Origin of the sequence: Mesorhizobium sp. M0019, from assembly GCF_040323975.1 — a bacterium.
In the GTDB taxonomy this organism is placed as follows: Bacteria; Pseudomonadota; Alphaproteobacteria; order Rhizobiales; family Rhizobiaceae; genus Mesorhizobium.
The window spans coordinates 53,088-106,648 of sequence record NZ_JAMYVK010000021.1 but is presented as its reverse complement, the minus strand read 5'-3'; the positions used below and the strand labels follow the sequence as shown (position 1 = coordinate 106,648).

General features: G+C 62.7%; 56 protein-coding genes and 1 pseudogene (1 of these 57 only partly in view). 31 read left to right on the top strand and 26 right to left on the bottom strand.

All coding sequences use genetic code 11. The features are described 5' to 3' along the window. Window positions 1–260 precede the first annotated feature (260 nt). The gene (locus NKK47_RS17180; protein WP_352577688.1) at window positions 261–503 is read left to right on the top strand and encodes a hypothetical protein; all 243 of its coding nucleotides are present in this window, start codon (window positions 261–263) and stop codon (window positions 501–503) included. Window positions 504–578: 75 nt separating this feature from the next. On the opposite strand, the gene NKK47_RS17175 is transcribed toward NKK47_RS17180, so the two are convergent. After that, window positions 579–890 (bottom strand): hypothetical protein, encoded by a 312-nt coding sequence (locus NKK47_RS17175; RefSeq protein ID WP_023677109.1) that lies wholly within the window; start codon window positions 888–890, stop codon window positions 579–581. A gap of 308 nt (window positions 891–1,198) precedes the next feature. Here NKK47_RS17175 and NKK47_RS17170 point away from each other — a divergent pair, with 308 nt between their 5' ends. Then, the gene (locus NKK47_RS17170; RefSeq protein ID WP_023677107.1) at window positions 1,199–1,363 is read left to right on the top strand and encodes a DUF3309 family protein; all 165 of its coding nucleotides are present in this window, start codon (window positions 1,199–1,201) and stop codon (window positions 1,361–1,363) included. A gap of 266 nt (window positions 1,364–1,629) precedes the next feature. On the opposite strand, the gene NKK47_RS17165 is transcribed toward NKK47_RS17170, so the two are convergent. Next, window positions 1,630–1,872, bottom strand: a complete 243-nt coding sequence (locus NKK47_RS17165; RefSeq protein ID WP_352577687.1) for a hypothetical protein — start codon at window positions 1,870–1,872, stop codon at window positions 1,630–1,632. A 514-nt stretch (window positions 1,873–2,386) separates the two neighbouring features. Here NKK47_RS17165 and NKK47_RS17160 point away from each other — a divergent pair. Beyond that, on the top strand, window positions 2,387–3,061 hold the full coding sequence (locus tag NKK47_RS17160) for a Crp/Fnr family transcriptional regulator (RefSeq protein WP_352492201.1): 675 nt from the start codon (window positions 2,387–2,389) through the stop codon (window positions 3,059–3,061). 169 nt (window positions 3,062–3,230) lie between these two features. Continuing rightward, complete coding sequence (locus NKK47_RS17155) at window positions 3,231–3,758, top strand: YciE/YciF ferroxidase family protein (RefSeq protein WP_023677104.1); 528 nt, start codon at window positions 3,231–3,233, stop codon at window positions 3,756–3,758. A 136-nt stretch (window positions 3,759–3,894) separates the two neighbouring features. On the opposite strand, the gene NKK47_RS17150 is transcribed toward NKK47_RS17155, so the two are convergent. Together NKK47_RS17150 and NKK47_RS17145 are read right to left on the bottom strand one after the other, a co-directional pair. Continuing rightward, window positions 3,895–4,893 carry an ATP-dependent DNA ligase gene (locus NKK47_RS17150; protein ID WP_352577686.1) on the bottom strand — a complete coding sequence of 333 codons (999 nt, stop codon included), beginning with the start codon at window positions 4,891–4,893 and terminating at the stop codon, window positions 3,895–3,897. 30 nt (window positions 4,894–4,923) lie between these two features. Beyond that, window positions 4,924–5,091 (bottom strand): hypothetical protein, encoded by a 168-nt coding sequence (locus tag NKK47_RS17145; RefSeq protein WP_023677102.1) that lies wholly within the window; start codon window positions 5,089–5,091, stop codon window positions 4,924–4,926. 225 nt (window positions 5,092–5,316) lie between these two features. Here NKK47_RS17145 and NKK47_RS17140 point away from each other — a divergent pair, with 225 nt between their 5' ends. Together NKK47_RS17140 and NKK47_RS17135 are read left to right on the top strand one after the other, a co-directional pair. Then, complete coding sequence (locus NKK47_RS17140; RefSeq protein WP_352577685.1) at window positions 5,317–6,021, top strand: MgtC/SapB family protein; 705 nt, start codon at window positions 5,317–5,319, stop codon at window positions 6,019–6,021. Window positions 6,022–6,223: 202 nt separating this feature from the next. After that, window positions 6,224–7,486 carry a DUF763 domain-containing protein gene (locus tag NKK47_RS17135; protein WP_352449581.1) on the top strand — a complete coding sequence of 421 codons (1,263 nt, stop codon included), beginning with the start codon at window positions 6,224–6,226 and terminating at the stop codon, window positions 7,484–7,486. Between the two features lie 10 nt (window positions 7,487–7,496). On the opposite strand, the gene NKK47_RS17130 is transcribed toward NKK47_RS17135, so the two are convergent. After that, window positions 7,497–7,940: a PPC domain-containing DNA-binding protein gene (locus NKK47_RS17130; RefSeq protein ID WP_352577684.1), complete on the bottom strand. Its 444-nt coding sequence runs from the start codon at window positions 7,938–7,940 to the stop codon at window positions 7,497–7,499. Between the two features lie 176 nt (window positions 7,941–8,116). Here NKK47_RS17130 and NKK47_RS17125 point away from each other — a divergent pair, with 176 nt between their 5' ends. From NKK47_RS17125 to NKK47_RS17115, 3 genes are read left to right on the top strand one after another with little or no spacing between them, the layout of a single operon-like run. Beyond that, a complete protein-coding gene (locus NKK47_RS17125) occupies window positions 8,117–8,731 on the top strand; it encodes a (2Fe-2S)-binding protein (protein ID WP_352577683.1) in 615 nt (204 codons plus the stop codon). A gap of 1 nt (window position 8,732) precedes the next feature. Then, entirely contained in the window at window positions 8,733–9,755 is a 1,023-nt protein-coding gene (locus NKK47_RS17120) for an FAD binding domain-containing protein (RefSeq protein ID WP_352577682.1), read from the top strand. A gap of 3 nt (window positions 9,756–9,758) precedes the next feature. Further along, complete coding sequence (locus tag NKK47_RS17115) at window positions 9,759–12,038, top strand: xanthine dehydrogenase family protein molybdopterin-binding subunit (RefSeq protein WP_352577681.1); 2,280 nt, start codon at window positions 9,759–9,761, stop codon at window positions 12,036–12,038. A gap of 46 nt (window positions 12,039–12,084) precedes the next feature. On the opposite strand, the gene NKK47_RS17110 is transcribed toward NKK47_RS17115, so the two are convergent. The 4 genes from NKK47_RS17110 to NKK47_RS17095 all read right to left on the bottom strand — a co-directional run bounded on the left by NKK47_RS17110 (window position 12,085) and on the right by NKK47_RS17095 (window position 16,221). After that, on the bottom strand, window positions 12,085–13,800 hold the full coding sequence (locus tag NKK47_RS17110) for an HAD family hydrolase (RefSeq protein WP_023677097.1): 1,716 nt from the start codon (window positions 13,798–13,800) through the stop codon (window positions 12,085–12,087). 4 nt (window positions 13,801–13,804) lie between these two features. Next, window positions 13,805–14,776 carry an SDR family oxidoreductase gene (locus NKK47_RS17105; protein ID WP_023677096.1) on the bottom strand — a complete coding sequence of 324 codons (972 nt, stop codon included), beginning with the start codon at window positions 14,774–14,776 and terminating at the stop codon, window positions 13,805–13,807. Between the two features lie 62 nt (window positions 14,777–14,838). After that, complete coding sequence (locus tag NKK47_RS17100; protein WP_023677095.1) at window positions 14,839–15,936, bottom strand: FAD-dependent oxidoreductase; 1,098 nt, start codon at window positions 15,934–15,936, stop codon at window positions 14,839–14,841. Between the two features lie 9 nt (window positions 15,937–15,945). After that, entirely contained in the window at window positions 15,946–16,221 is a 276-nt protein-coding gene (locus NKK47_RS17095; protein ID WP_051406139.1) for a hypothetical protein, read from the bottom strand. Between the two features lie 261 nt (window positions 16,222–16,482). On the opposite strand from NKK47_RS17095, the gene NKK47_RS17090 reads away from it, so the two are divergent. From NKK47_RS17090 to NKK47_RS17035, 12 genes are read left to right on the top strand one after another with little or no spacing between them, the layout of a single operon-like run. Further along, window positions 16,483–17,139 (top strand): cytochrome c3 family protein, encoded by a 657-nt coding sequence (locus NKK47_RS17090; RefSeq protein ID WP_502905007.1) that lies wholly within the window; start codon window positions 16,483–16,485, stop codon window positions 17,137–17,139. Then, window positions 17,123–20,110, top strand: coding sequence for a TAT-variant-translocated molybdopterin oxidoreductase (locus tag NKK47_RS17085; protein ID WP_352577679.1), 2,988 nt, complete (start codon window positions 17,123–17,125; stop codon window positions 20,108–20,110). Before NKK47_RS17090 ends, NKK47_RS17085 begins: the two co-directional genes overlap by 17 nt. After that, window positions 20,103–21,470 (top strand): NrfD/PsrC family molybdoenzyme membrane anchor subunit, encoded by a 1,368-nt coding sequence (nrfD, locus tag NKK47_RS17080; protein ID WP_352577678.1) that lies wholly within the window; start codon window positions 20,103–20,105, stop codon window positions 21,468–21,470. The genes NKK47_RS17085 and nrfD overlap by 8 nt, the downstream gene beginning before the upstream one ends. Beyond that, window positions 21,467–21,994 (top strand): DUF3341 domain-containing protein, encoded by a 528-nt coding sequence (locus NKK47_RS17075; RefSeq protein WP_023677089.1) that lies wholly within the window; start codon window positions 21,467–21,469, stop codon window positions 21,992–21,994. Before nrfD ends, NKK47_RS17075 begins: the two co-directional genes overlap by 4 nt. 2 nt (window positions 21,995–21,996) lie before the next feature. After that, window positions 21,997–22,530, top strand: coding sequence for a c-type cytochrome (locus NKK47_RS17070; protein ID WP_023677088.1), 534 nt, complete (start codon window positions 21,997–21,999; stop codon window positions 22,528–22,530). Next, the gene (locus NKK47_RS17065) at window positions 22,527–23,675 is read left to right on the top strand and encodes a hypothetical protein (RefSeq protein ID WP_023677087.1); all 1,149 of its coding nucleotides are present in this window, start codon (window positions 22,527–22,529) and stop codon (window positions 23,673–23,675) included. The genes NKK47_RS17070 and NKK47_RS17065 overlap by 4 nt, the downstream gene beginning before the upstream one ends. Then, complete coding sequence (locus NKK47_RS17060; RefSeq protein WP_352577677.1) at window positions 23,668–24,120, top strand: hypothetical protein; 453 nt, start codon at window positions 23,668–23,670, stop codon at window positions 24,118–24,120. The genes NKK47_RS17065 and NKK47_RS17060 overlap by 8 nt, the downstream gene beginning before the upstream one ends. After that, window positions 24,117–24,866 carry an SCO family protein gene (locus NKK47_RS17055; RefSeq protein WP_352577676.1) on the top strand — a complete coding sequence of 250 codons (750 nt, stop codon included), beginning with the start codon at window positions 24,117–24,119 and terminating at the stop codon, window positions 24,864–24,866. Before NKK47_RS17060 ends, NKK47_RS17055 begins: the two co-directional genes overlap by 4 nt. Continuing rightward, window positions 24,863–25,834 (top strand): cytochrome c oxidase subunit II, encoded by a 972-nt coding sequence (gene coxB, locus NKK47_RS17050; RefSeq protein WP_352577675.1) that lies wholly within the window; start codon window positions 24,863–24,865, stop codon window positions 25,832–25,834. The genes NKK47_RS17055 and coxB overlap by 4 nt, the downstream gene beginning before the upstream one ends. After that, complete coding sequence (ctaD, locus tag NKK47_RS17045) at window positions 25,831–27,468, top strand: cytochrome c oxidase subunit I (protein WP_023677083.1); 1,638 nt, start codon at window positions 25,831–25,833, stop codon at window positions 27,466–27,468. The genes coxB and ctaD overlap by 4 nt, the downstream gene beginning before the upstream one ends. Next, on the top strand, window positions 27,465–28,103 hold the full coding sequence (locus NKK47_RS17040) for a cytochrome c oxidase subunit 3 (protein ID WP_352577674.1): 639 nt from the start codon (window positions 27,465–27,467) through the stop codon (window positions 28,101–28,103). The genes ctaD and NKK47_RS17040 overlap by 4 nt, the downstream gene beginning before the upstream one ends. Further along, complete coding sequence (locus tag NKK47_RS17035; protein WP_023677081.1) at window positions 28,100–28,354, top strand: cytochrome C oxidase subunit IV family protein; 255 nt, start codon at window positions 28,100–28,102, stop codon at window positions 28,352–28,354. Before NKK47_RS17040 ends, NKK47_RS17035 begins: the two co-directional genes overlap by 4 nt. Window positions 28,355–28,401: 47 nt before the next feature. Here NKK47_RS17035 and NKK47_RS17030 read toward each other — a convergent pair whose 3' ends face one another. The 4 genes from NKK47_RS17030 to NKK47_RS17015 all read right to left on the bottom strand — a co-directional run bounded on the left by NKK47_RS17030 (window position 28,402) and on the right by NKK47_RS17015 (window position 31,444). Beyond that, on the bottom strand, window positions 28,402–28,689 hold the full coding sequence (locus tag NKK47_RS17030) for a hypothetical protein (protein ID WP_352577673.1): 288 nt from the start codon (window positions 28,687–28,689) through the stop codon (window positions 28,402–28,404). Between the two features lie 212 nt (window positions 28,690–28,901). Continuing rightward, window positions 28,902–29,081: a hypothetical protein gene (locus NKK47_RS17025; RefSeq protein ID WP_352577672.1), complete on the bottom strand. Its 180-nt coding sequence runs from the start codon at window positions 29,079–29,081 to the stop codon at window positions 28,902–28,904. Window positions 29,082–29,165: 84 nt separating this feature from the next. Then, window positions 29,166–30,566 (bottom strand): phospholipase D family protein, encoded by a 1,401-nt coding sequence (locus NKK47_RS17020; protein WP_352577671.1) that lies wholly within the window; start codon window positions 30,564–30,566, stop codon window positions 29,166–29,168. A gap of 62 nt (window positions 30,567–30,628) precedes the next feature. After that, a complete protein-coding gene (locus tag NKK47_RS17015) occupies window positions 30,629–31,444 on the bottom strand; it encodes an endonuclease/exonuclease/phosphatase family protein (protein ID WP_023677076.1) in 816 nt (271 codons plus the stop codon). Window positions 31,445–31,687: 243 nt separating this feature from the next. On the opposite strand from NKK47_RS17015, the gene NKK47_RS17010 reads away from it, so the two are divergent. Further along, a complete protein-coding gene (locus NKK47_RS17010) occupies window positions 31,688–32,590 on the top strand; it encodes an alpha/beta fold hydrolase (RefSeq protein ID WP_352577670.1) in 903 nt (300 codons plus the stop codon). A 63-nt stretch (window positions 32,591–32,653) separates the two neighbouring features. After that, window positions 32,654–33,064: a DUF427 domain-containing protein gene (locus tag NKK47_RS17005; RefSeq protein WP_502898210.1), complete on the top strand. Its 411-nt coding sequence runs from the start codon at window positions 32,654–32,656 to the stop codon at window positions 33,062–33,064. Between the two features lie 31 nt (window positions 33,065–33,095). On the opposite strand, the gene NKK47_RS17000 is transcribed toward NKK47_RS17005, so the two are convergent. From NKK47_RS17000 to ku, 4 genes are all read right to left on the bottom strand, one after another. Next, window positions 33,096–33,512, bottom strand: coding sequence for an HD domain-containing protein (locus NKK47_RS17000; RefSeq protein WP_352577668.1), 417 nt, complete (start codon window positions 33,510–33,512; stop codon window positions 33,096–33,098). Between the two features lie 127 nt (window positions 33,513–33,639). After that, window positions 33,640–34,011, bottom strand: coding sequence for an avidin/streptavidin family protein (locus NKK47_RS16995; protein WP_352577667.1), 372 nt, complete (start codon window positions 34,009–34,011; stop codon window positions 33,640–33,642). A gap of 75 nt (window positions 34,012–34,086) precedes the next feature. Continuing rightward, a complete protein-coding gene (locus NKK47_RS16990) occupies window positions 34,087–35,487 on the bottom strand; it encodes a PAS domain-containing HWE histidine kinase family protein (RefSeq protein WP_352577666.1) in 1,401 nt (466 codons plus the stop codon). Between the two features lie 93 nt (window positions 35,488–35,580). Then, complete coding sequence (gene ku, locus NKK47_RS16985; RefSeq protein WP_023677071.1) at window positions 35,581–36,414, bottom strand: non-homologous end joining protein Ku; 834 nt, start codon at window positions 36,412–36,414, stop codon at window positions 35,581–35,583. A gap of 119 nt (window positions 36,415–36,533) precedes the next feature. On the opposite strand from ku, the gene NKK47_RS16980 reads away from it, so the two are divergent. After that, complete coding sequence (locus NKK47_RS16980; protein WP_352577665.1) at window positions 36,534–36,998, top strand: NUDIX hydrolase; 465 nt, start codon at window positions 36,534–36,536, stop codon at window positions 36,996–36,998. Between the two features lie 54 nt (window positions 36,999–37,052). Here the strand turns inward: NKK47_RS16980 and NKK47_RS16975 are convergent, their stop codons facing one another. Then, entirely contained in the window at window positions 37,053–37,655 is a 603-nt protein-coding gene (locus NKK47_RS16975) for an alpha-ketoglutarate-dependent dioxygenase AlkB (RefSeq protein WP_352577664.1), read from the bottom strand. A 112-nt stretch (window positions 37,656–37,767) separates the two neighbouring features. Between NKK47_RS16975 and NKK47_RS16970 the strand changes: the two genes are divergently transcribed. Together NKK47_RS16970 and NKK47_RS16965 are read left to right on the top strand one after the other, a co-directional pair. After that, window positions 37,768–37,983, top strand: coding sequence for a KTSC domain-containing protein (locus NKK47_RS16970; protein ID WP_352577663.1), 216 nt, complete (start codon window positions 37,768–37,770; stop codon window positions 37,981–37,983). Window positions 37,984–38,144: 161 nt separating this feature from the next. Next, a pseudogene (locus tag NKK47_RS16965) lies at window positions 38,145–38,300 on the top strand (histidine kinase); the annotation flags it as partial. A 37-nt stretch (window positions 38,301–38,337) separates the two neighbouring features. On the opposite strand, the gene NKK47_RS16960 reads toward NKK47_RS16965, so the two are convergent. Further along, window positions 38,338–39,519, bottom strand: a complete 1,182-nt coding sequence (locus NKK47_RS16960; protein ID WP_352577662.1) for an acetate/propionate family kinase — start codon at window positions 39,517–39,519, stop codon at window positions 38,338–38,340. After that, on the bottom strand, window positions 39,519–41,930 hold the full coding sequence (locus NKK47_RS16955; protein ID WP_352577661.1) for a phosphoketolase family protein: 2,412 nt from the start codon (window positions 41,928–41,930) through the stop codon (window positions 39,519–39,521). Before NKK47_RS16955 ends, NKK47_RS16960 begins: the two co-directional genes overlap by 1 nt. Window positions 41,931–42,228: 298 nt before the next feature. On the opposite strand from NKK47_RS16955, the gene NKK47_RS16950 reads away from it, so the two are divergent. Together NKK47_RS16950 and NKK47_RS16945 are read left to right on the top strand one after the other, a co-directional pair. After that, entirely contained in the window at window positions 42,229–44,229 is a 2,001-nt protein-coding gene (locus NKK47_RS16950; RefSeq protein WP_023677064.1) for a protein-L-isoaspartate(D-aspartate) O-methyltransferase, read from the top strand. A 48-nt stretch (window positions 44,230–44,277) separates the two neighbouring features. After that, a complete protein-coding gene (locus NKK47_RS16945; protein WP_023677063.1) occupies window positions 44,278–44,523 on the top strand; it encodes a hypothetical protein in 246 nt (81 codons plus the stop codon). A 112-nt stretch (window positions 44,524–44,635) separates the two neighbouring features. Here the strand turns inward: NKK47_RS16945 and NKK47_RS16940 are convergent, their stop codons facing one another. From NKK47_RS16940 to NKK47_RS16925, 4 genes are all read right to left on the bottom strand, one after another. After that, window positions 44,636–45,115, bottom strand: a complete 480-nt coding sequence (locus NKK47_RS16940; RefSeq protein WP_352577692.1) for a DUF1772 domain-containing protein — start codon at window positions 45,113–45,115, stop codon at window positions 44,636–44,638. Between the two features lie 116 nt (window positions 45,116–45,231). Then, window positions 45,232–46,770, bottom strand: coding sequence for a SpoVR family protein (locus NKK47_RS16935; RefSeq protein ID WP_352571847.1), 1,539 nt, complete (start codon window positions 46,768–46,770; stop codon window positions 45,232–45,234). Next, the gene (locus tag NKK47_RS16930) at window positions 46,770–48,092 is read right to left on the bottom strand and encodes a YeaH/YhbH family protein (protein ID WP_352571846.1); all 1,323 of its coding nucleotides are present in this window, start codon (window positions 48,090–48,092) and stop codon (window positions 46,770–46,772) included. Before NKK47_RS16930 ends, NKK47_RS16935 begins: the two co-directional genes overlap by 1 nt. Window positions 48,093–48,111: 19 nt before the next feature. Further along, window positions 48,112–50,061, bottom strand: a complete 1,950-nt coding sequence (locus tag NKK47_RS16925; RefSeq protein WP_023677059.1) for a PrkA family serine protein kinase — start codon at window positions 50,059–50,061, stop codon at window positions 48,112–48,114. A gap of 271 nt (window positions 50,062–50,332) precedes the next feature. Here NKK47_RS16925 and NKK47_RS16920 point away from each other — a divergent pair, with 271 nt between their 5' ends. Next, window positions 50,333–50,494 (top strand): hypothetical protein, encoded by a 162-nt coding sequence (locus NKK47_RS16920; protein WP_352449544.1) that lies wholly within the window; start codon window positions 50,333–50,335, stop codon window positions 50,492–50,494. 16 nt (window positions 50,495–50,510) lie between these two features. On the opposite strand, the gene ocd is transcribed toward NKK47_RS16920, so the two are convergent. Then, window positions 50,511–51,578 (bottom strand): ornithine cyclodeaminase, encoded by a 1,068-nt coding sequence (gene ocd / locus NKK47_RS16915; RefSeq protein WP_352457835.1) that lies wholly within the window; start codon window positions 51,576–51,578, stop codon window positions 50,511–50,513. 3 nt (window positions 51,579–51,581) lie between these two features. Next, window positions 51,582–52,502 (bottom strand): arginase, encoded by a 921-nt coding sequence (rocF, locus tag NKK47_RS16910; protein WP_352577660.1) that lies wholly within the window; start codon window positions 52,500–52,502, stop codon window positions 51,582–51,584. 130 nt (window positions 52,503–52,632) lie between these two features. Between rocF and NKK47_RS16905 the strand changes: the two genes are divergently transcribed. Both NKK47_RS16905 and NKK47_RS16900 read left to right on the top strand, forming a co-directional pair. Beyond that, a complete protein-coding gene (locus NKK47_RS16905; protein ID WP_352473046.1) occupies window positions 52,633–53,070 on the top strand; it encodes an Lrp/AsnC family transcriptional regulator in 438 nt (145 codons plus the stop codon). A 204-nt stretch (window positions 53,071–53,274) separates the two neighbouring features. Next, a protein-coding gene (locus NKK47_RS16900; RefSeq protein ID WP_352577659.1) for a hypothetical protein crosses the window boundary here: on the top strand, window positions 53,275–53,561 show its 5' portion. 37 nt of this gene lie beyond the right edge of the window; the window shows 287 of its 324 coding nt (coding positions 1–287); the start codon lies at window positions 53,275–53,277; its stop codon lies beyond the right edge, outside the window.

Genomic DNA, 53,561 nt, shown 5'->3' with positions numbered 1-53,561 from the left:
CCCACGGGTCTTGCCTTCGGCAAGCCCGAGGACAGGCTCCGCGGCCGGAGAGGGGGCCCTTCGTAGGGCGCGGTCCCCTCTCCGTGGGGGGGGGGGGGGGCCCCCCCCCCCCCCCCCCACGCCAGACAATGGTTTGGAAACGCAAAACAAACGACGCCGGCTGCGTCCTGCAAAGTGCAACGCAAGCCACGAGATCGTACGGAATCGTACAAGCTCTTTCGCTTTGCGGCAGTCTTGCTATCGTTGGCTGGGAGAGATGGGTGGAGGCTTCCGTGGGGCAGATCAAGTCGCCGCTAGGAATCGGTATTGACACCGACGCTGCCGTTCATACCATCATGGCCGACTATCATGTCGGTGACATTCTCTCGACCACCGTCGTCATAGCCGATTTGCGCAAACGCTTTCCCTGGTTCCGGCAAACCGACGAGGAGCTGGTTGGCTTCATCGTTCGGGCGCTGGACGGTCGGGATATCGCGGTCAGCTTCGACCACCGCGGCCGCTAGGCTGATTTTACGGCAAAACCAGCCGGCCGCGGAGCTTGAGCTCCGCGGCCTCGTCAGGCTGTGATGACCGGGCGCTTACTTGCCGCAGTGGTTGTCGTTCACCGTCGGCGCCATCGTGCCCGGAGCCTTGCCGGTCGCATCGGGCAGAGCCCCCTGCGGGCCCGGCGGGCAATTCCGGTCGGCATTCGAATTCGTCGTTGAGAAATCACGAATGCTATTGGTGATGGTCGAATCCGTGCCGGTGTCAGGGCCGCCATTATCCGGGACTACGATCGTCCGCCCGCTACCGTCGGCAGCGGCTCCGGAAGGGTCGCCGACGTTCTGCGCCATCGCTGACGTAGCCAGACCGATCGTAAGCGCCGAAGCTGCGAGAATTTTCGTGAGCATGATGCTTCTCCTTTTTACGAGGGTCGTCGCGTTGCGACTACGAAAACAACCGTTCGGGCGAGCGAAGGTTCCGACAAATCTCCTATGAATTCAGCATGTTCTCAGGTGTTCAAGGTGGCCGCCATGCCATTCTCCGCGGGCACGCATCTGTGGACTTTTCTAACGGCACAGCCCGGCATTTTGCTCGCCGCATGAGCGTACGCCTTACCGTTCCGCCGGAACAGGAATGCTTCTTGCGAGTTCATACCTTTGTACAATGCGACGCGCTGATGCGAATGGCGGCAGCGCAAACAAGGAGAGCAGACATCATGGGCCTTGGAACCATTCTCATCATAATCTTGGTCCTTGCCTTGCTTGGCGGCTTCAGCGGCTTGGGCGGCGGACCGTTCTATGGCACCGGCTATTACGGTGGTGGCGGCCTCGGCCTGGTGCTGCTTATCGTCATTATCCTGGTCCTGCTTGGGCGCATTTGATGCACGTCGCGCAAAAGTGTGCAGCGGTTTTGTGATAGCGACATGCATAAAACAGGAACCTAAAGCGCATCGCATGAGGCCGGTCGAACGCGACGCGCCTTAGTGTTCGCTCACGACAAAAACGCCTGCCGCTTGGCAACACGCGCCGGGCGTTTTGTCGTGAAGAGACGAGATTTCCAAGATCCTTGGCCAACCAGGATCCTTGGCTAAAAACGGCGACCCGGTCCCGAACCTTTCGGCACCGAGGACACCACCATAGCAGCAGCTTAGTGTTGGCGATCGGCGGCCAGCGCTTCTTTCAGATCGGCGCTGAGCACACCCTCGTTGAACAGCGACATGATACGGGCGGCCAACCGCTCGCGGACAGGACTGTCGTCCGCAACACCCAACTCACGGCAGCAGTCGTCGAGCGCTTTTTTCAGCACGCTCAGTTCGGCTGGAGTTGCTGCACCTTGCATCGACATGCCATCCTCCCTTGAAAAAGGGCGAAAGCGCGAAGCGTCTTTCAAGCGTCCACTCGCCATGTCTGTGTGGACGACTCCAATTCAATTAGCGCCGCTCTCGTCCAAACTCAATGTACGGAAATTACCAAACAGACAGTTTGGGAACGACTGCCTTGCACCTGCATTGTTGCTGCGATCCAACCCACCCCTCATTTGGATCATTGGGCGTAGCCCACGACGCCCGAATGGAGCCCGTTGCATCCCTCGCGACGGGCTCTTTCGCGTCCGGTGACCTCAATTGTCGTTTTCGTACCAAACCGTCTTTGGTACGTTTCCAACTCTAAACTTTCAGTCGGATGGTTTCGTAGGCAAGCGGCAGGAGAAACTGTCGTGCATCGATTCATTTTTTTATTTAGTAGGCTCCATACCTTTGAGTGCTTATATGAGCGTTATCGTCCGCAGGTTATACCGGGCGCGGACGGCTGGGAGATAAAAAAGCTCTTGCCCTGTTTTGGGGCCAGCTATGTCTGATCCAGCAATTTTCAATAAAAATCTATACAGAAACAAGCTGTTGCGCCGGATGAGCGCCGACGATTTCGCATCTCTCGAGCCGCACATCGAGCGCTGTTCGCTGGAGTTACGGCAATCGCTCGAAGTGTCCGGATCGCCGATCGAGGCCATTTATTTCCTCGAGGACGGCATCGGTTCGGTGGTTGCGAAAATGCCGAACGGCAGCGATGCGGAAGTTGGCCTTGTCGGCTTGGAAGGTATGACCGGCTCGGCCCTGATAATGGGCGACGACCGTACGGTCCATGATTGCTATGTGCAGCTGGCGGGAGAAGCCGCCAGGATCGACGCCGAGCCGTTCAAGGCGGCGCTGACGCAAAGCCCGACGCTGCGGCTGTTCTTGCTGCGCTACGTGCAATATCTGCATGTCCAGACTGGCTATACCGCGCTGGTGAACGCGCGATCGAAACTTGAAGACCGGCTGGCGCGCTGGCTGCTCATGTGTGACGATCGGGTGGACGGCGGCCGGCTGACGATCACTCACGAATTCCTGTCGATCATGCTTGGCGTAAGGCGTCCGGGTGTCACGGTCGCGCTGCAGCTGCTCGAGGGGCGAGGGCTCATCCGGTCCCGGCGCGGCGAAATTATCATTCGCGATCGCGATGGTCTCGTCGCACTGGCGGATGGCGGCTACGGCCTGGCCGAGGCCGAATATACCCGCCTGGTCGAGCATATCGGCGAGCGCTGACGGCGCTTTCCTGGCCGATTGCTGCCGCAGGTCGAGGCCCCTTGCGACACTACACGGCGGGTCGGAAAAATTTTCAAAGCTCCCGGACCGTCAGGGAACTTGTTTCCCGTCGGAGGGTTATGGGACGCCTCTACTTTGCGAGGCGGCACCAACCATTCGGGAGAGGATCATGGCGACCACGAAAAAGGCCGCGAAGGCGGCAAGCAAGGGCCTTGAGGATCTGTTCCTCGACGGGCTCAAAGACCTCTACTACGCCGAGAAGAAGATACTGAAAGCGCTGCCTAAAATGGCCAAGGGCGCGGAGTCGGAAGAAGTGACCGCCGCCTTCGAGAAACACCGCATGGAAACCGAAGGACATGTCGACCGCCTGGAGGAGGTGTTCGAGAAGTTCGGCAAGCCGGCCCGTGGCAAGACCTGCCCGGCGATTGACGGCATTATCGAAGAGGGCTCGGAAGTGCTCGAGGAGTATAACGGTGCTCCCGCGCTCGACGCCGGGCTTGTCGGCGCGGCGCAGGCCGTCGAACATTACGAGATCGCTCGCTACGGCACTTTGATCGCGTGGGCGGAAGAACTCGGCAAGAGCGACGTTGTCGAGCTGCTCAGGGCAACTCTCAAGGAAGAGGTCGCGACCGACGAAGCGCTTTCCAAGCTCGGCGAAAGCGGTGTCAACGAACGCGCAATGCAAGAAGCCGCTTGATTTCAAAACCGCAACCGAGCCTCGGAAATGGTTGCCAAGGCTCGGTTGGCCGCGGTGAACCGGTGAATTCTGCATTGGTCTGTCATGAACGGTAGAGCGGGCAGCTAGAGCCTTGAAGCGGTGCATCGCTGCGGGCTTACTCGATCTGATCGAACGTGCATTGCCGGGGCTCTTTGTCCGACCGCCAGCGCAACAGCTTGGTTCCGTGCCGGAACCGGTCGCCTGTCACATGGTCGAAACGAACCTCGACCACCAGTTCAGGCTTTATCGGCTCCCATTGTCCGCTGCGCTCCGTGCTCCAGCGGCTTGGCCCGCCCGGCGCCTTGCCGGTGAAACCCGGTTTGGCCCGCTGTTTTTCCAGCCGCCTGGTCAGCGCCGCCCGGTCGTCCTTGCCGATGGTCGAGGTGAACCCGACATGGTCCAGCCTGCCTTCGTTGTTGTAGAGGCCGAGCAGCAGGGATCCGACTTCGTTGCTGCCGGCGAGATAGCGAAAGCCGCCGACCACACAATCCGCAGTGCGCAGCCGCTTGACCTTGACCATGGCGCGCTCGCCGGGCCGGTATGGCCCGGCGATCAGTTTTGCAACGACACCGTCGGTCGAGCCATGGCCGGAGCCCTGCAGCCAGCGCTCGGCGGCAGCGGCATCGTGCGTGCATTTGGACAGGCGCAGTTCGGGCCGTGCCGCCGACGCGACAAAGGCCTCGATCGCCCGTCTCCTGGCGCTGAGCGGTTGTTCGATGATGACCTTGCCGCCGGGTTCGGCCAGCACATCGAACAGGACAAGCATGGCGGGCGTCTCGAGGCTCAATTCGCGGATCCTGCTTTCGGCGGGATGGAGGCGCATTTGCAGGGCCTCGAATGAAGTCGATCCGTCGACCTCGATGATGATCTCGCCGTCGACCACAAACTGTCGCGACCTCAAATCGCGCAGCACCGCGACCAGTTCGGGAAAATAGCGGCCAAGCGGCTTGCCCGATTTTGCACGCAGATCGACGGCATCGTCGCCCTTGAACACGAGGCAGCGAAACCCGTCCCATTTCGGTTCGTACTGCCAAAGCCCGTCGCCGCCAGGAATTGCGTCGGCGGCTTTGGCTTCCATCGGACGAAGGTCGAGCGGCAACGGAAATGCGGTCATGGCTGGTCCGCGCCGCCGCTGAGGCATTCGCTACCGCCGTCGGCCATTCCCCTGCGCCCCGCTTTCCCGCCTCGGCACCTTGCGGCCGGTTTGGTCGGGTGAAGGCGACCGCGGATCGACCTCGTCGGACCCACCGATCTCCTTGGTGATGCGATAGGCCAGATAAGCGACGGCTCCGGCAAGCAGCAAGCGGACCATGACTGCAAATCCTTCGTTGGCGTGAACCCACCAACCCGCAGGCCGAAGGTTTTGTTCCGCCGCGGCCATCGCCGGGGCGAATCGTCGGCGGCGCAACCAAAATCCAAGCGCATCGTTTGTTGCTTATCGACGAAAAGAATTTGCGATGAAGACGCTCTTGCCCTTGTTCGCTTTGACCCTGGCGCTATTCCTGGCCAGCAGCGCTTGGCCTGACGGGTGACCGCGATGCTCCTCGTTGTTCCGGTCTGGCAGGACATCGCGGCACGACTGCTTCTGACCGCGCTCGCCGGCCTGTTGATAGGCCTCAACCGCGAGGCGCGCGGGCACGCGGCGGGGCTACGCACCACCGTGCTGGTCGGATTGGCCGCCGCCATCACAATGATCCAGGCCAGTATTCTGCTCGAGACCGTTGGCAAGCACCCGGATTCGTTTGCATCGATGGACGTCTTGCGCTTTCCGCTGGGCGTGTTGACCGGCGTCGGCTTTATCGGCGGTGGCGCCATTCTTCGCCGCGGCAATCTTGTCAGCGGCGTCACCACGGCGGCCACATTGTGGGTGATGACGGCGATCGGATTGGCTTTCGGTGGTGGCCAATACGGCTTGGGCGCTGCCGGCACGGCGCTGACGCTGGCCACCTTGCTGGTCCTGAAATGGGTGGACCTTCGAATGTCGCGCGAACACCATGCCCAGTTGGCACTGACGTGGAAGGCCGCGGCTCGACAGGAGATCGATGCGCTCATCGGGCCGCTTGGCTACCAGGCACGCCTCGTCGCAATAGAGAGGCGCCCAGATCTCAAGGACCCTGTGTTCTCGTTCGAGATCAGTTGGAGGCGGCCCGACACTGGCGCACCGCCAATGGATCTGCTGGCATCGGTGGGCGAGCATTGCGAGATTCAAAAGTTTGATCTCCTCAGCGAGCCTGCCCGCTAGAGCGGTTCATCGTTTCACGGAAACGCCGAAACGCTCTATCTCTTTGTTTCTGCGCAATCCCGGACGGAAAACCGTTTCACACTTTTCCTGGAATTGCTCTAGCGGCTCGCAACGATCGCGGCCTGGAATCAGGCCATCGCTTCTTCGCGGCGCTTTCGATACCTATCTGTGGAGGCAGGACTCAAGGAGCAAGCAAAAGACCGTGGCACAGCGATCGGGAAGTGCTGATCTCCCACTTCACGGCGGGCGCGTACCGAAATGGCTCGGCGACCGCATGACGCGGCTTGGCGCGGTCATGTGCGAGGCGATCATCCACCATTACGGCCGCGATGAATTGCTGCGCCGGCTGGCGCATCCGTTCTGGTTCCAGTCCTTTGGCGCCGTGATGGGGATGGACTGGCACTCTTCCGGCATCACCACCAGCGTCGTCGGAGCGTTGAAGCGCGGTCTGTCGCCGCTTTCCGGCGAACTCGGCATCCACGTTTGCGGCGGCCGCGGCGCGCATTCGCGCAAGACCCCGCACGAGCTTGCCCTGATCGGCGAGCGTGTCGGCCTCGACGGGCAAGGCCTCGCGACTGCCAGCCGGCTTGTCGCCAAGGTGGACAGCGCCGCGGTCCAGGACGGTTTCGATCTCTATCTGCACGGCTTTATCGTCACCGACGACGGCAAGTGGGTGGTGGTGCAGCAGGGCATGAACGGCGACAGCAAGGTGGCGCGCCGCTATCACTGGCTGTCCGAAGGCCTGAAGAGCTTTGTCGACCAGCCGCATGCTGCCATCGAGGGCGCCAACCAGGGCGAGATCGTCAACCTGACCGACCGGCGCGCTGAAGCGTCGCGCCAGGGACAACTGGACCTTCTGCACGACCTTGGACCGGATCGCATCGTGAGGGAGCTTGCCGCTTTGGAGCGGGGTTCGGCGCCAGCGCCGGAGCCGGCACAAAAGCTGCTGCCGCATCTGGTGATGCCGGCGCACCACGATGTGCGCGAAAGCGACGTCGTCATGCGCCGCCTGCACGGCAATATCGCGGCGGCGGCCGAGCGCGGCCCGACAGATTTCGCCGGGCTTCTCCTGGTGCCCAATGTCGGCGCGCGCACGGTGCGGGCGCTGGCGCTGGTCGCCGAAGTCGTGCATGGCGCGCCGTGCCGTTTTTCCGATCCAGGCCGTTTCTCGCTGGCGCATGGCGGCAAGGACAGGCACCCGTTTCCAGTGCCGCTGAAGGTCTACGACGAGACGATCGGCGTGCTGAAGTCGGCTGTCCAGAAGGCCAGGCTCGGCCGTGACGAAGAGATCGGCGCGTTGCGGCGGCTGGACGACCAGTCGAGGCAGGTCGAGCGCTATGTCACCGGCCCAAGCCTGAAGGAAATCGTCGCCGGGGAGTTCGAGCAATCGCATCTGCTCGGCGGCCGCAGCGTCTTCGGTTGGGAGGTCGTACCCGAAACGGCCGCAGTCAAATCAACGAAGTGATCGGCTCGGATCAAGCCTCCAAGTCGATCAGGGCGACGCCGAGTTCGGGACGGTGCCTGCGGCGAAGATGGCCAGGCGTCTCCACCAATGTGACCTCGAGCGTCGGCCGCACGATGCCGTCCAGCAGATGACCGCCCCTCGTGGTGCCGTCACTCAATCCAAGGACTGCGTGGACGTGCAGGCTGGGCTTGCCGTCGTCGCCGATAGCAACATCGCCGATCGCGCTCAGCACTTCGCACTGTTCCCGGACGGGGATTTTCCGATAGGTCTTTTCCCCGGGGTCGAACCAGCCGACAGTCGCCGTTTCGAAAGCACCGAGCGCGGTCAGCGACGCACTGCCAACGCCGTGGTCGACCGCAAACGCGGTCAGCTGCGCAAACGCCTCGTCGCCGGGATCAAGCACAACGACGAACGTTCTCTGTCCGGCGCTTTCGGCAACAAGCTGTGATTTCATGATTTCGCTCCAGACGCCAAGTCGGTTTCTGCCCGATCAGCTTGAACGGCAAGCCGGCTCGAGAGTTCCTCGGCACGGTTCGGATGAACATAGGATCACAGACGCGTGAGGCAGGGGAACCTTGCTATCCATGACTGGTTCGGCCGGCTTGAGACCCAGCCAGCCGGGAGCCAGCCATGTCCGAAACCAACCTTGCCAGCCTGAGCCGACGCAGTTTCATGACCGGATCCGTTTCGGCGGCTGCGGCAGGGCCGCTCATGGCCACGTCGGTAAAAGCCGCCGCGCCGCAAGCTGCCGCTTCGGCCGAGCCGCGCGATCTGTCGGCGATCTCACTGCGCATCAACAAGCAGCCTTACAATCTCGCCCTCGACAATCGCACCAGCCTGCTCGACGCGCTGCGCGACCACGTCGGCCTGACCGGCACCAAGAAAGGCTGCGATCACGGCCAGTGCGGGGCCTGCACCGTTCTCGTCGACGGCAAGCGGGTGCTGTCGTGCCTGAGCTTCGCCGTCATGAACCAGGGCCACGAGATCACCACCGTCGAAGGGCTCGCCTCCGCCGACGGCAATTTGCATCCGATGCAGCAGGCTTTCATCGACAATGACGCCTTCCAATGCGGGTACTGCACGCCCGGCCAGATCATGTCCGCCATCGGTTGCATCAACGAAGGCCATGCCGGCTCCGAGGACGACATCCGCGAATATATGAGCGGCAATCTGTGCCGCTGTGCTGCCTACCCCAACATTGTCGCGGCCGTCGTGCAGGCCCGGGACGAAACAAGGAAAGCCTGAGATGCGCCCCTTCGTTTACGAGAGACCGGCCAGCGTGTCCGCGGCGGCCGCCATTGCTTCCCGTTTCTCCGCCGAGAGTGTTCCGCCGACCGAGGCCGATACGCAATTCATCGCCGGCGGCACCAATCTGGCCGACTACATGAAGCTTGGCGTGGCACAGCCCGAGCGGCTGGTCGATCTCAACGGTCTCGGTGATCGAGCCCTGCGGCAGATCGAGGTCGGCGAGGACAGTATCCGTTTCGGCGCGCTGGTCCGCATGGGCGAGGCAGCAGACACAGGCGAGATCAAGCGCCGTTGCCCGGTCCTTGCCGAAAGCCTGAAATTCGCCGCTAGCGGTCAGATCCGCAACATGGCGAGCCTGGCCGGCAATGTGCTGCAACGGACGCGGTGCGAGTATTTTCGCGAGACCTCCTGGCCGTGCAACAAGCGCGAGCCGGGCTCCGGCTGCGCGGCCATGGAAGGCTTCAACCGGCAACACGCGGTCCTCGGCAGCAGCGACGCCTGCATCGCCACCTATCACGGCGACTTCGCTCAGGCGCTGATCGCGCTCGGCGCGACGGTCGAGGTCGAGGCAAGGCGCGGTATGCGCAAGATAGCGTTTTCGAAGTTGCATCGCCTGCCGGGAGATACGCCCAATTTCGAGACCGATCTCGCCCCCGACGAGGTGATCACGGCAATCGAGGTGCCCCTCGGCGCCTGGAGCCGCCGCTCGCGCTACCTGAAAATCCGTGATCGCGAATCCTACGCGTTCGCGCTGGCCTCGGCGGCCGTGGCTCTGGACATGGACGGCGACACGGTCAGCCAAGCGCGCATCGCGCTTGGCGGCGTGGCGACCGTGCCATGGCGGGCCAGGGCGGCCGAAGCAGCGCTGAGCGGCAAGGTACTCGACGACGATGCGGCCGAAGCTGCCGCCGAAGCCGCGTTCGCCGAGGCGAAACCGCGCCAACACAATGCGTTCAAGATACCGCTCGGCAAGCGCACGCTTGTGCGGGCACTGCTCGAAACGCGCGATATGAAGGTCTGACCGATGAACCAAGCTGCTCCCGCGCCGAAAGAGAACATGGGAAATCCCGTTCCCCGGATCGATGCCCGCCTGAAGGTCACCGGACAGGCCGGCTATTCGGCCGACCTTCCAACCGCCAATACCGCCTATGGCGCGCTCGCCACCAGCAACATCGCCAAGGGCAGCATCACCGCCATCCGGCTCGAAAGGGCGCGTAAGGTGCCCGGCGTTCTCGATATCGTCAGCGTCGGCGACATGGATGGCATCGACAGGCCGAAATTCGGCAACACCGGCGCAAGTTCGATCGCTCCGCTGCATGACAAGACCATTTTTCACGACGGCCAGATCATCGCGCTGGTGGTAGCCGAAACATTCGAGGCGGCCGAGGAAGCAGCAGCCCTGATCCGCGCCGATTATGCCGAAGAGACGCCCAGCGCCGGCTTCGATTCCAATGGAACGGAAATGGAACCGGCTGCCGGCAAGAGCCCGATGCTCAAGGAGGACGTCAAAGCCGGCGACTTCGACGCCGCCTATGCCGCAGCCGCCGTGAAGATTGACGAGAAATATTCGACGCCGACCCAGCACCACAATCCGATCGAGCTGTTCTCGACGACGGCGGTCTGGCAGGGCGACCAACTCACGGTCTACGAGCCGAGCCAGAACGTCACCGGCTGGAAGGCCGAGCTCGCCCGGCAGTTGAAGATCGACCCGGCCAATGTGCGGATCGTCAGTCCCTATGTCGGCGGCGCCTTCGGCTCCAAGGGGCCGATGACGGCCCGCACGGCGATAGTGGCGGAGGCAGCCCGCCGGATCGGCCGGCCGGTGCGCTGCGTCGTCAGCCGCATGCAGGCGTACGGCACGCAGACCTACAGGGCGGAGACCCGACACCGCATCCGCATCGGCGCCAACAAGGACGGCCGGATCACCGCCTTTGCGCACGAAGGCTGGGAAGTGACCTCGCGGCCCGATCCCTATGTCGTCGGCGGCACCTCCGCCACCGGCCGCATGTACAATTACGGCTCGGTGCTGACGCAGGTCTCGCTGGTCCATGCCGACCGCAACACGCCTGGCTACATGCGCTCGCCGCCCGAGACGCCCTATGTCTATGCGCTGGAAAATGCCATGGATGAGATGGCGGTGGCGCTCGGCATGGACCCGATCGAGTTCCGCCGCATCAACGAGCCGCAAAAGGAGCCGATCGGCGGCAAGCCGTTCTCCAGCCGCTCGCTGCTGAAATGCTACGACCAGGCCGCCAAGGCCTTCGGCTGGTCGAAGCGCGAGGCCGCGGTCGGCTCGATGCGTGACGGCGACTGGCTGGTCGGCATGGGCTGCGCCACGGCCATCTATCCGACGGCGGCGGCGCCATGCGCCGCCCGTGTCCGCCTGACCACCGACGGCGAGGTTCGCGTCCAATGCGGCTCGCATGAGATCGGCACCGGCGTGCGCACCGTGGCGGGCCAGATGGCAGCCGAACGGCTCGGGATAGAAATTGACAAGGTCAGCGTCGAAATGGGCGACAGCGCCCTGCCGCCGGCGCCGGTGTCCGGCGGGTCGATTTCGACGGCAAGCGTCTGCTCGGCGGTGCTGAAAGCCTGCGATGCCGTCCGCGCAAAGCTCTTCGCCGCGGCCGTCGCCGAGGACGGGCCGCTGGCCGGGTCCGGCAACGCCAAGCTCGAAATGGAGAAAGAGAAAATCGTCGCGGACAACGGCAAGTCGGCCAAGCTGTCGGACGTCTTCAAGATGATGCAGATCGGCGCGATCGAGGAATATGCCGAGTTCGCGCCAAAGGGGTCGTCACCTGAGGCCCTGAAGAAGCTCTATGCCGGGCAGTCGGAATTCCATGGCGGCGACCAGGACAAAGATTCGGTGAAATACGCCTTTGGCGCGGAATTCGTCGAAGTGCGCATCAACAACTATACGTGCGAGATCCGCGTGCCACGCATCGTCGGCGCCTTTGCCGCCGGGCGCATCATGAACACGCGCACCGCGCGCAGCCAGCTGATGGGCGGCATGATCTGGGGCATCGGCCAGGCCTTGCACGAAGCGACGGAAATCGACAAGCGTTACGCGCGCTACGTCAATCGCGACCTGCAGGACTATCTGGTGCCGGTCAACGCCGATGTGAAGCAACTCGAGGTGATCCTCGTGCCGGAGATCGATCACGAGGTGAACCCGGCCGGCGTCAAAGGACTGGGCGAACTCGGCAATGTCGGGACAGCAGCCGCGGTCGCGAGCGCGGTCTATCACGCCACCGGCAAGCGCATCCGCGACCTGCCGGTCAGGATCGATCATCTGATCGTCTGATCTCTCCAACCCAGCCGGCTTGGGACCGGCTGGGCGCCGTTTGCATCTATTCCTTCGGCGCGGTCGCGGGCGCGGTATAGCGGCGGCGCACCGCGTCCAGGACGTGCTTGCGGCTCTCCTGCGCCGAAAGTGTGCCGTCTTTCTCCGCTTCGGCGGTTTCGCGCGCCAGTTCCTTGTCCCTGATCTGGTGGCGAAACCATTCGGAATAGTCGCCGGCGCGCAAATGATGTTCCCAGGTCCTGTCGTCGATGCCCTCGGCGATCTGGGCGAAAATCATCAGATTATGGGCGCGGAGGTTCATCGCATTGTCGGGGCCGCGGAAATAGAAGCTGCCCTTCTCGTCCAGCTGGCCCTCGGCATATTTGCGGCTGTGCCGCTTGAGCGACTGTCGCGGTTCGATCGGCTCGACCATGGCAGGTTTCTTGCGCGCCTGCGGCCGCCAGAACAGCACGCGCTCGTCTTTTGGAGAGTTCAGGTCCTTGTCCTTTGGCGGTTCGGTGCCGGTCTCGTGACAGAACGTCTTGATGACCTTTTTCGCCTTGGGGCCGAGTGCGATGACGGCGGTGACCAGCCGCAATGCCTCGGTTGAGATCGCGTCCGGATGAACCGTGATCAGGATCGTGCCCGGCAATTCCATGGCCAGCACCATTGGCGTGTCGTCGCGCCGCTTCGGCAAGAGGTGATGCGCCTCGTCGATGATCAGCCAGTGTGGTCGTGCCGTGCGGAAGCGAACACCGCCAAGGCCCGGCAGCAGGTCGGCAAAGAAGTCCGGCCGCTCGTTAACGCGCAGCGCCAGGCCATTGACGACCAGATTGTTGTCCGGCTTCTCCAGGAGATCGAGCAACTGCGTCTTCGTCGGCGCGTTCGAGCCGTCGCCCAGCCGGACGGCGCCTTCGAGACCGTCATAGTCGCCTTCCGGATCGAAGATGCAGAACTGGAACTTTCTCTCGACGAAGCGCTCCGTCAGTGCAGTCGCCAGGGTCGATTTGCCGATGCCGGAGCTGCCGGCGATCAGCACCGTATCGGTTGGCGACAGATACACCTCCTTGCCATCCTCCGAGCCAAGCAGAATGCCGTCGCGGTTCGGCACAAGCTCGCGATCGCGCTCGACCACCTTGGCGATCAGTTCCTCGACGCCTTTTCCGCGCGCGCCGCGTGTCACGAGATCCGCCGTATCCTTGACTGCCGGCAGTGCGTTGTCGACGGCCACGCTGAAGCCGCAGGCGCGCAGGAAGGCGTGGTCGTTTTCGGCGTCGCCGACACCGACGACGTTGTGCGGCGACAATCTGAGGTCCTGAAGCGCGGCTGTCAGCCCGGTCGCCTTGTTGATGCCACTGGGCAGGATCATCACCGCGCCCTTGTTGAAGATGATTTCCAGCTCCAGCCCCAATTTCTTGATGACCTCGAGCGCGGTAGCCTGATGCGGTTCCCAGGTTGCGACGATCGAGCGTCCGACCGAAAGCGGTTTGACACCGCGTTTCCTGAGTTTGGCGATGAACTCGGGGGCGGGCGGCGGGGATATCGTCCGCTCCTCCTCGCTGGCCGGCGTGTAGATCAGCGCCCCGTTTTCCGCGACCACCTTGTCGAAGATCGCGACTTCGGGAAAGACGCGTTTCAGGTCGGGCAGCTCGCGCCCGGTGACGAGAATGAGTTTGCGGCCGCTCTTCTTGAAGCGTTCAAGCGCCGCAAGCGTCTTCTCGGCAACGACCCCTTCATGCGCCAGCGTGCCGTCATAGTCAGTGGCCAGGGCAATGAAATACATGCCGTCAGTAGCCGCCCACGATCGGCAATATCTCGCCGGTGATGTAGCTCGAGCAGTGTGGCGAGGCGAGGAACACGTAGGCCGGCGCGATCTCCTCCGGCTGGGCCGGCCGTTTCATCGGCGTATCGGCGCCAAATTTCGAAACATCGCCGGCTTCCTTGTCCGAGGGGTTGAGCGGCGTCCAAACCGGGCCTGGCGCCACGGCGTTGACCCTTATGCCCTTGTCGACAAGGTTGCCTGAGAGCGCGCGGGTGAAGGCATGAATGCCGCCCTTGGTCATGGAGTAATCGACCAGTTGCTTCGAGCCCTCGATGCCGGTCACTGAACCGGTATTGATGATCGCCGAACCGGGTTTCATGTGCGGCACGGCCTCCTGCGCCATGTGGAAATAGCCGTAGAGGTTGGTCTTCAGCGTCGTGTCGAAATGCTCCTCGGTCAGCTCGCTGAAATCGCTGGAGTGGATCTGGAAAGCGGCGTTGTTGACCAGCACGTCGATCCGCCCAAACTCCTGCACGATCTCAGCCACCGCGTTGTGGCAGTGGTTGCGTTCGCTGACGTCGGCCTTGATCAGGATGCAGCGCCGGCCTTCCGCTTCGACGGCCCTTTTGGTATCTTTGGCGTCCCTATCCTCCGAGAGATAGACGATCGCCACATCGGCGCCTTCACGCGCATAGAGCACGGCCACCGCACGGCCGATGCCTGAATCGCCGCCGGTAATGACGGCCACTTTGCCGTCGAGCTTTTTCGATCCGATATAAAATGGCGCATCGTAAAGCGGCGCCGGCTCGATCGCCCATTCATGGCCCGGCTTCGGCTGGTGCTGCTCGGGGAAGGGCGGCTCCGGATATTTGCGGGCGCCGGCCTGCATGGCGCCTTTTTGCTTGCCATTGGATTTGGACTTGTCCTTCTCGTCGATACGGCGCTGGATATGCCGCTGCTTGGCGGCCTCGCCGGCGATTTCCGATTTTATCTGCATGGTCATCTCCCTGGCTTGAAACCCAACAACGCATGTCCAGCGAAAAGGTTGATGCGACCACGTCATTCCTTGAGCCCGGCGACACGCTCCAGCAGCGGCCGTTGCAGCAGCGGCAGATGGCCGACGACGCTGAAGGCCGCGTTCCTGACGCCTTGCATGATGCCGTTGTCCGATTGGGCCAGCGAGAGGATGCGCTCGCTGAGCGTGATCCACCGTTGCCCCACCGGGTGGCGTTCGCTTGTGTAGCCGGCAAGCGTGCCGTCGACGAAACGCCTGGCGAATGACGCGGCGTCCTCGATGCCGAGATTCATGCCGCGCGCGCCCAACGGCGAATTCACATGCGCGGCATCGCCTCCCAGGAAGACGCATGCGGTTTGATAACGCGGCGCCTGTCGTACCGGAATATGGAAGCGGTCGGTCCCCAACAACCGCGTGATCCGGTAATTGCCGGGGATGCGGGCCAGCGCATCCTCGGTGTTGGAGACCGCGCGATAGCGCTTCTCGCCGATCGGGATGATGAAACCGACGTCGCCGTTCCTGTGAAGAAATGCGTGGGCGGCCATCGGCTCATAGGGCCAATCGTCGATGTCGGCGTCGGCAATGCTCCATTGCCGCCGATGCGTGTAGCCATCGAAGCCGATGCTCATGGCATCACGCACCGTGCTTTGCGCACCGTCGGCTCCGAAGATAAGGTCGAAACTTGCCTCGTCACGGCCGTCTGGCGCCTCGATCCGCACCTCGGCCCGACCTTTGTGCTCGGCCATGCCGACAAATGTGCTTCGCCATTCGACGTCGATGCCAAATCCCTTGAGCGTATCGGTCATCAGCGATTCGGTGTCGCGCTGCGGCAGCGACAGCAGAAAATTATGGCGGTGCGGCAGGATCGAGAAATCGATCTCGCCGAGCGCTCGTCCTTCGAAGTAGAAACGGGCTCGGCGAATTTTCAATCCTTCGGCGAGCAATCGGGCAGCGACTTTGGACGGTTCAAGGATGTCGAGGCTGTGCGAACTGATGCCGACCGCCTTGGCGAGCGGCGTCGGGCCTTCCTTGCGGTCGATGATGCGAGGTGCAATGCCGCGCCTTGCCAGTTCGACTGCCGCCGTCAGCCCGGTCGGGCCGGCGCCGACGATCAGGATGGAAGCGTCCCGCGAAGCCGTCATCGTCTGGCGTCAGCTTTTAGGCAATGCGTAGGCAATGACGTCGGCAATGACGTCGTCGCCGATCCTGGTCTCCATGAAATGGTGTCCGCCGGGTGCAAGTGTCGCCAGCCAGGTCAGGACATAAAGCCATACACCGGCGGCATTGCCGGCAAGCAGCAGGCTGCCGGCGGCCAGCAGGGCGATCCCGGCGGGCAGATAGTACCAGGATCCGCCCAGCGCGATCAGCCAGGCACCGCCCCCTCCGATCGGCAGGCCGAGGATCGTCAGCAGCGCGCCGACGAACATCGTCCACCAGAAGGCAACGCCGGACCGGCGGCGAATGGGATGGGGTGGGGGATGGTCATGATGCTTATCCGGGTGAAACAGAACGTGACCTCATCCGAACGTATGGAGGGTTCGATGGTTTCCGGTCACCCCGACCTGATGGGCCAGGGCGGGGTAACCATTCTGTGATCTCCGCTGCTCCAGCCGGAACTTACCCACGCAGCCTTAGTTAGGCACTTTGGGGGGTGAATACGGTTTGCTGGATGCGAAATCGGCGAGTGGATGCCGCAGGTCTTTTCAAGGAGTGCCAACGGCATTTCACGCTTCGCTCTGTGGGGCGCGTGTTTCATGGCGATCTTTGCGGCTCTCGGCGGTACCGCCGTCTTGCGTTCGGACTTCGTCACCGGCGTTGGCCGGCCGTTGGCGCAACCAGTGCCGTTCAGCCACAGGCACCATGTCGGCGAGCTCGGCCTCGATTGCCGTTATTGCCATAGCGGCGCCGAGACTTCGTCATCGGCGGGTCTGCCGGCGACCGAGGTGTGCATGACCTGCCATTCGCAGCTGTTCACCAACGTGGACATGCTGGCGCCGATACGGGCAAGCCTTGCTTCCGGGCAGCCATTGCAGTGGCAGCGGGTGAACAGTATCCCCGACTTCGTCTATTTCAATCATTCGATCCATATCGCTAAAGGCGTCGCCTGCGAGACGTGCCATGGCGAGGTCGACGACATGCCGCTGATGCGGGGGGCGCACGCACTATCGATGGAATGGTGCCTGGCATGCCATCGCGATCCCGAGCCTAATTTGCGTCCGCCGGAGGACGTGTTCCTGATGCACTGGAAGCCACCGGCCGGCATCGCCGAAATCCGCCGGTCACTCATCAGCCTTCTCGATATCCACCCCGAGACCATGACCGACTGTTATGTCTGCCACCGCTGACAAACCGATCGCGGCTCCAGACATGGCCGGCCTGCGCGAACGGCTTTCGCCCGGCCCGGAGCTGTGGCGAAGCCTCGACGAGCTCGCCGATACGCCGGAATTCCGCCGCTTCGTCGATGCCGAATTTCCCTCGATCGCCGAGCGCATCCCGCGGCTCGACCGGCGCACGCTGCTGAAGCTGATGGGTGCATCGCTGACGCTGGCCGGGCTTGCCGCCTGCAGCCGGGCCGAAGACATCCTGCCTTATATCCGCCAGCCGGAAAACATCGTTCCCGGCAAGCCGCTTTATTACGCGACCACGCTTTCGAGCGATGGCTACGGTATCGGTGCGGTGGTCGAAAGCCATGAGGGCCGGCCGACCAAGGTGGAAGGCAATCCCGACCATCCGGCCTCGCGCGGTGCGACGGACGCCATCATGCAGGCGGCGGTGCTGTCGCTTTTCGACCCCGATCGCTCGCGCATGCCGCTGAAACACGGCGAACCGGCGGCCTATGGCGACTTCCTTGCCGACATGGCCGAGCTCACCTCGCGGCTGGCCGGCTCAGGCGGTGCCGGCGCGGCGCTGCTGATCGAGGCGACGACCTCGCCCACCATGAAGGCGCAGCTCGAGGCGCTGCGCGCGCGCTACCCCAGGCTGAGGCTGTTCCAGCACGATCCCCTGGCAACGCCGTCCGGCGCCGAAGCCACGCAGACCCTTTTCGGCAGGGCGCTTGCACCGGTCTACCGGTTCGATCGCGCCGACGCGATTGTCAGTCTCGACGCGGATTTCCTGGGCGAGGGCCCCGGCCGTCTCGCTTACGCCCGTGACTTTGCCGCGCGGCGTCGCGTGCGCCGGGCGGACGATACGATGAGCCGGGTCTATGCGGTGGAATCGACGCCGACGATCACCGGCGCTGCCGCCGATCACCGCAGGCCGGTGCGGCCGAGCGAGGTCGAAGCCGTCGCCGCGGCGCTGAGCGCGGTGCTTGGCGGCGAAGCGGCGCCAAGCGCCTTGGCACTGGACCCGGCCTGGCTGGCTGCCACTGCGGACGATCTGAAGGCGGCCGGCCGCTCGGCGCTGATCGTGCCGGGCGTCCATCAAACACCGTTCGTCCATGCCGCGGCTCTTGCCATGAATGCGCGGCTTGGTGCGCTTGGCAACACCGTGGAACTGATCGAGCCGCCCGACGCGATGCCCATCGAGGGCGACCTCGCTGCACTTTGCCAGGCGATCGCCGCGCGAGATATCGACACCGTTGTCATACTCGGCGCCAATCCTCTCCACACCGCACCTGCGGCGTTCGATGTCCGCGACGTGTTTTCGCAGCTGAAGCTTCTTGTCCACTGGGGTCTCTACCGCGACGAAACCGCCTTCGCCGCACACTGGCATGTCCCTGCTGCGCATGATCTCGAAAGCTGGAGTGACCTGCGCGCCCATGACGGAACCGCGTCGATCGTGCAGCCGCTGATCAGGCCGCTTTACCAGGGGCGGGCGGTGCATGAAATCCTGGCCGTGCTTGGCGGTGAATTCGCTGTTTCTGCGCTGCCGCTCGTCCGCCGGACATGGGCACAAACGACTTGGGCGCAAGCACTGGACGATCCCGCGTGGCGAAAGGCGCTTCGCGACGGCTTTGTATCCGGAAGTGCCAGCACTCCAGTCGATGTTGCGATGCCGGCGGATTTGCGCGGCCTGAACCCGCGCGTCGAAGCGGCCAAAGGCGTCGAAATCCGTTTCGTCGCCGATCCCTGGCTGCGCGACGGACGCAATGCCAACTCGTCCTGGCTGCAGGAATTGCCGCGGCCACTGAGCAAGATCGTCTGGGGCAATGCAGCGCTGATATCGCCAGCGACGGCGGGGCGGCTTCAGGTGGAAAACGCCCGGGTCGTCAATATCGCCTCGAACGGCACGGACATCGATGCGCCGGTCTGGATCATGCCTGGCCATCCCGACGAGACCGTGACACTTGCTCTGGGCTTCGGCCGGAAGCTCGGTTCGGTGGCAGCACTCGCCGACGGCCACGACGCGTACAGGCTGCGAAGCCTCGAGGCTCCCTGGATCGTCTATGGCGCCACGGTCGCGCCGCGGGACGGCAGTGCGCGGGTCATCACCACGCAACACCATCAGGCGATGGAGGGCAGGGCGATCGTTCGCCATGCCTCGCTCGAGGCCTTCCGCAAAAATCCACACTTCGTGCGCGACGGCGCCCGGCCCGCGCCAACCGGATCGCTCTATCCCGACTGGCAATACAGCCAGGAAGCCTGGGGCATGTCGATCGACCAGTCGGCATGCATCGGCTGCATGGCTTGCGTTTCTGCCTGCCAGGCGGAAAACAACATCGCCACCGTCGGGCCGGACGAGTCGGCACTCGGCCATGAGATGCATTGGCTGCGGATCGACCGCTACTACTCCGGCCCGCTCGACGATCCCGACGTCTTTTTCCAGCCGGTGCCTTGCATGCATTGCGAGAAGGCGCCGTGCGAGGTCGTCTGTCCGGTCAACGCCACCACCCACACCCATGACGGGCTGAACGCGCAGGTCTACAACCGCTGCATCGGCACGCGCTACTGCTCGCAGAACTGCCCCTACAAGGTGCGGCGCTTCAACTTCCTGGACTTCCAGGAATTCGACAAGGATGCGGCCGGACCGGAACAGGCCGCGCACAATCCAGACGTCAGCGTCCGTTCGCGCGGTGTGATGGAAAAATGCACCTACTGCGTCCAGCGCATTTCCGAAAAACGCATCAAGGCGCCGATCGAAAACCGCCACATCGCCGACGGCGAAGTGGTGACCGCCTGTCAGCAGGCCTGCCCGACACAGGCGATCGTTTTCGGGGACCTCAACAGCAAGGGCGCCGCTGTCGTGCAGGAAAAAGCAGCGCCGCAACACTACGCCTTGCTCGAGGACCTCAACACGCGACCCCGCACCACCTATCTCGGCAAGATCAGGAATATCAACGGCCGTCTCTCGCCAGGCGGGAAAGCCGATGGCTGAGGCTATTGCTGGAAAACCGGGCGCACTGCCCGTTCTGCGCGGCCGGCACGACCTTCCGGAGATCAGCGGCCGTATCAGTGCGATCGTCCTCGACGGCAGGCTGCCGCGCTATTTCTGGACCGCGTTTTTCGCCTGCTTCGTCTTCGTCCTCATCTTTCTCTATTCGATTACCTATCTGATCTCGGTCGGCGTTGGCGCCTATGGCGTCAACATTCCGGTTGTCTGGGGCACGATGATTGGCAATTTCGTCTGGTGGATTGGCATCGGCCATGCCGGCACGCTGATCTCGGCGGTGCTTCTGCTTCTGCGCCAACCATGGCGCGCCTCGATCAACCGCTTTGCCGAGGCGATGACGCTGTTTGCCGTGGCAATGGCGGGGCTTTTCCCGATCCTGCATCTCGGCCGCCCGTGGTTCTTCTACTGGCTGCTGCCGCTACCCAACACGCATATGCATTGGCCGCAATGGCGCAGCCCACTGGTCTGGGATTTCGCGGCGATCGCCACCTATGCCAGCGTTTCGCTGATGTTCTGGTATATGGGCCTGCTGCCCGATCTCGCCGTCCTGCGCGACCGGGCGAAATCGCGCCCGGCGCAGCTGTTCTACGGGATACTGGCGCTCGGCTGGCGCGGTTCGGCCTTTCATTGGGCGCGCTACCAGACGGTCTATTTCCTGATGGCGGCACTGGCCACGCCGCTGGTCGTCTCGGTGCATTCGATCGTCTCGCTCGACTTCACCTTCGCCATCACGCCGGGCTTCCATTCGACTATCTTTCCTCCCTATTTCGTTGCCGGCGCGCTGCTGTCCGGCTTCGCCATGGTGCTTACCATCGCCATCCCGCTGCGCTGGGCGTTTTCGGTCCAGGATCTGATCACGCTGCGGCACATGGACGATGCCGCCAAGCTGATGATCGCCGCCGGCATGATCGTCATCTACGGCTATGCCTCCGAGGCTTTCTTCGCCTGGTATTCGGGCGAAACCTATGAGCGCACGATGATGTGGCAGCGCGCCTTCGGACCCTATGCGCCGCTGTTCTGGACCATGCTCGCCTGCAACGGCGCTGTTTTGCAATTGCTCTGGTTCCGGCGGGTGCGCCTCAACATGCCAGTGCTGTTCGCCATTGCCCTGATCATCAATGTCGGCATGTGGATCGAGCGCTACGTCATCGTCGTCACCGGGCCAAGCCGCGATTACCTGCCGTCGTCCTGGGGCGAACAATCACTGAGATGGCTCGACTTCGGCATCCTGTTCGGCTCGATCGGCACCTTCTTCGCATTGGTCTTCCTGTTCATCCGCGTCCTGCCGGCCATCACCATTTTCGAGGTCGAGGAGCTGGCCGGGGAGAGGGGCGGCGCAAGATGAGCCTTTACGGCGTCATTGCGGCTTTCGCCGATCCCGAAGCGCTGACCGAGGCGGTCCGCACCATGCGGGCGCGCGGCTACCGGCGCATGGACGCGTTCTCGCCGTTCCATGTGCATGGGCTGGCCGACATGCTCGGCATGCGCAAGACGCGCTTGCCATGGACCATCCTTGGCGGCGCCATCGTCGGCGCGGTGTTTGTCTATGGCCTGATCCTCTATTCGGTCGAGATCGATTTTCCGCTCAATGTCGGCGGCCGGCCGCTGCATTCCTGGCCGGCCTTTCTCGTCATCGCCTTCGAGGCCGCGATACTTGGCGCTGCGCTGGCCGCATTCTTCGGCATGCTGGCCGCCAATCGCCTGCCCGAATATTACCACCCGGTCTTCAACGCCACGAGCTTCACCTATGCGCGCGGCGGCAAGTTCTATCTGCTCGTCGAGGCCGCCGATCCGAAGTTCCGCAAGGGCGTGACCAAGGGCCAGCTGACACGGCTCGGCGCCGAAACCGTCGAGGAGGTGGAGGCGTGAACATGCGCACGATCCTGCTGTCGGCAGCCTTGCTGGTCGCCGGCTGCCGGCAGGACATGGAGGACCAGCCGCGCTACGATCCGCTCGAAAGCAGCAACCAGTTCGCCGACGGCATGTCGGCGCGGGCGCCGGTCGAGGACACGGTCGCACGCGATGCCGATCTTTCGCCGGTACCCGACACTTTTCCCTATCCGGTCACGATGATGCTGCTGCGGCGAGGCCAGCAACGCTTCGACATCTTCTGTTCGCCTTGCCACGGCCGCGCCGGCGACGGCCACGGCATGATCGTCGAGCGGGGCTTTCCGGCGCCGCCGACCTATCACCAGCACGCGTTGCGCAAGGCGAGCGACAGGCATTTCTACGACGTCATCAGCAACGGCTATGGCGCCATGTATTCCTACGCGGCGCGTGTCCCGCCTGCCGACCGCTGGGCGATCGTCGCCTATATCCGCGCCCTGCAATATTCGCGCGATGCACCAATTGCCGAGCTGCCGGAAAGCCTCCGTGCCGAGCTCAATGCGGAGCCGGATCGATGATGCGGGCGATGATGCGGCTTGCCACCGAACGTTTGATTTTGCCGGCGCTTGCCGTGGTCGCCGTCGGACTTGTGCTTTGCGCCACGGGATTGGCCTTCGACTTCAGAGCCATGTTGGCCGGCTGGCTGCCTGCGGCGCTCTTCCTGCTCGGCCTGCCGCTCGGCGCGCTGACCATCCTGATGGTGCATGGGCTGACCGGCGGCCGCTGGGGCGAGGCAATCCGCCAGCCGCTGCGCGCTCTCGTCGCGACGCTGCCGCTGGCGCTGCTTCTGCTGCTGCCGGTTCTGCTCAGGCTCGACCTGGTCTTTCCCTGGGCGAGTGCCGACGCGGCTGCATTGCCCGAGACGGTGCGCCAGAAATTCTCTTATCTGAACGTTCCGTTCTTTTTGCTGCGCTTTGCCGCCTGCGCCGCGATCTGGCTGGTGCTGGCGTGGCGCGTGCTTGACTGGACAACGACCGATAGCGGTCGTGGCAGCGCCGGCCGCGGCAAGGCCTATGCCGCTGGATTGATTGCGCATGGGCTGGCTGTGACGATTTTTGCCATCGACTGGATGCTCTCGCTGGAGCCGGAGTTCTCCTCGACCATCTATGCGTTGCTGGAAGCGTCGGCCGAAGTCGTCGGCGCTTACGCCCTGGCGATGACGGTACTGTGTGTTAACCGCTCGATCGAGGTCATGGCGGGCGGCGAGGAGGATGTCGCGCTCAGCGAGGATTTGGCCAACATGCTGTTCGGCTTCGTGCTGCTGTGGACCTACCTGTCGTTCATGCAATGGCTGGTGACCTGGGGCGGCGACCTGCCAAACGAGATCCGTTGGTACCTCATCCGCAGCAGCAATGGCTGGCAGTATCTGCTCTGGCTGCTGATTGCGCTGCAATTCGCGGTCCCCTTTGCCGGGCTGCTCAGCCGGGATCTGAAGCGCAGCCATGCCGGCCTGCTGTCGATCTGCGGCATCGTGCTGGCTGGCCACTACGTCGATGTCCTTTGGCGGATCAGACCGCCGTTGGCGGACGGCAATGTGATCGCATTCTGGTACGATCTTGCCGCGCTGGCAGGAGCTGGCGGCCTCTGGCTTGCGCTGCTGCTTTTCGTGCTTGGCCGGCCGGACCGGATCGCCCTCTGGTGCCGGAGGCCGGTCCATGGCTAGGGCAGCCCGCCATCCCGAAACGCGCGACGTCTGGCCGGGCGCGCTGCTTGCCTTCGCGGCCGGCCTGCTGCTGCTCCTGGCCGCAACAGTCATCGTCCTCGGGCTCGTCTTCGACACCAGGCCGTTCGGGCCGCTGCCGGGGCCATCATCGGTCGGCAACCGGGCCAGTCCAGCCTTGCAGCGCTTTCCAGAAGACGACCTCGCTGCCTTCCGCAAGGCGGAGGAGCAGGAGCTGAACAAGGTCGGCTGGGTCGACCGCACCGCCGGCATTGCCCGCATTCCGATCGAGGACGCCATGTGGGCGATCGTCAGCCATGGTTTGCCGAACTGGGGGCAGCCGGCGCCGGCCGCCGGCGCCGACTGCCGATTGGTCGAGGCCGAGATACCACGCGCGCCACAGGCCGCTCGCTGCCGGACCGCGCCAGCCCAGGGAGGCCGGCCGTGAAGGCCTGGCTAACCGCTTTTTCCCTTCTCGCGGCACTGCCGGCCATGGCCTTCGCACGCCCGGCCTTCGATCCCGAGATCGGCGCGCAGCTCAGCCTCAACCGGGTGTTTCGCGATGCGTCCGGCGAGCAGCGCACGATCGGCCAAATGCTTGCCGGCCGGCCGGCGCTGCTGATTTTCGGCTACGACAAATGCCCGAACCTTTGTGGTGTGACCCAACAGGCGGTCGCCTCGGATTTGAAAAAGACCTCGCTCGACCCCGACACCTATCGCGCTTTGTTCGTCTCGATCGATGCCGCCGACACGCCCGAAGATGCGGGCGATGCGCAAGCCACGGTCGCCGCGGCGGCCGACGCGAGGAACCTGTCGGCGTGGCGGTTCCTGACCAGTGCCGACGGCGCCGGCGGCGCCCTTGCCGCGGAAGCCGGCATCAGTTTCGACACCCGCGCCCGGATCGACCAATTCGCCCATCCGATCGCGGTCATCGCGCTGACGCCAAAAGGCCGGATAGCGCAGGTGCTGCCGGCGCTGAGCTTCACGCCGCGCGATCTTGAGCTTGCCCTTGTCGAGGCATCTTCCGGCAGGCTCGGCTCGATCGCCGATCATGTCTTCCTGCTCTGCGCCGGCTTCGATGCGTCCAAGGGGCGATATACGCCGGCGATCTGGGCTGCGTTGAAGCTCGCCAGCATCGTGATGGTGGTGGGGTTGGCGACGGCCATACTGCTGGCGCGCGGGAGGCGGGCGTGAGCTTCGGCATCCGGTTTTTCCCGCAGGAAGCCTCGTCCATCGCAGGCAGCGTCGATGCCTTGTTCTACACATTGCTGGCTTTCGCAGTCGCGCTCGGCCTGTTCCTGACCGTTCTCGTTGTCGGCTACGCCGTCAAATATCGTATCGGCTCCGCAGCCGACCGTACCGGGGCGCGTGCCCGCAGCCTGCCGCTGGAGATGGCGTGGACCATTGCCAGCCTGGTGATGGCCTTCATCTTCTTCGGCTGGGGCGCAGTCCTTTTTGTCCGGCGCGACCGTCCGCCACCGGACGCCGTCGAGATCGCCGGCCTCGGCAAGCAATGGATGTGGGAATTCCGCCATCCCGGCGGCCAGCGCGAGATCAACGAGCTGCACGTGCCGGTCGGCAAGGCGGTGGTGGTGTCGCTGGCATCACAGGACGTCATCCACTCCTTCTACGTGCCAGCCTTTCGGGTCAAGCAGGATGCCGTTCCCGGACGCACGGCCAATGTTTGGTTCATCGCCACGCAGCCGGGGCGTTATCACCTGTTCTGCGCCGAATATTGCGGCACGCAGCATTCCGAGATGGGCGGCTGGGTGACGGTGCTGGCGCCGGAGCAATATGCATCATGGCTCGGCAGTCAAGGTGAAGGCGAAAGCCTTGCCACGAGCGGCGGGAAACTGTTCCGCGCGCTCGGCTGCTCCGGCTGTCACGGCAATTCCAGCAAAGTGCGGGCGCCCGGCCTCGATGGGGTTTTCCGCCAGCCGGTGGCGTTGGCCAACCGGCAGACGGTCATCGCCGACGAACGCTATCTGCGCGATTCGATCCTTGTCCCGAACAAGGAAATCGCCGCCGGCTACCAGCCGGTGATGCCGAGCTTCGACGGTCTCGTTGACGAAGCCGAACTGCAGATGCTGATGGCTTATCTCAAATCCCTATCGCTCCAATCTCCCTCGTTCCCGGCGGCAAAAAACGAGGCGCCGCAATGAGCAGCGATTTGGCGTCGGCAAGCTATCTCGCAGAAGGTGCCGGGCCGCGCTCCTGGCTGCTGACAACAGACCACAAACGGGTGGCGTGGCTCTATTTCGTCTCGCTGACGGCCTTCTTCTTCCTCGGCGGAACCTTTGCCGTGCTGATGCGCATCGAGCTTGCGACGCCGGCCGGCGACCTGGTCTCCGACGATGTCTACAACCGGCTGTTTTCGCTGCACGGCATCATCATGGTGTGGTTCTTCCTGGTGCCGTCGATCCCGGCAACGCTCGGCAATTTCCTGCTGCCGCTGATGATCGGCGCGCGCGACCTCGCCTTTCCCCGGCTCAACCTGGCAAGCTGGTACGTCTTCATGTTCGGCAGCCTGTTCGCGCTCGCCTCGGTGGTTTTGGGCGGCGTCGACACCGGCTGGACCTTCTACACGCCGCTGTCGACGCTCTATGCCAACGGGTTTGTCTCGACCGCGGCATTCGGCGTTTTCATCGTCGGCTTTTCGACGATCATGACCGGCATCAATTTCATCGTCACCGTCCACACCTTGCGAGCGCCTGGCCTCACCTGGTTCCGGCTGCCGATCTTCGTCTGGACGCTGTACGCCACCAGCCTGGTGATGGTGCTGGCGACGCCGGTGCTTGCAGCATCGCTGATCCTCATCGTGCTGGAGCGCGTCTTCGGCATCGGCATCTTCAATCCCGACCTCGGCGGCGATCCGCTGCTGTTCCAGCATCTGTTCTGGTTCTACTCGCACCCCGCCGTCTACATCATGATCCTGCCAGGCATGGGAGTGGTCTCGGAAGTGCTGCCTTGCTTTAGCCGCCGGCCGCTGTTCGGCTACAAGGCCGTCGCCCTGGCTTCGATGGCGATCGCCGTCTTCGGCTTTCTCGTCTGGGGCCACCACATGTTCGTCAGCGGGCAGTCGGCCTATGCCGGCGTGGTGTTTTCGTTCCTGTCCTTCTGCGTCGCGATCCCATCGGCGATAAAGGTCTTCAACTGGAGCCTGACGCTGCGCAAGGGCGAAATCAGCTTCGAGACGCCGATGCTTTATGCGCTGTTCTTCCTGGCATTGTTCACCTTCGGCGGGCTGGCCGGCCTTTTCCTTGCCGCGCTCGCCATCGACGTCCACGTTCACGACACCTATTTCGTCGTCGCCCATTTCCACTACATCATGGTAGGCGGCATGGTGACCGCCTACATGGCAGGGCTGCATTTCTGGTGGCCGAAACTCACCGGCCGAATGTATTCGGAGGTTTGGGGCCGTATAGCCGCGGCTGTGACCTTCATCGGCTTCAACCTGACCTTTTTTCCGCAATATGTGCTCGGCTTTCTGGGCATGCCGCGGCGCTACCATACCTATCCGCCGGAATTCGCTTTCTGGCACATCCTGTCGTCGGCTGGCGCCGTGGTGCTGGCGATTGGCTATCTGATGCCGCTCCTCTACTTGGCATGGTCGCTGTTTCGAGGCGCGCAGGCGCCGGCCAATCCGTGGCGAGCGACCGGGTTGGAATGGCAAACAAGCTCGCCGCCGCCAGCGCATAATTTCGATCGCATGCCGACCGTCACCAGACCAGCCTACGACTATCCGATGAAAGGCCTGACCGAGAAACGGTCGGACCCGGTGGAGGATCTGGTTTGAAGTCACCAACGACAAGCATCGCCTTCGACCGGCCGGCTCGCGAAACGGCAGCCGACAGCTTCGCCATGTGGGTGTTCATCGGCTCCGAGGTGATGCTGTTCGGCGCCATCCTGCTCGTCTTCATGTTTGCCCGGTTGAGTTATGGCGACGCCTTCGCCGGCGCGGCGAAGCATCTGTCGCTGCCGTTGGGCACGGCCAACACCGTCGTCCTGATCACCAGCAGTTTCGCTATGGCGCTCGCCCATATGTACACGGCCGCGCGGCGATGGCGCGCCGCTGGCTGGGCATTGGCTGCGACGGCGCTGCTCGGCGTCGTCTTCCTGGCGATCAAGGCGACGGAGTACGCCAGGGAATTCAGCGAAGGGCTGGCGCCGGTGCTCGGCGCACCTTTCATCTATAAGGGCCCGGATACTGTTCATGCCGAATTCTTCTTCGGCCTCTATTTCGCGATGACGTCACTGCACGCCTTGCATCTGATTTGCGGCGTAATCGTCATCGGCGGCATCCTCGCGCTGTGGCCACGCACGATCGAGGCCAGCCGGTTCCGGCGCGTGCAGGCAATCGGCCTCTATTGGCATTTCGTCGATATCGTCTGGGTCTTCCTGTTCCCCGTCCTCTATCTGATCAACAGATGAGCGAGTTCCGCAAACTCACGCTTGCTTATATAGGGCTTTTAGCCTTGCTGGCCCTGACCGTCGGCTCGTCCTTCCTCGCGCTCGGCGGCTTCAATTCGGCACTCAATCTGGTGATCGCCGCGGCCAAGACCGCCGTCATCGCCATCCTGTTCATGCATCTGGCCAGCGACGGCGTCCTGCCGCGTCTTGCGGTCGCTGCTGCCGGGTTTTGGCTGATGATCCTGTTCGGGCTGACGCTGATCGGACAATAGGCCGAAGCGGCGCACCTCGTGATGCCTTGCCTGCGCTCGGACCGGCCTTACAGGGCCGGCATTTGCTCGGCCGCCGACGTAGAAATCTTTTGGCCATGGCCGTTGAGTTGCCTGGCCTCGTCCTCGGCTGCGTCTTCGAGCTTGGCGACGAGCAGATCCTTGAGGTCGCCAACCTCTTCCTCGATGTCTTCGATGGGTACGCCGGCGTCGGCCGCCTCTTCCTTGCATTCCCTGGCGAGGATTTCCGCCTCCCTTTCAAGCTTGATCGGAGGCGGCGGCACATGAACGTTTTCGTGGATCCAGTCCTGCAAGAATTCTATCGCACTGTCGCTCATGGCGCTCACCTATAGCGGCAACCCTGTAGTGCACATTAACGTACGTGTTGCAAAATGGATGCTTGGCAACGCCGGATTTCGGGTAGCGATACTTGACGATAGCGTGATCGCTTAGGAACTGGAGCTTCTGCAGCCAAATGGAATCACTTGGCGTCGCGGAATTGCGTCTAACCAGACAGTTGGAGCGGGATCTAATTTGAAAGCATCCCGCCCTAAGACGTGTTGCGCCGACGCGCCGGTGTTGCTCGATTCGGATCGCTTGTCGGCCGACCATCGTCATCGGCAGCAGCCGGTCGTGTCGGCCGCTCAGCGGCGCGGTCGGCGCGCATTTTGCGTTGCGCCATCCAGAACGGCAAGAGCTCGGCAAGAAAACTGTATATCGTGGTCTTCATCGGCATGCTCCGGACAACGGTTACAACTCGTGGTCCCGCATTTCCGTTCCGACAAAGAGTTGCGTTCCGACAAATCCGTCGCTTCTATAATTGCGATTCGATCGGCAGGCAGCCAACCAACGCTGCAACGATACGCCGATAGAGACTGGCCTCCGGTTCACGCGAACATTGCCGCATCTCGCCATCCGCGATGCCGAGCCACCGCACGGCGCCTTTGTCCAGGACCAGCTGATAGCTCGTCTGCGGTGACTTTTCGTGCTCGAACAGCCGGCGCAACTCCATCACCAGATTGGCATCGTGGAAAAGCACGCCCATTTCCGCATTCAACGACACCGAACGCGGATCGAAATTGAAGGAACCGACAAACCCCAGCGTGTCGTCGACCGTAAAGGCCTTGGTATGGAGGCTGGCTCCCTTTGAGCCGAAAACGGAGATGTTGGCCTGGCGGTTGAAGGGTTGCAATTCGAAAAGCTGGACACCTTTTTTAAGCAGCTTGCGGCGGTATTTGGCATAGGCGCCGTGCACGGCGGCGACGTCCGTCGCGGCGAGCGAGTTGGTGAGGATTGCAACCTCGGCGCCACGATCCACCAGCTTCGACAGGATGGCCAACCCGGTGCGGCCGGGGATGAAATAGGGCGAGACAATTTCGAGGCGCTGCCTGGTCGCCGCGATAGCGGGAAGCAGCTCTTTGGTCAGCCAGTTCCTGCGCCGCTTGCCGCGCACCTTTTCCGGCGGATCGGAAATGACGCGAACGCCTTTCGTCCAGCAGACGTCGCTGTGCGCTGCAATGAACTCCGTGATCGTGCGCCAGGCACTGAGGCTGTTCAAAAGCTGGCCGTCCGCGGTCGCATCGAGATTGTCGAGGAAATCGGCGCGCGAGCCCACCGCAGCCGGGTTGAGCAGCTGGATCGGCTTTGCCGCCTCGCAATTCCAGAACGCCTCGAAGATCTGCATCGTCTGCCCTACGGCAGGACCGAGAAGCAACAGGTCGAGATCACGGAAATTTGTCTCCGCGGCGTCGAAATAGGCATCGCCGATATTTCTTCCTCCGACGATGGCCAGGCTCCCGTCGACGATCCAGGCCTTGTTGTGCATGCGGCGGGTCATCGCAAACAGCCGGGCGACCATCTCCAGCGAGCGAAAGATGCTGCCGTTCCTCATGCCGCTGGGGTTGAACAGCCTCAGCTCGATGTTCTTGTAGCTGTTGAGCGCCAGGTAAGCGGCGTCGCTGTTGCGCGGATTTATATCATCCAGCAGCATGCGGACGCGGACACCGCGCTCCGCCGCCCTGACGACCTCTTGCATCAGCAGCCGGCCGCTATGGTCGTCGTGCCAGAGATAGTACATCAGGTCGAGGCTGCTGGTGGCACTGCGCGCGGCAAGGATTCGTGCGGCAAATGCATCATAATTGTCGGCGATCAGCAGCAGCCCGCTATCGCCGGCCGCGATCTTGTCCCGGGCAACCCGCGAAATGGCCGTATCCATGAAATACACCGGCAAATATCAGCGAAGCAAACGATCTGAATCTGACTAACAACCCTCCAGGTTCATTCTGGTTGCAGTCGCGGCTGCCTTATCGCGTCAAGGTTCAGGCGGGCCTTGATGGGCAGATGGTCGGAGGCGCGCTGCGCCAGCGGCGTCTTGTGCACCTCGATGCTGGAAATCAGGTGCGGCGGCCTGGCCAGAATGCGGTCGAGCGCAAACAGCGGAAAGCGCGACGGAAAGCTCGGCAGAACCGCATCGATCGGACCGAAATGCGGCAGCAGGGCCAGCAGCGAAGACCTGTTGCGGACCCGCCATTCGTTGAGGTCGCCGAGCAGGATTGTTGGCCGCAGAACCGGGTGCGTGGCTTCGACAAGTGCGTTGGCTTGCTGCGAGCGCGAGCGCCGCAGCAAGCCGAAATGCGCGGCTATAATCCTGAGCGAGACGCCCTTCAGCTCCAGGTCCGCGATGACCGCGCCGCGCGGCTCCAGGCCGGGCAGCCGGATCTGGTTCACGCTTTCGACCACGCCGCGGCGTGCCAGGATCAGATTTCCATGCCAGCCATGGCTGCGGCGGTTTTCCGGGATGTGTGTGGGGACGAGGTCGCTGTCGCGCTCGAGTGCTGCGAGATCCAGCAATCCCTGCCTGCTTCCGGTTCTTTCGTCGGCCTCCTGCAAAGCAATGATATCGGCGTCGAGTTCCTTGACCACGGCCGCGACCCGCTCCGGATCGAACCTGCCGTCGGTGCCGACGCATTTATGCACATTGTAGGATGCGACCGTAGTGCATGAAATTTCATTGCCGGGTGCCGCAAACCGCGGCACTTCCCTTCGCAGCGCAGCGCCAAGCGACCTTGGGAGGGTAGGCGATCGATCCAGCATGTGGTCCATTTGCTGTTGAGTCGGCGAGTGGCGGCCATTGCGATTATGGCGCGTGCGGAGGTCTGAAACAACGACGACCTTGCAGAACCGTTCCCGTCGGTCTTCTTCCACCGCGAGCAGCGGTGAGGTTTCACTGGAAGTCTGCCTCTGTCATGGAACAATCGCAGCCACGCGCGGTTCAGCAAACTTGCGCCGAAAACGATCTGACGCCATGCGGCGTGATCGAAACGGGATGGCCGGATCATGGAAACACCCGCCTTCTGCACCACGCCGTTGCTGCGCATCGCGTACATCGCCGGTGGCCCTGGAGCCGGCGCGCCCGTCCTGCTTCTCCACGGCTGGCCGGACGACGCAACCACCTTCACGCGCATTGCGCCTGTCCTGCATCGTGCTGGCTTCCGCACCTTTGCGCCGTGGCTGCGTGGGTTCGGCAAAACCACCTTCCTGTCGGACGAGACCATGCGATCCGGTGAAATTGCCGCCATGGCTCAGGACGTGATCGATTTCGCCGACGCACTTGGCCTCGGCCGTTTTGCGGTCGTCGGCCACGATTGGGGCGCTCGGATCGCTTACCTGCTCGCCTCGGTATTTCCCGAACGGATACGGTGCTGCTCGGCATTGTCGCTTGGCTGGCAGCCGGGCGAACTCGCAACGCCGCCGCTGGGCCAGGTCAGGGCATTCTGGTACCAATGGTTCATGGCAACGGATCGCGGCGCCGAGATCGTTCGCCAACAAGGCAAGGCGTTCGCGCATTTTCAATGGGAAAGCTGGAGCCCGCCCGGCTGGTTCGAGGAAGAGCTTTTTGACAGCGTTTCCGCTTCCTTCGAAAATCCCGATTGGGCCGACGTGACGTTGCACTCCTACAGGGTTCGCTGGGGCGAAGCCGATCCCGATCCGCGCTACGCCGATCTTGCCCGGCGCCAGATTTCCGCCAAGTCCATTCCCGCGCCTACTCTGACGATCCACGGCGATGCCGACCGCGTTGTGCTGCCGCAATCGTCCGAAGGCAAGGAACGATACTTCACGGCCCATTACGAGCGCCAGCTTCTGGCTGGCATCGGCCACTTTCCGACGCGCGAAGCACCCGAGCGCGTTGCCGATCACCTTGCCAGGTTCCTCGACAGTTTCGGAAGAGGAGAAGCGTAGAACTGGAACCCTGACCGGCGATAGTACGTTTCGGGAAGGCAGCGCAGTCAACGGAGAAGTCGAATGCAGTCCTTAGCCGCAGATTCCGCCCCCCGCCCAGGCCCGCTCAGGATTGTCCCGTTTGATGGAACCGTGACCATCCGGTTCTCCGATGCCATTATTGCGTCGAGCGAGCGGGCAAAGGTGCTCTATGAAGACGGCCATGATCCTGTTTTCTACATACCCTTCGAGGACATCTATTTCGACCTCTTGGAGAAGACGAACACGACGAGCCACGGCCCGCTGAAGGGCACGGCAAGCTATTGGCGTGTTCATGCGGTCGGTTCGTCGGCAGAAGACTTCATGTGGGCCTACGAGACGCCCGACACCCCGGCATTGGCGATCGCCCGCCATGGTGCGTTCGATCCCGGCAGGGCGCGGATCGACGCCGATCCCGCGGAAGACAAGCGGCACACGCCGCACGTCACCGAGTAGACCCACATCGGCGACAGCCGCCAGCTGTCCGTCAGCTCGCGAACTCTTCCCTGAGAATGCGCAGGCCGTCTTCGTATTTCGCTGTCGAGGCACCGATCTGCCGTGCCTGCCATAGATTGTCGGCGAGATCGGCGCGCTTGACCGGCAATGCCAGCGGGCTGGCCGCAGCCCTGCGAACGAACGCGGCATCGCCCTCGTTCGGCCGCCGCGTCATGGCATCGACGGCCGATACGATGGATGGCCCGAACCCGGCCGCCTCAAGCCGGTCGCGGTTCCAGCCGTCGCCTTTTTCGATGACGTCGTGAAGATAGGCGATGGCTTTCTGGTCGAGCGTTTCGACGGCATCGACGACCCGGCGGCAATGTTCGATATAAGGCCGCCCTGTCTTGTCCGTCTGCCCGGCATGAGCCTGTTCGGCGATTTTCGCTGCGCGATAAAGCACGCTCATTGGGTCGACCCCGTAACGAACAGCGCATGTCCTGGCTAACGCGCCATCGTCAGCGCGAGTTCCGATGCACCGCGGGAACCCTGCTGCCTCACTTGCGAGCTGAATGCCGCGGCGGCGGGCGCGATAGTCAGGAGACGCGTTCAAAACTGTCGAGGCTGGTTCCAAACGCGCGCCAGGCGGGGAGTTTCCTGGCACGGGCCGGGGCACCTTCCTGTTCCGCCGACAAAGCAGCATCCGCAACGGTGTGCCACAGCATCTCCAGCTTCCCGTTCCTGAGGATGCCGGTATAGCTCACCGCCGCGGCTCCGACCCGCCCTTCGGCCGCGCAGGTGAATCCGATGACGTCTCCATGGCAGGCTCCGAACAGCGGCACGGTCATGCCGAAGAAGGCGCTGTCCTCTAGCGCCGTCCTGAAGGTTCCGCTGATCCGTCCGCCCTCTTCGGTGGTCAGTTCGACCACCGACCCGTACTGATTCCGCCAGGTGCCCAGCCAACTCATCGCTGCTCCTCCTGATTGCTACCAAAGGGATTGCGTTGCCACACGGCCGCCAAGCCGCGGCCGGTGTAGCGGCCTTCAATCAGCCGCGATGCCAGCCATCGACATCTGAACGAAGCGCAGCGGCGCTTCCAGCGTCCAGGTGATGCCGTGCCTGGCGAATTCCAGGCGGCCGGTGCCGCTGAGCGCCTGCGGCGTGACGCGTTTGAGCACAACCGTTCCGAAACCGCGTCGCGTGTTTTCATCCACCAATGGTCCGTCCAGTTCCCGCCAGACAAGGCGGAAGCCGTCGCTGCCATCGGCGGCTGGGGTCACGGTCCATTCGACCTCGACCCGTCCGTCATGGTGCGACAGCGCTCCGTGTTTTACCGAATTGGTGGCCAGCTCGTGAAAGGCAATGCCGAGATATTGCACCGCGTTCGGCTGCAGCATGATCGTCGGCCCGCTCATCGACAGACGGGCCTGTGTCGCGAAGGCCTTGGTCTGTGCATGGATCAATTCGCCGATGGTCGCGCCACGCCATTCCGCATCGACCAGGAGGTCGTGCGATTCCGAAAGGGCCATGATGCGTTCCCGGACCCGTGAAAGGAAGGCCTCTGGCGTACCCGCCAGCTTGCTGGTCTCGCGGATCATCGAGACGATCACCGAATACTGGTTTTTAACGCGATGGTTGACTTCGCGCATGAGTGTGCGGATGCGCCGTTCGCTTTCCTTGTGGGGGCTGATGTCGCGCGCGATCTTGGAGGCGCCGATGATACGCCCGATGCCGTCGCGTATCGGCGAGATGGTGAGCGAAACCGGAACCAGGGTGCCGTCCTTGCGCTGCCGGATAGTCTCGTATGAAGGAATCCGTTCGCCGGCGCGAATGCGGCTGATGATCATGGCTTCCTCGTCCAGATGGTCGGGCGGGATGAGGATCGTCACCGGGCGCCCGATCGCCTCGGCGGGCGTATAGCCGAACAGGCGTTGTGCCGCGTCGTTCCAGCTGGTGATAATGCCGTTCAGGTCTTTGGACACGATGGCGTCCATCGAGGATTCGACGATGGCGGCGAGCCTTATGCCGGCGTCGTCGGCCAGCGTCTGCACGCGCAGGTCGAGCAGGGTGTTGATGGCGCCGACAACCTCGCCGGCTTCATTGCGAAGCAGGACCGGATGCGCACTGAACGGGATGAGTTGGCCGTCCGGCCGCTCGGCGATGGCTCGGCCCCCACGAACGTCCCGCTCCTCGAGCAAGGCAACGGCCATTGGACACTCGTCATGCGCCATCGGTCGCCCGTCGAGGTGGCGAAGCTTCCATGACCCGCACCAGCGATCCTGGCCGATAACCGGACGATATCCCCAGAGATCGGCAGCGGCTTCGTTGAAGAAGGTGATGTAGCCTTGTTTGTCGGTGGTGTAGACGGCCACAGGCAACGCCTGCATCAGATCGGCGGAGGAAACTTGCGGGATCCCGCCAGTCCTTAGTTCAACGACGTCCACCAGTCCCCCGCTCCGCTTGGCTTGCCGACGGATTGCTACGTCATCTAAATGCGCGCGAGCGTTTTCGGTTCCGTTCGATCCGCTTTCGGACATTCAGGCTGATTTGCGTTTCGGGGCCGTTCTCGGCTTTTTGCTGGGAGCCTTGCCGCCTTCCTGCGCCAGGCTTTTGCGCAGAACATCGGCGAGATTGATGACGTTCGTCTTGGGCTCAGGTGCCGGCTTGGGCGGCTTCTTGCCCTTGCGCTTGGCCTCGATCATTGCAACCAGCGCCTTTTCATAAGTATCGTCGAACTTCGACGGGTCGAATTTGGCCGGCTTCTTGTCGATCAGCAATTGCGCGATTTCCAGCATCTCGGGATCGACCTTGCGAGCCTTCAGCCCTTCGAACACCGCGTCCGCCGCGACCACTTCATTGTGGTTGCGTAATTCCGTCATCAGCATGCCCTTGCCCAGCGGCTGGATCAGCACCTCTCGGCCTCGCTGGTACAGCACGACGCAGGAGCGGGCTGCTACCTTTTTCCTGGCCATGGCGTCCCGGATCACCGCGAAAGCCTCCGTGGAGGGCGCGTCGGCCGGAACGAGATAGTAGGGTTTTTCGAGGTAGCGTGCGTCGATTTCGGCGGCAGGCACGAACTCGCCGATCTCGAGCGTATGCTGCGATACCATCTTCAGTTTCTTGATTTCGTCCGGCTCTATATGGATGAACTCACCCTTTTCGACCTCATAGCCTTTTACCTGCTCCGCCGCCTCGACCGTATCGCCGGTCTCCTCGTCTAGATAGGCGCTCTTGACCGGGAGACCGTCCTTGCGGTTCAGGATCCTGAAATGCACTTTCTCGGCCTCGCTGACGGCACCGATGATCTTGACGCCACAGGAAACCGATCCGACTTTCATAAAGCCCTTCCAGGCAGCTCGCGGCGTCGCCATGTCGATCACTCATTTGTCGAACGGACGGAACGGCTGCGCGCGGAAATCGTTCCGCCATGGCAGGCTGTTCCATATGCCGGCCCGGACGTTCGTTTCATTTTCGTCAGGGGAATAGCGGAATGGCCCAACGCAGCGCAGGATTGCTCATCTTTCGCCGAAGGGAAGGACATCTCCAGGTCTTGCTGGTGCATCCGGGCGGCCCATTCTGGGCGAAGAAGGACGACGGCGCATGGTCGATCCCGAAGGGCTTGGTCGACGAGAACGAGGACGAGCTGGCGGCAGCAAAACGCGAGGCCGAAGAGGAACTCGGTCTTGCCATCGACGGGGATTTCGAAAGCCTTGGCAGCTACAGGCAGCCGGGCGGCAAGCTCGTCATCGCATGGTGCGTCGAGACGGATTTCGACAGCGACGCCATCAGCAGCAACACCTTCGTCATGGAATGGCCGCCAAGGTCCGGCTCGATGAAGGAATTTGCCGAAGTCGACAAAGCGGGCTGGTTCTCCCTGCCTGAAGCCAACCTCAAGATCCTGAAAGGCCAGCGCGCCATGCTGGCGGAGTTTGCCGGCCGGCATGGCGACGGATGAATTTGTTTCAGCCCAGTTCTTAGGGCAGTGCTCGGGCTTCCTCACCGCTCTGCTTTAAGCGCGTTGCGGCCGCAGCGTGCGCAACGTGATCGAATAGCGGTGCTCCGCAACCGGCGGAATGCTGTGCTCCCATTCGTTGCGCGCAGCACCCGTCATCAGATAGGCCGATCTTGGCTCGACGGTGACCGTCTTGCGGTCCCATCGCGTGCCGTTTTTCCGCCGCAGGCGAAAGCTGCAGGCGGCCAGCAGGGAAACACCGGCGACGGCCTCGGAATGAGGCTTGTCGCGGTGCCAGCCGATACCGGCGCCCGGCCGGTACTCGTTGATCAGCACCTGCACGAAGGTCTCGGCGGGCAGGCGGGCGAAGGCTGCAACCTTTTCCCTGAGCGGCAGCAGAAAGCCGGGTATCGGCGGTGCCTCGACGACTTCGCGCCGGTCGTAGTCATAACGCAGCCCGAAGCCGACCACCCGCCGATTTGCCAGATGGCCGTGAAAGTCGAAGGCCTGAAAAGGCAGGGTTGCGAGCTGGCTCGCGAACGCTGCTTCTTCGTCCGGCGTGATCAGTTCGGGCCGGTAGCGGAATCCTTCCGGCAGGTCGTCGGCGGCGGCAAAGAGATCGCCCTGGCGGGCTGCAGCCGATGTCTTGGGCGATGGCATCAACCGTATTTGGTGAAGCCGGCCCGTAGCGGCAAGGCTGGCTTCGGCAGCAAGGAACCTCGCTCTCAGTGCAGGGTTATTCACACGACGGCGTGGATTGGACCTGTCGAGGATGCCTTCAACTGCGATCAGAAGCATCGATTACCAACCGGCGACGAGGATCCTCTCCGTATGGTTCGTCCCGAGCGGAAACCGCTATGATTACGAGGACGTGCCGCCGCAGGTCCACGCGGCATTCCGCAAAGCCTCGTCAAAGGGCCGGTTCTTCAACGAGCATATTCGCGACCGGTACAAATACCATCTGGTCGAGCAGAGCCATTCGAGGTGAGCCTTCAGCCGCTTCTCAACCACGATCTCGGCTCTCCGCCATGCCTGGCCGCGTGGTGGCAATGAGCGGACTTCGCAGTTGGCGAGCGACCTGATATTGATCATGGTCCCACCCAAAACATCGAAAGCTTGGAATGTCCGCCGAAGCCGAAAAAACCGAGCGAAGGCGAGACCTGGCCGAAACCCGGCAAGCTCGGAGCACTGATCGCTCAATCGCTGACCGAAAATGCCAAAGCCCGGTTCGAGGTGGATTCTGCCCCCGGCAAAGGAACGCGGGTGACCATCGTGTTCAACAGATCGGCCGCCCTCGCGACGTAGCCGGTCGAGCAAGCGCCGCCATTCGAGGCCATCCGCCTCAGCCGGGCCCCTCCATCACCTTGCGCGTGTGGCGGGCGATGACACCTTCTTCGTCGGTCGCCACGACGCGGACTTCCACCTTGCTCTCCGCCTGGCTCATCAGCGCGGCATGAGAGCGGTTGGCGGCCTCGTCGATCGCCACGCCAAGCCAGCCAAGCCTGTCGCAGATTGCCTTGCGGGCCGTGGCCGAGTGCTCGCCGATGCCGGCGGTGAACACCAGGCATTCCAGCCCGCCCAGCGTGTTGGCGAGGGCGGCAACTTCCCTGGCGGCGCGGAAGGCGAAAAGCTCCACCGCTTCGCGAGCCCGGCGGTCGTCGCTGGCCTCCAGCGAGCGCATGTCGCCGGAAATACCGGACACGCCGAGCAGGCCGGATTCCTCGTAGAGCATGTCTTGCAGCGCCTCTCCTGAAACGCCTCTTTCCAGCAGCAGGTACAAAAGCACGCCCGGATCGATGGCGCCGCAGCGTGTGCCCATGACCAGGCCGTCAAGCGCCGAAAAGCCCATCGTCGTATCGACGCTGCGCCCGTCGCGCATGGCGCACAGGCTCGCCCCATTGCCGAGATGGGCGACGATGGTTCTTTTTGCCGCCAGATCGGGCGATATCTGCTCGAGTCGGCCGGCAACATATTCGTAGGAAAGCCCGTGAAAGCCGTAGCGGTGGATGCCGTCTGCCTCATAGCGGCGCGGCAGCGCGAAACGGCTGACCAGAGGCTCGATGGTCCGATGGAAGGCGGTGTCGAAGCATCCGACCTGCGGCAGGTCGGGCCGCAACGCGGCAAGCGCCCGGATCGGCGCGAGGCTGCGCGGCTGGTGCAGTGGCGCAAGCGGGGTCAGCCTGTCGAGAGCCTCGATAATTGTCGGCGTCAGGCGGACAGGTTCGACGAAGTCGCGGCCGCCATGGACGATGCGATGGCCGGCGGTGATGAGTTTCCTTCCGCCAAGTTCGTTCTCGATCCATTGCAGCATCTGGCCGATGCCTAAATCGGGCGATGCGTCTGCTGCAAGTGGCCGATCGCACTGCACCGCCCCATCGGCGGCTTTTGCGGTCAGCCTTGGCGCATCGCCCAAATCCAGCGAACCGCGCGAGGCAAGATCCAGCTCAGCGGACACTCCAAGATCGTAAAGCCCGAACTTGATGCTCGACGAGCCGGCATTCAACGCAAGGATCGATCGTCGCATCAATCGCCGGCCCTCGTCGCGCCGTCCTGCGGCCAAGACCATTTCTGGATCTCGGGCATGTCCTCGCCATGTTCGCGGACATAGGCCGTGTGCTCAGCCAATTTCCCGTGCAACGCCGCGGCAAGATCCTTCGCCCGCTCGGCCAGCCCCGGCACACGCGCGATCGCGGCGAGCGCCAGATGATAGCGGTCGAGCTGGTTGAGCACCACCATATCGAACGGCGTCGTCGTCGTGCCTTCCTCGCGAAAGCCGTGCACATGCATGTTGTCGTGGTTGGCGCGCCGGTAAGTCAGACGGTGAATGAGATAGGGATAGCCGTGATAGGCGAAGATGACCGGCTTGGCCCTGGTGAACAGTGCGTCGAACCTGTCATCGGCAAAGCCATGCGGATGCTCGGAATTCGACTGCAAAATCATCAGGTCGACGACATTGACGACGCGGATATTCAGGTCCGGAATGCCCGAGCGCAGGATATCGGCTGCAGCCAGCGTCTCCAGCGTCGGCACGTCGCCGGCGCAGGCCAGGACCACATCCGGATCTTCGCCCTTGGCAACCGTCCCGGCCCATTCCCAGATGCCGGCGCCGGCCTTGCAGTGTGCTTCCGCGTCTTCGGCGGACAGCCATTGCGGCGCCGGCTGCTTGCCGGCGACGATGACGTTGATGCGGTTGTAGGTTTTCAGGCAATGGTCGGTGATCCACAGCAGCGTGTTGGCGTCGGGCGGGAAATAGAGCCTGACCGTGTCGGCCTTCTTGTTGGCGACGAAATCGGCAAAGCCTGGGTCCTGATGGCTGAAGCCGTTGTGATCCTGTCGCCAGACATGCGAGGTCAGCAGGTAGTTGAGCGAGGCGATCGGCTTGCGCCAGGCAAGTTCGCCGGAGGTCTTCAGCCATTTGGCGTGCTGGTTGACCATGGAATCGATGATGTGGACGAACGCCTCGTAGCACGAGAACAGGCCGTGGCGGCCGGTCAGCAGATAGCCCTCCAGCCAGCCTTGGCAAAGATGCTCGCTGAGCACTTCCATGACGCGGCCGTCACGGGAAAGATGGACGTCGTAAGGCTCGATCCGCTCCATCCAGACCCGATCCGTAACCTCGAACACGTCGTCGAGGCGGTTGGAGGACGTCTCGTCGGGTCCCATCAGCCGGAAATTCCTGGCCTCGGCGTTCAAGCGGATCACATCGCGAAGATAGCTGCCGACGGTCCGCGTCGCCTCCCCGACAGTGCCGCCCGGACGCGGTACGTCGAGCGCCAGGCCTTTCCAGTCGGGAAGCACCAGGTCTTGTTTCAGCAGGCCGCCATTGGCGTAGGGGATAGCGCCCATTCGTCTTGGTCCTGTTGGCGCCAGCGCCGCAAGCTCCGCCAGTAGATGGCCGCCTTCGTCGAACAGCATCTCCGGCTCGTAACTGCGCATCCAGTCTTCGAGGATCTGCCGGTGCGCCGCATCGCCGCGTGCATTCGACACCGGCACCTGGTGCGAACGCCAGAAATCCTCGACCTTCTTGCCGTCGACCTCTTTCGGCCCAGTCCAGCCCTTTGGGCTGCGCAGCACGATCAACGGCCACAGCAGCCGCTCTCCCTTCCAGCCCGCGGCTCGTGCGGGCTCCTGGATGGAGTGGATCCGGCCGAGCACGGTATCGAGCGTGCGGGCCATCTCCCGATGCATCGGGGCAGGCTCATGGCCTTCCACGAAAAAGGTTTCGTAGCCATAGCCGAGGAACAGGCTGCGCAACGCCTCGTCTTCCATGCGGCCGAGGATCGTCGGGCTGGCGATCTTGTAGCCGTTGAGATGCAGGATCGGCAGGACGGCACCGTCGGATGCAGGGTTCAGGAACTTGTTGGAATGCCAGGCCGCGGCGAGCGGGCCGGTCTCGGCTTCGCCGTCGCCGACGACGCAGGCAACCACAAGGTTCGGATTGTCGAAGGCGGCGCCGAAGGCATGGACCAGCGCATAGCCGAGCTCTCCGCCTTCGTGGATCGAGCCGGGTGTCTCCGGAGCCGCGTGGCTCGGCACTCCGCCGGGAAACGAGAACCGCCGGAACAGCTTTCGCAGGCCGTCTTCGTCCCCGCCGACCTCGGGATAGATTTCGCTGTAGGTGCCCTCGAGCCAGCTGTTCGCGACCATTGCCGGGCCGCCGTGACCCGGGCCGCAGATGAACAGGACATCGAGACCACGTTCACGGATAATCCGGTTTAAATGCACATAGATGAAATTGAGGCCGGGCGTCGTGCCCCAATGGCCGAGCAGCCGCGGCTTGATGTGCTCGGGCCGCAAGGGCTCGCGCAAGAGCGGATTGTCGAGCAGGTAGATCTGGCCAACCGAGATGTAGTTCGCGGCGCGCCAGTAGCGGTCCATCAGATCGATCTGGTCAAGGCCGGTCGTGTGCGCAGCGGTGCGGACCTCGTCGTTCATGGAAATGCCTCCGGAATACCCTCGTCCGTCGTTATCTGGAGTGGCGTCGCGTCGGAGAAAGGATTTGCCTTGAAATAAGTTTGGGCGGCGTGGCTAGCGATTGCCGATCCTGCAACCCGCCTCGCCGGACAAAAGCGGGTCGGTCTTTTGGGGAACCTCGGGGCTTGCCAACGGTTAGGGAGATGCACCGCATTGCTTGGATCCAAAGGGACTGCCGAGGCCCTGAGATACGAGCCGGCCGAGGTGGCGTTGAGCAGCTTGGGCGATTGTAGCGGAGGCCCATAGGAGGAGCAAAAAGATGCTCGATCTCTCCCATGCCCGCAACCAAATGGTCGACATCCACTTGAGCCGCCGTGGCATTCGCGACCGCAATGTCCTTCAGGCGATGCGCGAGGTCCCGCGCGAGGCTTTCGTCGATCCTGGCTTTGAAGAATTCGCCTATGAGGACGGGCCGCTGCCGATCGCCGAAGGTCAGACGATATCGCAGCCCTACATCGTTGCGTTCATGATCGAAATGGCCGAGGTCGGAGCCGGCGACCACGTCCTCGAGGTTGGCACCGGCTCGGGCTATGCGGCTGCCGTAATGAGCCGGATCGTCGAACGCGTCTACACGATCGAGCGCCACGCCGCGTTGGCTGAAACGGCAAGGCAGCGGTTCAAAAAGCTTGGCTACGACAATATCGAAGTCCGCACCGGCGACGGCACCAAAGGCTGGCCCGAGGCGGCACCCTTCGATGCGATCCTGGTTGCGGCCGCCGGACCCGGCGCACCGCTCGCTCTGCAGGAACAGCTCGACGTCGCTGGCCGGCTTGTCATCCCGGTCGGCGATGAATTCGACTCGCAGCGCCTGCTCAAGGTCACCCGTACCGGCGCCGCAACCTACACTGAGGAGGATTTCGGCGGCGTGCGGTTTGTTCCGCTGATCGGCGAGCAAGGCTGGGGCGAGCCAGGCAGCGACAGCCAGATAGCGGCCGATCTTCCGCACCGGCATCAGCGCAGGAGCAGCCTGCCGCAGATGATCGCGGCCGCCGCCGAACCGCTTCCGGATTTCGACGATCCGGCCTTCGGTGCGCTGTTCGACCGGTTTGCCGACCGCCGCGTCGTCTTGCTCGGCGAAGCCAGCCACGGCACGTCGGAGTTCTACCGTGCGCGCGCCGCGATCACTCGCAGGCTGATCGAGAAGCATGGCTTCACCATCGTCGCGGTCGAGGCCGACTGGCCCGATGCCGCGGCGATCGACCGCTACGTCCGCCATCGGCCGCCGCGGCCTGGCGCAGATCCGCCGTTCCAGCGCTTTCCCACCTGGATGTGGCGCAACACCGACGTCGCCGAGTTCGTCGACTGGATGCGACAGCATAATGAGCGGATCAGGCTATCCTCCCGGCGGGCCGGGTTCTATGGCCTCGACATCTACAATATGGGTGGATCGATTGCGGCGGTCCTGCAATATCTCGACCGGGTCGATCCGCAGGCGGCGAGGATCGCGCGCGAACGCTATGGCTGCCTGACGCCGTGGCAGAACGACCCGGCCACCTATGGCCGTGTCGCACTCACCTCCGGTTACCAGAAATGCGAGAAGGCCGTGCTCGAGCAATGCCGGGAACTGCTTTCCAGAGAGCTCGACTACGCGCAGCAGGACGGCATCGATTTCCTCGACGCGAGCCAGAATGCCCGTCTGGTCGCCTCCGCCGAGCGCTATTACCGCACCATGTATTACGGCGGCGCGCAATCCTGGAACCTGCGCGACACCCATATGTTCGAAACGCTGGAGCACCTGCTGCAGGCCCGCGGCCCGAACGCCAAGGCGGTGGTGTGGGCACATAATTCCCATATCGGCGATGCCCGCTATACCGAAATGGGGATCGTCAGGGACGAACTGAATATCGGCCAGCTCTGCCGCCAGCGTTTTGGCGACGAGGTTGCCTTGATCGGGCTCAGTACGCATTCCGGGACGGTGGCCGCCGCCACCGACTGGGACGGCGACATGGAAGTGAAACCGGTTCGGCCTTCCCACAACGACAGCTATGAGCGGCTTTGCCACGACAGCGGCGTCTCGCCTTTCCTGCTCGATTTCGATCGCGACGACACGCTGCGCGAACGGCTTCTGGAGCGCCGGCTGGAACGCTTTATCGGCGTCATCTACCGGCCCGAAACCGAGCTCCACAGCCATTATGCGGACGCCTCGCTCGCCCGCCAGTTCGATGCTTTCGTCTGGTTCGATGAAACCAGTGCCGTGACGCCGCTTGGGCCGGAACATGCGGGGACAGGCCTTCCCGAGACCTATCCTTTCGGGCTGTAGCGAATTTGGACCCTGGGAAAGTGGAAAATCAAAAGAAGGAGGTCACCGATGGCCGGAAAAAAGACTCATGAGCAGCAATTGCGCGTCATCGAAGAGCGCGAGAACACGAAAAACGCCGGCAAGGATTTCGACGCGGAAGCGGATTTGAAAAAGACCAGGCAAGAGCGCGAGGCGTTCCGGCGCGGTGCCGAGCTCAGATCGGACCCGAAGGACATTGCCGATCCCGACGACCGCAACATCATCCGCGGCGAGCACCAGGAAAGCGCCCACAACAAGCATCGCACCGACCGCTGAAACGGCAGGATCGCTTGACGTTAAGATAGTACGCCGGTTCCGTTCCCTGATCTGACGGATGCAGCGTTCGTGGCGGCAAGTTGGCGGACGAGGGCCGTCTTGATCCCTGGCGCTATTCAGCAAAAAATGTCGCGGCGACAGCAATTGAGACGAGGCTCAGCATCGCCAGGCCTGCCCTGGCGACATGCGAAGCCTCCCAGATGTTGTGCAAGTCTCTCCAGTCGCCGGTCTGCTTTCGAGAGAACATTGAAAAAAAGGTCGCGGCTGATTGCGGCATGGCAACGTCTTGCACCCAGAAATTATTGACGGGATGCGTGATCAACCAATAGGTCGCATGTTCCGCCAGCAGGAAGGCGAGCGCCGCCAAGGTCCACCAGAATCGAGCGCTTGGATAAGGCGTCAGGTAGAGCATGATGGCGAGGGCAATGATGCCGCCGATCTCGGCAAAGCCGCCGATCGTGAAGCCGGGATAATAGATCGCCTGCACTGATCTGTAGGTGGCCTCCTTGAGGCGCAACTTGCCGGGCAATTCCAGTGCGTGCGCAAGTGAGAGCGCCATCGTGACAGCGACCAGAAGGACGGTGGCGATCATCAATGCGCGCATGTTCCTGCTCCCTGAATGATGCCCTCGTGGCGCGCGCGTACTTAGGGTGGTTGGTGATCCGGTAAAGGCAACGACACCCGACTTCGCCGGCAAGTCCGGTTCGGTCATTCCCCGATCTGGCTGGTCGACCGTTCGTGGACTGTGGCGCCGGTCTGTGCGTCGACCGCAGCCATGCTGACCTCGTAGCCCCAGAGCTTGCGGATATGGCGCAGCGTGGCGTCGCGGCTGCCGCCTTCCAGCACTATGCCGTCCTTGACCTTATGCTGCAGGCGCAGATGCCGATCGCCGAGCAGGTCCACGTCCACCACCTGGATGTCCGGCCGGCTGGCGCCGATGTCGTAGCTGTGGGCGAGTGCGGCGCGGATGCTCTCGTAGCCGCGCTCATTGTGTATCGAGGCGACTTCGTAGTGCGGATCGTTGGCCGCATCGGCAAGCACAAAGAACCGCCATTTCCGGATCAGGGTAGGGCTCAGATACTGGCGGATGAAGGACTCGTCGCGATGGTTGGCCCAGGCGTCCAGCAGGGTCTGGCGCCAGTCGCCATTGCCGGCGATATCGGGAAACCAGTCGCGGTCCTCGGCGGTCGGCGCGGTCGAGATGCGCTGGATGTCCTGCATCATGTCGAGGCCCAGCGCGTAAGGGTTGATGCCGGAAAAGCGCGGATCGTCGAAGCCCGGCTGGAAGATCACGTTCGAATGGTTGCGCAGCACTTCCAGCATGGCGCCTTCGCCGATCAGGCCGCGGTCGAACAAAAGGTTCATCAGCGTGTAATGCACGAAGGTGGCGCAGCCCTCGTTCATCACCTGCGTTTGGCGCTGCGGATAGAAATACTGCGCGATGACGCGGACAATCCGGATGACCTCACGCTGCCAGGGTTCCAGGATCAGGCTGTTCTTCTCCAGGAAATAAAGCAGGTTTTCCTCAGGCAGCTTGAGCGATTTCCTGCGCTCCGCCATTGTATCCGTCTCGCGGGGCTTGGTGCCGTCCTTCGAAGGCGGCAGCGTGCGCCATAGGTCATTGTAGGAACGCTCCTCGTATTCCAGGCGCTCGCGAACGCCCTCGCGCTGCTTTTCCGACGACAGTTTCGGCGGCCGGTGATATCTGAACACGCCCTGTTCCATCAGCGCATGTGCTGCATCGAGGATCTCTTCCACCGCATCGACGCCATGCCGCTCCTCGCAGCGGGAAATGTAGCCCTTGGCGAAGTCGAGATAGCTGAGGATGGCGCTGGCATCCGTCCACTGCTGGAACAGATAATTGTTCTTGAAGAAATGGTTATGGCCGAGTGCCGCGTGCGCCGTCACCAGGGCCTGCAGAGCCATGGTGTTTTCCTCCATCAGATAGACGATGCAGGGATTGGAATTGATGACGAGTTCATAGGCGAGCCCCCGTCCGCCTTTGCGATAGAGCAATTCCTGGTAGAGGTAGTGCTTGCCGAACGACCAGTGCCGGTACATCAGCGGCATGCCGACAGAGGAATAGGCGTCGAGCATCTGTTCTGAGGAGATGATCTCCATCTGCACCGGATAGACGTCGAGGTGGAGCTCTTCGGTGGCGACCGCCTCGATGGTCTCGTAGGCACGCGACAGCGTCCTGAAATCCCAGTCGGAACCGGAAAACAGCAACCCGGATTTGCTCGCCATCAGCCCCCTCTTTCAGCGCTCTTTTGATAACCCGGCTGTCTGGCGAAGAGCTGGCGGAAAACCGGGTAGATGTCGGCCGCCGTGGCGATGCGGCTCATCTGGAAGTTCGACCACCTCAGCTTGACCGCACTGTAGGCACGCCACAGCGACGTGCCGTTGTCGGTGGCGCCGAAGATGTGGCTCTCACGCTCGTCGAGGATCTCGACGTAGGCAAAATACTGGCAAAGCCGCATGATCTGTTCGTCGAGCAAGGCGATGCAGCGCTCGGAATCGGTGACGAAATTGTCGCCGTCCGAGGCCTGGGCGACATAGATGTTCCATTCGCGGCTGGGATAGCGTTGCTCGACGATGCGGTGCATCTCCTCGAGCGCCGTGGAGACCACCGTGCCGCCGCTCTGAGTGTTGTAGAAGAAGGTTTCCTCGTCCACCTCCTGCGCCTCGTGCGTGTGGCGAATGAAGACGACCTCGGTGCGGTCATAGCGCCGTTTCAGGAACAGGTGCAGCAGCACGAAGAAGCGCTTGGCCAGATCTTTCTCGCGTTCGCCCATCGAACCGGACACGTCCATCAGGCAGAACATCACCGCATTGGCGTTCGGCACCGGCTGGGCGTCGAAGCGGTTGAAGCGGATATCGACCGGATCGACAAAGGCGATCCGCTTGCGGCGGCGCTCCAGCCGCTCAAGCTCTTCCTGCAGCGCCACGATGCGCTGCCGCATCTCGGCGTTTTGCGGCTTCGCCTCCAGCGTCGCGATCTCCTGCGCGACAGCGTCGACCGCCTCCTGCTTGGGACGCCTGAGCGCTATGCGGCGGCCATGGCTGTTGCGCATCGTGCGCCCGACATTGATGTTGGTCGGCGAGCCGGTCGCGGCGAAGCCGGCCCGGCGCGGCTTGAAGGCGAGGATCTCCTTGAGGTTGAGCTTGACCATATCAGGCAGTTCGAGGTCTTCGAAAAAGAGGTCGAGCACCTCCTCGCGCGACAGCACGAAACGGAAATCGTCCTCCGATTCGGTTCTCCCCGGGGCGGATCCCATGCCGCCGCCCTGGCCGGGTTTAGGCAGCCGGTCGCCTGGGGCAAAATGCTTGTTGCCGGGCAGGACGTGCTGGCGGCTGCCGCTGTTCCGGGCATCCTTGAAGCTCGGCTCGCCGGTGCCTCGCGCCGGCATCGAAACGGCATGCTCGGCGTCCACGTCGGCGATCTTGCCGGTGCGGATCTGATCGCGGATGGTGCGCTTCAACTCTTCGCGCGCCCGCCGCAGGAAACGCTGCCGGTTGCCGAGGCTTTTGTCCTTCGGGTTCAGTCGGCGATCGATGAAGATCGGCATATGTTACCCCGGGCTGGCTTCAACCCGCCTTGTTCACCCGCATGTACCAGTCCACCAGCCGGCGGACCTGGCGCTCGGTGTAGCCGCGCTGGATCATCCGCTGCACGAATTCGGTATGCCGCTTCTCCGTCACGCTGTCCTGCTTGGAGCCGAAGCTGATCACCGGCAGCAGATCTTCGACCTGCCCGAACATCCGCTTCTCGATGACTTCGCGCAGCTTTTCGTAGCTTGTCCATGATGGGTTGCGGCCATGGTTTCTGGCCCGCGCGCGCAGCGTGAACTTCACCACTTCGTTGCGGAAGTCCTTGGGATTGGCGATGCCGGCCGGCTTTTCGACCTGCGACAGTTCGTTGTCCAGAACCTCGCGATTGAGGATCTGGCCGGTATCGGTATCCTTGTAGTCCTGATCCTCGATCCAGGCATCGGCATAGGCGATGTAGCGGTCGAACAGGTTCTGGCCGTATTCGCTATAGGATTCCAGATAAGCCTTCTGGATCTCGTGGCCGATGAACTCGGCATAACGGGTCGCCAGCTCCGACTTTATGAAATCGAGATAGTCCGCCTCTGTTTCCTTCGGGAACTGCTCGCGCTTGATCGCCTCTTCCAGGATGTACATCAGATGCACCGGATCGGCGGCCACCTCTTCGGTGTCGTAGTTGAAGGTCTGCGACAGGATCTTGAAGGCGAAGCGGGTGCTGACGCCGGTCATGCCTTCATCGACACCGGCCGCGTTTCGGTACTCCTGGACCGACTTCGCCTTGGGATCGGTTTCCTTGAGGTTCTCGCCGTCATAGACGCGCATCTTGGTGTAGAGCGGCGAATTGTCGTGTTCGGCCAGGCGGGTCGAAACGGTGAACCGGCTGAGGATATCGAGCACTTCCGGAGCGCAGGGGCTGGAGGCCAATTCGCTTTCGCGCAACAGCTTCTCGTAGATCTGCCGCTCTTCGGTGACCCGCAGGCAATACGGCACCTTGACCACCAGGATACGGTCGAGGAACGCCTCGTTGTTCTTGTTGTTCTTGAACTGCAGCCATTCCGATTCGTTGGAATGGGCAACGATGATGCCCTGATAGGGGAAAGCGCCGAAATTCTCGGTGCCGTTGTAGCTGCCTTCCTGGGTCGCGGTCAGCAGCGGATGCAGCACCTTGATCGGCGCCTTGAACATCTCGACGAATTCGAGCAGTCCTTGCGTGGTCCGGTTCAGGCCGCCGCTATAGGAATAGGCATCCGGATCCGACTGGCTGAAGTTTTCCAGCTGCCTGATGTCGACCTTGCCGACCAGGGCCGAAACGTCCTGGTTGTTCTCATCGCCCGGCTCGGTCTTGGCGATGCCGATCTGGCGAAGCCTGGACGGCATCAGCTTGACGACGCTGAATTTGGAGATGTCGCCGGACAATTCGTCGAGGCGCTTGGCCGCCCAGGGCGAGATCAGGCCGTTCAGTCGCCGCCGGGCGATGCCGTATTTGTCCTCCAAAAGGTCGCCCATGCGGTCGGGGTCGAACAGCCCGAGCGGCGATTCGAACACCGGGCTGACCTGGCCGCCGACCTTCAGCGTATAGATCGGACGCTGCTCCATCAGCCTTTTCAGCTGCTCCGCAAGCGAGGACTTGCCGCCGCCGACCGGGCCGAGGAGATAGAGTATCTGCTTGCGTTCCTCGAGCCCTTGCGAGGCATAGCGGAAATAACCGGCGATACGCTCGATCGTATCCTCCATGCCGTAAAAGTCGGCGAAGGTCGGATAGATCTTGATCGTCCGGTTCGAAAAAATACGGCCAAGCCGCTCGTCCTTGCTGGTATCGACAAAGGTCGGCTCGCCAATCGCCTCGACCATCCGCTCGGGCGCCGAGGCGTACATCGACTTGTCCTCGCGGCAGGCAAGCAGATATTGCTGGAGGCTTATCTCCTCCTGCGCCGCATTCTTGTAAACCTCGGAAAACAGATCGAAGACGTCGGATTGATTCTCACGCATGGTATTCCTAGCCCCGGAGCCGGTGTGGCTGCACGTTTGTCTCTTGAACAACCAAATGTCGGAAAGCCCTTGTGGTTCCCTTCACTTTGCAGAGAGTGCCTGTGACCGAATGATAAGACTCTAGATAAGGGCATCCTGAGTGCAGACAAGGCGTGGAACGCCCCGCTCGAAGCATTAAATCCTGAATCGCGCCACGCCGTGCGGGCGACCTCCGATAAGACGGAGGAACGGTTCTGGTCCTTCCCGGTTGTGAAGGAAAGGAGACGGTTCGATGTTTGAGACTAGTTTGTGGTTGCTCGTTGTTGCAGGCGGTCCACTGCTGCTGGCAATCCTGATCGCCTACGCCCTGCTCACGCAGCGTCGCCGCAGCCCGGCGGAGCGCAGGGAAAGCGACCGCGCCACCGAGCGCCTGTACCAGGAAAAGAAGGACTGACCGACAGGATCGCAGCTCAGCTGCCGGCAACCGCCAGCCCGGCCACTTTTTCGGCGCGCAGCAGCATGCCGAACAGGTCACGCGGTTCATCGGGATCGGCCAGAAGGTCTAGTTCCTCGTAAAGGCCGGTCCGCTGAAGCTGATCGCGGACGTAGCGCAGCGCGGAAAAATCCTCGATCGCAAAGCCGACGGAATCAAACAGCGTGATCTGTCCGGCGTCCGTCCGGCCTGCTGCCTTTCCTGTCATCACCTGCCACAATTCGGTGATCGGATGGTCCGCATCGAGCTGCTGGCTCTCGCCTTCGATGCGCGTCTGCGGCGGATACTCGACGAAAATATTCGAGCGCAGCAGAATGTCGCGATGCAGCTCGGTCTTGCCCGGGCAGTCGCCGCCGACCGCGTTGATGTGCACGCCGGACCCGACCATGTTGTCGGTCAGGATTGTTGCCGACCGCTTGTCGGCGGTAACCGTCGTGATGATCTCTGCACCTTCGACGGCCTCCTGCGCCGACGCACAGAGCTTGATGTCGAAACCCATGCCGGCAAGGTTCTTCATGCATTTGGTCGAGGCCGCCGGGTCGATATCGTAGAGGCGCAGCCTGTCGACGCCAAGCAGCGCCTTGAACGCAATGGCCTGAAATTCCGATTGCGCGCCATTGCCGATGATCGCCATGCACCGGGCGGCCTCGGGAGCCAGGTATTTCGCGGCAACCGCCGAGCTGGCCGCCGTTCGCAGGGCGGTCAGGATGGTCATTTCCGAAAGCAGCATCGGATAGCCGTTGCCGACATCGGCAAGCACGCCGAAAGCGGTCACGGTCTGACGGCCGTCACGCGTGTTCTTCGGATGCCCGTTGACATATTTGAAGCCGTAAAGCTGCCCGTCGCTGGTCGGCATCAGCTCAATGACGCCGTCAATGCTGTGCGAGGCGACGCGCGGCGTCTTGTCGAACAGCTCCCAACGCCTGAAATCCTCTTCGATATAGGCGGCAAGCTCGACCAGAAAGCGCTCGATGCCGATGGCAAGCACCAGCTTCATCATGCGGTCGACGCTGACGAAAGGAACGATGTTCAAATTGACCGTCATGGCTCAGAACCCCCTCGTCGGGCGATCCATGATCCGCCGGCCCATCAAGCTTGCGGTCAGGTCGACCAAAAGCGTGGCGGTGCGGCCGCGTTCGTCGAGAAAAGGGTTGAGCTCGACCAGGTCGAGACTGGTGACGAGGCCGCTGTCATGCAGCATTTCCATCGCCAGATGCGCCTCGCGGAAGGTGGCGCCGCCGGGAACGGTGGTGCCCACCGCCGGGGCGATCGACGGGTCGAGAAAATCGACGTCGAGGCTGACATGGAGCATGCCGTTGGCGGCGCTCACCCGTTCGAGAAAGGCGCGAAGCAGTTGCGCGATGCCGTACTCGTCGATCGAACGCATGTCGTGGACCGTCACGCCGGCTCTGCGCAATGCATCCCTTTCCGCCAGGTCCACGCTGCGGATCCCCAGCGCGCATATGCGAGCCGGCTCCACCTGCGCTGCAAGGCGGGGGAAATAGCCCTCGAAGCCGGGCTGCCCGCTGGCATAAGCCAGCGGCACGCCATGCAAATTGCCGCTGGTCGTCGTGTCGAGCGTATGAAAATCGGGGTGCGCATCGAGCCACAGCACGAAGAGCGGCCGGCCGGCATTCGCCGCCCGGCGGGCAATGCCGGCGAGCGTGCCGGCCGAAATGCTGTGGTCGCCGCCGAGAAAGATCGGCATCGCATCGGCGCTCGCGGCATAGGCCGTTTCGCTGATTGCCGCCGTCCAGGCGGCGATTTCCGGCAGCGCCTTCACCGCCGCGTTGCCGTGTACGACAGGACGCATGTCGGCAGGGACGATCGTTCCGAGGTCGGTCAGCGTATGGCCGAGCTCGGTCAGTGCGCCAGCCAGGCCGGCCGTGCGCAGCGCACTCGGCCCCATCTCGCAGCCCATGCGGCCTGAGCCGGCCTGGATCGGCGCCCCAACGATCGTGCAATGCATTTGTCATACCCCACCGAATTACGATGCCTTTATTGAAGCGGGCATTGCTGGCAGAATGAACAGGTCAAATTGGCAAATTTGTCGAAGTCCCCTACCATTGTGGCATCATCTACTTCCGTTGTGAGCAATCATGGACCGCCTCGACGAGCAGATCATCACCTCTTTGCGGCACGACGCCCGGCGCAGCATTTCCGATCTTGCCATCAGCCTGGGTGTCTCCCGGGCAACGGTAAGGTCCCGGATCGAGCGGCTTGAAAGGGACGGCGTCATCGTCGGCTACACCGTCATTCTACGCGCCGACGCGGTCGACCAGCGGGTGCGTGGCATCATGATGATCGAGATCGAAGGTCATGCCGCCGATCGCGTCATCCGGGCGCTGGGCGGCTTCTCCGAGGTCTCGACGATCCACACCACCAATGGCCGGTGGGATCTGGTGATAGAACTCGGAACCCAGACCCTGAGCGAGTTCGACGCGGTGCTGAGACGTATCCGCCTGATCCCCGGAATTACCGGCAGCGAAACAAGCCTGCTCCTGGCAACGCCGCGCACCACCAAGGCGCGGCTGTGACCTTCGAGGAACCGCCTTGGACCTGTAGCGATAACGAAATCCGAAGCCACAGAACCTTCAATTGCCGGTGCGGTTAGAGCAATTCCAGGAAAAGTGTGAAACGGTTTTCCGTTCGGAATTGCGTCAAACAAGAGAGATCGGTTCAGCGTTTCCCCCGATGAACCGTTCTAGGCTCGGACAGCCCTTCTTCGAGGGAGAACAATCATGGCTCACGCCCAGCAGGAACTGGTCGAATTCGTTATCAGCAAAGCCTTCAATCCGGTCATGCGGGCCAAACCAGACGGAAAATCCGATGCCGAACGCAAGACGCTCGAGCACGTCCAGCAAGTCACGAAGACCGAGATCGAGCGCTATCGCCATTACGGCTCGGCCGAGGAGGTCGCGACCAACTTCAAGCGCGACCTGAGCTCAGATGCCGCCAAAAAGTTGCACGCCCAGCTGCGGCGCCTGCATCTGCCGACGATCGAGGATACTCGCGACGAATTTGAGGA

Coding starts and splice junctions, on each gene's coding strand:
- NKK47_RS17095 (WP_051406139.1), bottom strand. CDS start 16,221: ATGTTCGTCGGCGCGCTGCTGACGATCCTCGGCCTGCCGATCGGAGGG.
- NKK47_RS17160 (WP_352492201.1), top strand. CDS start 2,387: ATGAGCGCCGACGATTTCGCATCTCTCGAGCCGCACATCGAGCGCTGT.
- NKK47_RS17090 (WP_502905007.1), top strand. CDS start 16,483: ATGCCGCAGGTCTTTTCAAGGAGTGCCAACGGCATTTCACGCTTCGCT.
- NKK47_RS16925 (WP_023677059.1), bottom strand. CDS start 50,061: ATGCGTGAGAATCAATCCGACGTCTTCGATCTGTTTTCCGAGGTTTAC.
- nrfD (WP_352577678.1), top strand. CDS start 20,103: ATGGCTGAGGCTATTGCTGGAAAACCGGGCGCACTGCCCGTTCTGCGC.
- ku (WP_023677071.1), bottom strand. CDS start 36,414: ATGGCGACGCCGCGAGCTGCCTGGAAGGGCTTTATGAAAGTCGGATCG.
- NKK47_RS17065 (WP_023677087.1), top strand. CDS start 22,527: ATGATGCGGGCGATGATGCGGCTTGCCACCGAACGTTTGATTTTGCCG.
- NKK47_RS17060 (WP_352577677.1), top strand. CDS start 23,668: ATGGCTAGGGCAGCCCGCCATCCCGAAACGCGCGACGTCTGGCCGGGC.
- NKK47_RS17020 (WP_352577671.1), bottom strand. CDS start 30,566: ATGGATACGGCCATTTCGCGGGTTGCCCGGGACAAGATCGCGGCCGGC.
- NKK47_RS17000 (WP_352577668.1), bottom strand. CDS start 33,512: ATGAGCGTGCTTTATCGCGCAGCGAAAATCGCCGAACAGGCTCATGCC.
- NKK47_RS16950 (WP_023677064.1), top strand. CDS start 42,229: ATGCTCGATCTCTCCCATGCCCGCAACCAAATGGTCGACATCCACTTG.
- NKK47_RS17005 (WP_502898210.1), top strand. CDS start 32,654: ATGCAGTCCTTAGCCGCAGATTCCGCCCCCCGCCCAGGCCCGCTCAGG.
- ctaD (WP_023677083.1), top strand. CDS start 25,831: ATGAGCAGCGATTTGGCGTCGGCAAGCTATCTCGCAGAAGGTGCCGGG.
- NKK47_RS17105 (WP_023677096.1), bottom strand. CDS start 14,776: ATGCAGATAAAATCGGAAATCGCCGGCGAGGCCGCCAAGCAGCGGCAT.
- NKK47_RS17140 (WP_352577685.1), top strand. CDS start 5,317: ATGCTCCTCGTTGTTCCGGTCTGGCAGGACATCGCGGCACGACTGCTT.
- NKK47_RS17085 (WP_352577679.1), top strand. CDS start 17,123: ATGTCTGCCACCGCTGACAAACCGATCGCGGCTCCAGACATGGCCGGC.
- NKK47_RS16930 (WP_352571846.1), bottom strand. CDS start 48,092: ATGCCGATCTTCATCGATCGCCGACTGAACCCGAAGGACAAAAGCCTC.
- NKK47_RS17110 (WP_023677097.1), bottom strand. CDS start 13,800: ATGTATTTCATTGCCCTGGCCACTGACTATGACGGCACGCTGGCGCAT.
- NKK47_RS17025 (WP_352577672.1), bottom strand. CDS start 29,081: ATGAAGACCACGATATACAGTTTTCTTGCCGAGCTCTTGCCGTTCTGG.
- NKK47_RS16960 (WP_352577662.1), bottom strand. CDS start 39,519: ATGCGACGATCGATCCTTGCGTTGAATGCCGGCTCGTCGAGCATCAAG.
- NKK47_RS16995 (WP_352577667.1), bottom strand. CDS start 34,011: ATGAGTTGGCTGGGCACCTGGCGGAATCAGTACGGGTCGGTGGTCGAA.
- NKK47_RS16970 (WP_352577663.1), top strand. CDS start 37,768: ATGCCTTCAACTGCGATCAGAAGCATCGATTACCAACCGGCGACGAGG.
- NKK47_RS16905 (WP_352473046.1), top strand. CDS start 52,633: ATGGACCGCCTCGACGAGCAGATCATCACCTCTTTGCGGCACGACGCC.
- NKK47_RS16980 (WP_352577665.1), top strand. CDS start 36,534: ATGGCCCAACGCAGCGCAGGATTGCTCATCTTTCGCCGAAGGGAAGGA.
- NKK47_RS17030 (WP_352577673.1), bottom strand. CDS start 28,689: ATGAGCGACAGTGCGATAGAATTCTTGCAGGACTGGATCCACGAAAAC.
- NKK47_RS17035 (WP_023677081.1), top strand. CDS start 28,100: ATGAGCGAGTTCCGCAAACTCACGCTTGCTTATATAGGGCTTTTAGCC.
- ocd (WP_352457835.1), bottom strand. CDS start 51,578: ATGACGGTCAATTTGAACATCGTTCCTTTCGTCAGCGTCGACCGCATG.
- NKK47_RS16935 (WP_352571847.1), bottom strand. CDS start 46,770: ATGGCGAGCAAATCCGGGTTGCTGTTTTCCGGTTCCGACTGGGATTTC.
- NKK47_RS16955 (WP_352577661.1), bottom strand. CDS start 41,930: ATGAACGACGAGGTCCGCACCGCTGCGCACACGACCGGCCTTGACCAG.
- NKK47_RS17115 (WP_352577681.1), top strand. CDS start 9,759: ATGAACCAAGCTGCTCCCGCGCCGAAAGAGAACATGGGAAATCCCGTT.
- NKK47_RS17175 (WP_023677109.1), bottom strand. CDS start 890: ATGCTCACGAAAATTCTCGCAGCTTCGGCGCTTACGATCGGTCTGGCT.
- NKK47_RS17075 (WP_023677089.1), top strand. CDS start 21,467: ATGAGCCTTTACGGCGTCATTGCGGCTTTCGCCGATCCCGAAGCGCTG.
- NKK47_RS16945 (WP_023677063.1), top strand. CDS start 44,278: ATGGCCGGAAAAAAGACTCATGAGCAGCAATTGCGCGTCATCGAAGAG.
- NKK47_RS17145 (WP_023677102.1), bottom strand. CDS start 5,091: ATGGTCCGCTTGCTGCTTGCCGGAGCCGTCGCTTATCTGGCCTATCGC.
- NKK47_RS16975 (WP_352577664.1), bottom strand. CDS start 37,655: ATGCCATCGCCCAAGACATCGGCTGCAGCCCGCCAGGGCGATCTCTTT.
- NKK47_RS17150 (WP_352577686.1), bottom strand. CDS start 4,893: ATGACCGCATTTCCGTTGCCGCTCGACCTTCGTCCGATGGAAGCCAAA.
- NKK47_RS16940 (WP_352577692.1), bottom strand. CDS start 45,115: ATGATCGCCACCGTCCTTCTGGTCGCTGTCACGATGGCGCTCTCACTT.
- NKK47_RS17125 (WP_352577683.1), top strand. CDS start 8,117: ATGTCCGAAACCAACCTTGCCAGCCTGAGCCGACGCAGTTTCATGACC.
- NKK47_RS17015 (WP_023677076.1), bottom strand. CDS start 31,444: ATGCTGGATCGATCGCCTACCCTCCCAAGGTCGCTTGGCGCTGCGCTG.
- rocF (WP_352577660.1), bottom strand. CDS start 52,502: ATGCATTGCACGATCGTTGGGGCGCCGATCCAGGCCGGCTCAGGCCGC.
- NKK47_RS17120 (WP_352577682.1), top strand. CDS start 8,733: ATGCGCCCCTTCGTTTACGAGAGACCGGCCAGCGTGTCCGCGGCGGCC.
- NKK47_RS17100 (WP_023677095.1), bottom strand. CDS start 15,936: ATGACGGCTTCGCGGGACGCTTCCATCCTGATCGTCGGCGCCGGCCCG.
- NKK47_RS17010 (WP_352577670.1), top strand. CDS start 31,688: ATGGAAACACCCGCCTTCTGCACCACGCCGTTGCTGCGCATCGCGTAC.
- NKK47_RS17070 (WP_023677088.1), top strand. CDS start 21,997: ATGCGCACGATCCTGCTGTCGGCAGCCTTGCTGGTCGCCGGCTGCCGG.
- NKK47_RS16920 (WP_352449544.1), top strand. CDS start 50,333: ATGTTTGAGACTAGTTTGTGGTTGCTCGTTGTTGCAGGCGGTCCACTG.
- NKK47_RS17170 (WP_023677107.1), top strand. CDS start 1,199: ATGGGCCTTGGAACCATTCTCATCATAATCTTGGTCCTTGCCTTGCTT.
- NKK47_RS17130 (WP_352577684.1), bottom strand. CDS start 7,940: ATGAAATCACAGCTTGTTGCCGAAAGCGCCGGACAGAGAACGTTCGTC.
- NKK47_RS17155 (WP_023677104.1), top strand. CDS start 3,231: ATGGCGACCACGAAAAAGGCCGCGAAGGCGGCAAGCAAGGGCCTTGAG.